General features: G+C 73.5%; 45 protein-coding genes and 1 tRNA gene (2 of these 46 only partly in view). 28 read left to right on the top strand and 18 right to left on the bottom strand.

Going from position 1 to position 57,671, the window contains the following annotated elements; translation table 11 throughout:
- A protein-coding gene (locus C229_RS32575; protein ID WP_018653800.1) for a cyclic nucleotide-binding domain-containing protein crosses the window boundary here: on the bottom strand, nucleotides 1–915 show its 5' portion. It extends 336 nt beyond the left edge of the window; only the first 915 of its 1,251 coding nucleotides appear in the window; it begins with the start codon at nucleotides 913–915; the stop codon falls past the left edge of the window.
- Between the two features lie 840 nt (nucleotides 916–1,755).
- On the opposite strand from C229_RS32575, the gene C229_RS0104050 reads away from it, so the two are divergent.
- Nucleotides 1,756–2,628 (top strand): helix-turn-helix domain-containing protein, encoded by an 873-nt coding sequence (locus C229_RS0104050; RefSeq protein ID WP_018653798.1) that lies wholly within the window; start codon nucleotides 1,756–1,758, stop codon nucleotides 2,626–2,628.
- Between the two features lie 248 nt (nucleotides 2,629–2,876).
- The gene (locus tag C229_RS33370; protein WP_081639713.1) at nucleotides 2,877–3,074 is read left to right on the top strand and encodes a DUF397 domain-containing protein; all 198 of its coding nucleotides are present in this window, start codon (nucleotides 2,877–2,879) and stop codon (nucleotides 3,072–3,074) included.
- 113 nt (nucleotides 3,075–3,187) lie between these two features.
- Here the strand turns inward: C229_RS33370 and C229_RS0104045 are convergent, their stop codons facing one another.
- Nucleotides 3,188–4,018, bottom strand: a complete 831-nt coding sequence (locus C229_RS0104045) for an arylamine N-acetyltransferase family protein (RefSeq protein WP_018653797.1) — start codon at nucleotides 4,016–4,018, stop codon at nucleotides 3,188–3,190.
- A gap of 305 nt (nucleotides 4,019–4,323) precedes the next feature.
- The gene (locus C229_RS0104040) at nucleotides 4,324–4,947 is read right to left on the bottom strand and encodes an alpha-ketoglutarate-dependent dioxygenase AlkB (RefSeq protein WP_018653796.1); all 624 of its coding nucleotides are present in this window, start codon (nucleotides 4,945–4,947) and stop codon (nucleotides 4,324–4,326) included.
- A gap of 110 nt (nucleotides 4,948–5,057) precedes the next feature.
- On the opposite strand from C229_RS0104040, the gene C229_RS0104035 reads away from it, so the two are divergent.
- Nucleotides 5,058–6,032 carry a hypothetical protein gene (locus C229_RS0104035; protein WP_155884583.1) on the top strand — a complete coding sequence of 325 codons (975 nt, stop codon included), beginning with the start codon at nucleotides 5,058–5,060 and terminating at the stop codon, nucleotides 6,030–6,032.
- On the opposite strand, the gene C229_RS0104030 is transcribed toward C229_RS0104035, so the two are convergent.
- Nucleotides 5,966–6,394 (bottom strand): cupin domain-containing protein, encoded by a 429-nt coding sequence (locus C229_RS0104030; protein WP_018653794.1) that lies wholly within the window; start codon nucleotides 6,392–6,394, stop codon nucleotides 5,966–5,968. The genes C229_RS0104035 and C229_RS0104030 overlap by 67 nt on opposite strands.
- Nucleotides 6,395–6,583: 189 nt before the next feature.
- A complete protein-coding gene (locus tag C229_RS0104025) occupies nucleotides 6,584–7,825 on the bottom strand; it encodes an L-tyrosine/L-tryptophan isonitrile synthase family protein (RefSeq protein ID WP_018653793.1) in 1,242 nt (413 codons plus the stop codon).
- Between the two features lie 360 nt (nucleotides 7,826–8,185).
- On the opposite strand from C229_RS0104025, the gene C229_RS0104020 reads away from it, so the two are divergent.
- Nucleotides 8,186–9,016: a poly(ethylene terephthalate) hydrolase family protein gene (locus C229_RS0104020; RefSeq protein WP_018653792.1), complete on the top strand. Its 831-nt coding sequence runs from the start codon at nucleotides 8,186–8,188 to the stop codon at nucleotides 9,014–9,016.
- Nucleotides 9,017–9,073: 57 nt separating this feature from the next.
- Here C229_RS0104020 and C229_RS0104015 read toward each other — a convergent pair whose 3' ends face one another.
- The 6 genes from C229_RS0104015 to C229_RS0103990 all read right to left on the bottom strand — a co-directional run bounded on the left by C229_RS0104015 (nucleotide 9,074) and on the right by C229_RS0103990 (nucleotide 15,049).
- Nucleotides 9,074–10,330, bottom strand: a complete 1,257-nt coding sequence (locus C229_RS0104015; RefSeq protein ID WP_018653791.1) for a M14 family metallopeptidase — start codon at nucleotides 10,328–10,330, stop codon at nucleotides 9,074–9,076.
- Nucleotides 10,331–10,538: 208 nt separating this feature from the next.
- Nucleotides 10,539–11,246 carry an ABC transporter ATP-binding protein gene (locus C229_RS0104010; protein ID WP_018653790.1) on the bottom strand — a complete coding sequence of 236 codons (708 nt, stop codon included), beginning with the start codon at nucleotides 11,244–11,246 and terminating at the stop codon, nucleotides 10,539–10,541.
- Between the two features lie 2 nt (nucleotides 11,247–11,248).
- A complete protein-coding gene (locus C229_RS0104005; RefSeq protein ID WP_018653789.1) occupies nucleotides 11,249–11,962 on the bottom strand; it encodes an ABC transporter ATP-binding protein in 714 nt (237 codons plus the stop codon).
- Nucleotides 11,959–12,948, bottom strand: a complete 990-nt coding sequence (locus C229_RS0104000; RefSeq protein ID WP_018653788.1) for a branched-chain amino acid ABC transporter permease — start codon at nucleotides 12,946–12,948, stop codon at nucleotides 11,959–11,961. The genes C229_RS0104005 and C229_RS0104000 overlap by 4 nt, the downstream gene beginning before the upstream one ends.
- A 2-nt stretch (nucleotides 12,949–12,950) precedes the next feature.
- Nucleotides 12,951–13,811: a branched-chain amino acid ABC transporter permease gene (locus tag C229_RS0103995; RefSeq protein WP_018653787.1), complete on the bottom strand. Its 861-nt coding sequence runs from the start codon at nucleotides 13,809–13,811 to the stop codon at nucleotides 12,951–12,953.
- The gene (locus tag C229_RS0103990; RefSeq protein WP_155884582.1) at nucleotides 13,808–15,049 is read right to left on the bottom strand and encodes an ABC transporter substrate-binding protein; all 1,242 of its coding nucleotides are present in this window, start codon (nucleotides 15,047–15,049) and stop codon (nucleotides 13,808–13,810) included. The genes C229_RS0103995 and C229_RS0103990 overlap by 4 nt, the downstream gene beginning before the upstream one ends.
- 112 nt (nucleotides 15,050–15,161) lie before the next feature.
- Here C229_RS0103990 and C229_RS0103985 point away from each other — a divergent pair, with 112 nt between their 5' ends.
- The 4 genes from C229_RS0103985 to C229_RS0103970 all read left to right on the top strand — a co-directional run bounded on the left by C229_RS0103985 (nucleotide 15,162) and on the right by C229_RS0103970 (nucleotide 19,865).
- Nucleotides 15,162–15,923 carry an IclR family transcriptional regulator gene (locus C229_RS0103985; protein ID WP_018653785.1) on the top strand — a complete coding sequence of 254 codons (762 nt, stop codon included), beginning with the start codon at nucleotides 15,162–15,164 and terminating at the stop codon, nucleotides 15,921–15,923.
- A 72-nt stretch (nucleotides 15,924–15,995) separates the two neighbouring features.
- A complete protein-coding gene (gene glpK, locus C229_RS0103980; RefSeq protein ID WP_018653784.1) occupies nucleotides 15,996–17,516 on the top strand; it encodes a glycerol kinase GlpK in 1,521 nt (506 codons plus the stop codon).
- Nucleotides 17,513–19,042: a glycerol-3-phosphate dehydrogenase/oxidase gene (locus C229_RS0103975; RefSeq protein ID WP_018653783.1), complete on the top strand. Its 1,530-nt coding sequence runs from the start codon at nucleotides 17,513–17,515 to the stop codon at nucleotides 19,040–19,042. Before glpK ends, C229_RS0103975 begins: the two co-directional genes overlap by 4 nt.
- Nucleotides 19,026–19,865 carry an alpha/beta fold hydrolase gene (locus C229_RS0103970; protein ID WP_018653782.1) on the top strand — a complete coding sequence of 280 codons (840 nt, stop codon included), beginning with the start codon at nucleotides 19,026–19,028 and terminating at the stop codon, nucleotides 19,863–19,865. Before C229_RS0103975 ends, C229_RS0103970 begins: the two co-directional genes overlap by 17 nt.
- A gap of 325 nt (nucleotides 19,866–20,190) precedes the next feature.
- Here the strand turns inward: C229_RS0103970 and C229_RS0103965 are convergent, their stop codons facing one another.
- Entirely contained in the window at nucleotides 20,191–21,123 is a 933-nt protein-coding gene (locus C229_RS0103965; protein WP_018653781.1) for an inositol monophosphatase family protein, read from the bottom strand.
- Between the two features lie 157 nt (nucleotides 21,124–21,280).
- A complete protein-coding gene (locus C229_RS0103955; protein ID WP_018653779.1) occupies nucleotides 21,281–22,291 on the bottom strand; it encodes a hypothetical protein in 1,011 nt (336 codons plus the stop codon).
- 243 nt (nucleotides 22,292–22,534) lie between these two features.
- Here C229_RS0103955 and C229_RS0103950 point away from each other — a divergent pair, with 243 nt between their 5' ends.
- The 5 genes from C229_RS0103950 (at nucleotide 22,535) to C229_RS0103920 (ending at nucleotide 25,039) form a co-directional block, all read left to right on the top strand.
- Nucleotides 22,535–22,933, top strand: coding sequence for a hypothetical protein (locus C229_RS0103950; protein ID WP_018653778.1), 399 nt, complete (start codon nucleotides 22,535–22,537; stop codon nucleotides 22,931–22,933).
- Nucleotides 22,921–23,082, top strand: a complete 162-nt coding sequence (locus C229_RS0103945) for a hypothetical protein (RefSeq protein WP_155884581.1) — start codon at nucleotides 22,921–22,923, stop codon at nucleotides 23,080–23,082. The genes C229_RS0103950 and C229_RS0103945 overlap by 13 nt, the downstream gene beginning before the upstream one ends.
- A 293-nt stretch (nucleotides 23,083–23,375) precedes the next feature.
- Nucleotides 23,376–23,690 (top strand): hypothetical protein, encoded by a 315-nt coding sequence (locus tag C229_RS0103930; protein ID WP_018653774.1) that lies wholly within the window; start codon nucleotides 23,376–23,378, stop codon nucleotides 23,688–23,690.
- Nucleotides 23,691–23,706: 16 nt separating this feature from the next.
- Nucleotides 23,707–23,871: a helix-turn-helix domain-containing protein gene (locus tag C229_RS33365; RefSeq protein WP_155884580.1), complete on the top strand. Its 165-nt coding sequence runs from the start codon at nucleotides 23,707–23,709 to the stop codon at nucleotides 23,869–23,871.
- A 211-nt stretch (nucleotides 23,872–24,082) separates the two neighbouring features.
- Nucleotides 24,083–25,039, top strand: a complete 957-nt coding sequence (locus tag C229_RS0103920; protein WP_018653772.1) for a hypothetical protein — start codon at nucleotides 24,083–24,085, stop codon at nucleotides 25,037–25,039.
- A gap of 400 nt (nucleotides 25,040–25,439) precedes the next feature.
- Here the strand turns inward: C229_RS0103920 and C229_RS0103915 are convergent.
- Both C229_RS0103915 and C229_RS0103910 read right to left on the bottom strand, forming a co-directional pair.
- Nucleotides 25,440–25,512 (bottom strand) — tRNA-Glu (locus tag C229_RS0103915).
- A gap of 68 nt (nucleotides 25,513–25,580) precedes the next feature.
- Complete coding sequence (locus C229_RS0103910; protein WP_018653771.1) at nucleotides 25,581–27,080, bottom strand: metallophosphoesterase family protein; 1,500 nt, start codon at nucleotides 27,078–27,080, stop codon at nucleotides 25,581–25,583.
- Nucleotides 27,081–27,104: 24 nt separating this feature from the next.
- On the opposite strand from C229_RS0103910, the gene C229_RS0103905 reads away from it, so the two are divergent.
- A complete protein-coding gene (locus C229_RS0103905; RefSeq protein ID WP_420804631.1) occupies nucleotides 27,105–27,455 on the top strand; it encodes a metallopeptidase family protein in 351 nt (116 codons plus the stop codon).
- Between the two features lie 128 nt (nucleotides 27,456–27,583).
- Nucleotides 27,584–28,975, top strand: coding sequence for an MFS transporter (locus tag C229_RS0103900; RefSeq protein WP_018653769.1), 1,392 nt, complete (start codon nucleotides 27,584–27,586; stop codon nucleotides 28,973–28,975).
- A gap of 165 nt (nucleotides 28,976–29,140) precedes the next feature.
- Here C229_RS0103900 and C229_RS29315 read toward each other — a convergent pair whose 3' ends face one another.
- Complete coding sequence (locus tag C229_RS29315; protein ID WP_018653768.1) at nucleotides 29,141–29,473, bottom strand: PspC domain-containing protein; 333 nt, start codon at nucleotides 29,471–29,473, stop codon at nucleotides 29,141–29,143.
- A gap of 132 nt (nucleotides 29,474–29,605) precedes the next feature.
- On the opposite strand from C229_RS29315, the gene C229_RS0103890 reads away from it, so the two are divergent.
- From C229_RS0103890 to C229_RS0103880, 3 genes are all read left to right on the top strand, one after another.
- Entirely contained in the window at nucleotides 29,606–30,757 is a 1,152-nt protein-coding gene (locus tag C229_RS0103890) for an acyl-CoA dehydrogenase family protein (protein ID WP_018653767.1), read from the top strand.
- 103 nt (nucleotides 30,758–30,860) lie between these two features.
- On the top strand, nucleotides 30,861–31,877 hold the full coding sequence (locus C229_RS0103885) for an aspartate-semialdehyde dehydrogenase (protein ID WP_018653766.1): 1,017 nt from the start codon (nucleotides 30,861–30,863) through the stop codon (nucleotides 31,875–31,877).
- A 139-nt stretch (nucleotides 31,878–32,016) separates the two neighbouring features.
- Nucleotides 32,017–32,718 (top strand): hypothetical protein, encoded by a 702-nt coding sequence (locus tag C229_RS0103880; protein WP_018653765.1) that lies wholly within the window; start codon nucleotides 32,017–32,019, stop codon nucleotides 32,716–32,718.
- 6 nt (nucleotides 32,719–32,724) lie between these two features.
- On the opposite strand, the gene C229_RS0103875 is transcribed toward C229_RS0103880, so the two are convergent.
- Complete coding sequence (locus tag C229_RS0103875) at nucleotides 32,725–32,940, bottom strand: DUF2277 domain-containing protein (protein WP_018653764.1); 216 nt, start codon at nucleotides 32,938–32,940, stop codon at nucleotides 32,725–32,727.
- A gap of 186 nt (nucleotides 32,941–33,126) precedes the next feature.
- Entirely contained in the window at nucleotides 33,127–34,152 is a 1,026-nt protein-coding gene (locus tag C229_RS0103870) for an alpha/beta hydrolase (RefSeq protein WP_018653763.1), read from the bottom strand.
- Between the two features lie 79 nt (nucleotides 34,153–34,231).
- Between C229_RS0103870 and C229_RS0103865 the strand changes: the two genes are divergently transcribed.
- The 10 genes from C229_RS0103865 to C229_RS29295 form a co-directional block, all read left to right on the top strand.
- Nucleotides 34,232–34,933, top strand: a complete 702-nt coding sequence (locus tag C229_RS0103865; protein ID WP_018653762.1) for an isocitrate lyase/PEP mutase family protein — start codon at nucleotides 34,232–34,234, stop codon at nucleotides 34,931–34,933.
- Between the two features lie 176 nt (nucleotides 34,934–35,109).
- Nucleotides 35,110–36,435: a crotonyl-CoA carboxylase/reductase gene (gene ccrA, locus C229_RS0103860; RefSeq protein WP_033423913.1), complete on the top strand. Its 1,326-nt coding sequence runs from the start codon at nucleotides 35,110–35,112 to the stop codon at nucleotides 36,433–36,435.
- A 19-nt stretch (nucleotides 36,436–36,454) separates the two neighbouring features.
- Nucleotides 36,455–37,489 (top strand): 3-oxoacyl-ACP synthase III family protein, encoded by a 1,035-nt coding sequence (locus tag C229_RS0103855; protein ID WP_051108856.1) that lies wholly within the window; start codon nucleotides 36,455–36,457, stop codon nucleotides 37,487–37,489.
- Between the two features lie 17 nt (nucleotides 37,490–37,506).
- A complete protein-coding gene (gene ccrA / locus C229_RS0103850) occupies nucleotides 37,507–38,841 on the top strand; it encodes a crotonyl-CoA carboxylase/reductase (protein ID WP_018653759.1) in 1,335 nt (444 codons plus the stop codon).
- Nucleotides 38,838–39,827 carry a 3-oxoacyl-ACP synthase III family protein gene (locus C229_RS34840; protein WP_018653758.1) on the top strand — a complete coding sequence of 330 codons (990 nt, stop codon included), beginning with the start codon at nucleotides 38,838–38,840 and terminating at the stop codon, nucleotides 39,825–39,827. The genes ccrA (C229_RS0103850) and C229_RS34840 overlap by 4 nt, the downstream gene beginning before the upstream one ends.
- Nucleotides 39,824–40,696, top strand: a complete 873-nt coding sequence (locus tag C229_RS34835) for a 3-hydroxybutyryl-CoA dehydrogenase (protein ID WP_018653757.1) — start codon at nucleotides 39,824–39,826, stop codon at nucleotides 40,694–40,696. Before C229_RS34840 ends, C229_RS34835 begins: the two co-directional genes overlap by 4 nt.
- A gap of 24 nt (nucleotides 40,697–40,720) precedes the next feature.
- A complete protein-coding gene (locus tag C229_RS29310) occupies nucleotides 40,721–48,844 on the top strand; it encodes a type I polyketide synthase (RefSeq protein ID WP_018653756.1) in 8,124 nt (2,707 codons plus the stop codon).
- Nucleotides 48,845–48,870: 26 nt separating this feature from the next.
- Nucleotides 48,871–52,143, top strand: coding sequence for a type I polyketide synthase (locus C229_RS29305; RefSeq protein ID WP_018653755.1), 3,273 nt, complete (start codon nucleotides 48,871–48,873; stop codon nucleotides 52,141–52,143).
- 20 nt (nucleotides 52,144–52,163) lie between these two features.
- Nucleotides 52,164–57,329 (top strand): type I polyketide synthase, encoded by a 5,166-nt coding sequence (locus tag C229_RS29300; RefSeq protein ID WP_018653754.1) that lies wholly within the window; start codon nucleotides 52,164–52,166, stop codon nucleotides 57,327–57,329.
- Nucleotides 57,326–57,671: the beginning of an FAD-dependent oxidoreductase gene (locus C229_RS29295; protein ID WP_018653753.1), read on the top strand. Its footprint extends 1,109 nt past the window's final position; only the first 346 of its 1,455 coding nucleotides appear in the window; its start codon is at nucleotides 57,326–57,328; its stop codon lies off the right edge, out of view. Before C229_RS29300 ends, C229_RS29295 begins: the two co-directional genes overlap by 4 nt.

Here is a 57,671-nt window from a genome sequence, read left to right as displayed (position 1 = left end):
CAGCGGGTCGAGCAGCGAGCGCGGCGGGATCTCCGGCGGGACGACGATCAGCGCGCCGTCGCCCCGGTCCTCCCGGTGGCAGGCCGCCCACGGGACGTCCGACGCGTCGAACACCCGGCGCAGGATCGTGTACATGATCGCGCGGACGCGGAGCCGGTCGTCGTCGCTGCGGTGCCCGCCGCCGAACCCGGCGACGTCGGTGTAGACGACCGAGCACATGCGGTCCGCCCAGCCGGTGGGCGCGAGCGGCTGGACCGCCGGTGCCTCCGGGTGGCGGAACGCGGGGCGAGCCGAGCGGCGGCCCGCCGGTTCGGCGCGGTCGGCCCCGGCCGGGCGGGGCGGAGGATACGGACGGGTCGGCAGGTCGTGCTCGTCGTCCAGGACGGCGACCGGCTCGGGCCGTGCCGGGGCCTCCACCAGGCGCTCGTAGACCTGCGTCTCCAGGACGTCGAGCAGGCGCGGATGGGCGGCCAGGAACGCCTGGAAGTCCTCGCTGGAGATCCGGTAGAACTTCGTCGGGCGCGCGGCGACGACCGTCGCCGACCGGCGCCGGTACGTCAGCGCGGCACGCTCTCCGATGAGGCTGCCGTCGCGCCGGTAGGCGACGACGCGCTCGGCGCCGTAGCGGCCGACGCAGACCTCGACCTCGCCGGAGCGGATGAGCAGCGCGTGGTCGGCCGGGGCGCCCTCGCGCCACAGCACCCGTCCGGCGGGCACGGAGTAGCGGTCGGAGACCCGGACGAAGTCGCGGCGCTCGGCGCGGGTGAGCGACGTCCAGAAGGTCGTGTTCTGGGCGGTGCGGGACACCACCGGGCCGCTGAGGGCCGGCAGCGCCGGGACGACCTGCGCGGGCGGTGGGGCGGGTGGCGGCAGCGAGTCCCACGCGTCACGGCGCGGCAGTTCGTGCATCACCATGCCGGCCTCCCGGATGCGGGGTGGGGAGGCCGGACGGAGGGCTGGTGGGCGGTCGGGGACGTGAGCTTCGTGTGCATGTCGAGATCCCGTGTCTCGAAGTGGGCCTCCGACTCGATCGCCTGGTTCCGCTGGGCGGCCCGGGCGAGGAGGGTGGGAATCGGCGGCACATCACCTATGGCCTGTCCCGCGCGTGCGCGGTTAGACTTGGTGAGTCCGCTCGAAGGTTTCGCCTGGTCAGCGCGGGTCGGCGGCGACGGCCATCGCCGGTCGTCCCGCAGGCCGGGCGAGCGTCCAGCGGTCTCGTGTGGTCGCGCCCTCCGCTCCGTTCCCGATCGTCTCGCCGGTGAGCCGATGATCGGGTGGTGCCGGAGGGCGGATCTTTTCCGTGGGCGGCTCGGTGCGTGTCGTCGCGATCGTTCCAACCTCCTCGTCGTCCCGCCGGAGCGGGGACCGGGTAGAGGCTCCGGAAGCCGCAGTGCCGGCCGCCCGAAACTTTCACCGTCCGTCAAGTTGCAACCAACATAGCATGGCCTTCTGCCGGGAGGCAGTACGATTGATGGTAATCTGCCATGTGGCATCTGGGTAGTTGGCCGAACGACACGTACCGTCATGCTAGGTTCGTCGTATGGCCGTATGCGCGGGGGACGCCGTTGCGGGCTTGTTCAGCGCCCGCCCGTACCTCCGCACGCGGCGGACTGCCTCGTCTCAGGCGGCCAACCGGCGGGATGACACCTGTCACTTCAAGAGGTCGCACCGGTGCACGTGGCACCGCAGCAGGTGGCGTCCGGGCAGGTGGCGCCCCGCAGCGGCCGACCCTTCCATCGACCCAAGCGAGCGAAGATGAGCACTGACCAGGGCCCCGTCGTCCAGAGTGCGCTGCTGCGCACGGAACTCGTCAGCCTCCGCAAGGAGAAGGGCCTGACGCAGGAGCAGGTGGCCAGACGCCTGGAATGGAGTCCGTCCAAGCTCATCCGCGTCGAGGGCGGCAAGAACGCCATCTCCCGCACCGACCTCCAGGCTCTCTTGCAGCAGTACGACGTGACGGCGGAGAGCCGGCAGGAGCGTTTGCAGGCGCTGGCGCGGGGGGCGCGCGAACCGGCCTGGTGGAACCAGTACCGGGGCGAGACCTCGGACGTCTACATCAACTACATCGGCTACGAGGCCGGTGCGTCGTTCATTCGCGACTACCAGCTCACGGTGATTCCGGGGATGCTCCAGACGCGCGAGTACGCCGAGATCATCGCGACCGGCCGGGTCAACGCGCTGCGCGTCGGCCCTGTCGTGAAGCTGCGCATGGAGCGGCAGCGTCGCATGGCCGAGCGGGAGAATCCGCCGCGCCGCTACCACATCATTGACGAGGCGGTGATCCGCCGCCATGTCGGTATCGCCGTCGATCCGGCAATCATGCCCGAACAGCTCCGTCACGTCGCGGATGCGTGCGAGGCGGATGACCTCGTCACTGTCCGCATCATCCCGTTCTCGATCGGTTCGCACGTCGGTCTTCGTGGATCGTTCACTCTGCTGGAGTTCGAGAGCGGCCTCGGCGACGCGCTCTACCAGGAGGGCGGCCGCACCGGTAGTGGCATGAGCTTCGGCGAGGAGTCGGGCGTCATCGACTACCGCGACGCCTTTGAGGACCTGCTGGAGATCTCGCTGTCCGCCGCCGAGTCCATCGAACTTCTGCGCTCCGCCGCCGAAGAACTCATGGACTGACCGGTGGTCGCCGACGAAAGGGGGGCGCGCCGAGGCTGAGACCCTCCCGGCCGTTCGGTCGGCGCTCTGGTCATCTGATCTTGTGGTGCCCGTGTAGGCGGAAGAACATCGACCGTTTACACTCGGGAGCGGAAATCATCCACAAGGTCGTGGTTCGTTGTGCCCTGCTCGGCAACGGGCTCGCTGGATGACCTCAACCGAATCCATCGCATAGCAGGGCCCGCCACCGTCGGATGGAGGGTCGTTGCATGACCGATGAGATGAAAAGTATCGCTGCACTGCCATGGCGTAAGTCTCAGCGAAGCGAAGACAAAGATTGCGTCGAAGTCGCGTTGTACAGCAGCGCGGTCCTGGTCCGTGATTCGCATGACCACGCTGGGGGATTCCTCCGGTTCTCCGTTCTCGGCTGGCGGGCGCTGCTCGAACACATCGACGAACGGAACTGACCGAACGCCCAAGCTGCTCTTTCTCCGCTCCCCGCCGCTGCGCTCCCCGGCCATGACCGCCTCACCGGCTTGCCGCCGCCGGGCCGGTGCCGCAAGGTCCCGGACCGGCGCGGCTATCCCGCCAGCCGCTTCGCGTCCTCTGCGTCCAGGACGATTCCGAACTGCTCCGCCAGTACCTCCGGACGCTCGGCCGTGGTCAGCTCCCGTCGTTGTGCCGAGCCGTCCGGGTGCGTGATCGTCAGTGTCGTGCCGCTCAGTCTCCGGTCCTCGTCGGTCAGGCGCCGGTGTGCGATCGGGCGCGCGGTGAACGGGGAGTGGGGGCTGGTCGAGACGTAGTGGTTGCCGACCGTCCAGTCCACCCGGTACTGCGGGTTCGGGGTGAACGTGTAGTTGTCGACCCAGCCGTCCCGGTTCTGCTCGTGCATCGTCCAGAGCGGCGCGCCCGCCGGGTCCTCGCCCCGGGCGAGCCGGAGGCGGCGGCCGTCCCGGGCGGCCTCCGCGCCGTCGCGCAGTTCGACCGGGGTGAGCGGCGACGTGCCGAAGCCGACGTCGCAGATCCAGACGCGCTCGTCCTCGTCGGTCGTCACGCGCAGGAGTGCGTGCGTGGCCGGACGCAGGCCCGGCGCGCCCATGCTCACCCGGCCGCTGATGCCGGAGACGCCGTAGCCCAGCCGCTCCAGCGCCGCCGCGAACAGTGAGGCGTGCTCGTAGCAGTATCCGCCGCGTCGTCGGCGCACCATCTTGTCCTGGAGCGCCTCGACGTCCAGCACGATCGGCCGCCCGAGGACGATCTCCAGGTTCTCGAACGGGATGTTCAGGACGTGGGCGCGGTGCAGGGCGTGCAGGGCGGCGACGTCCGGCCGCGCGGGCGCGTCCGCGCCGGTCCGGGACAGATAGGCGCGCAGGTCGAGGGCTTCGCCGCGCCAGCGATGGTCGTCGTTCATGGTCGGTACGCTACGAACTCAAGCGCGGTCGAGGTCAACTTCCCGCATGAAAGTTGCATAACGCCAGATCACACGGGTGGAATTCTTCCAAGCGCCGGTTAACGATCTTTTCCCCAGGCAAGGATGGGGGTGCGGCAAGTCGCAGCGGCCCGCCGCGCCCGGCGCTCGTCGCCGGAGCCCCTCACCGACCCCCGGGGACTCCGGCCCGCGCCGGGCGCGGTGGACCGATCCACCGCACCGGCACGCTGACCACCGTCGACGTCGAACGCGCGTACGTGCGGATGGCGCAGCACCCTCGCGCCGTCTCAGCGCACGTCGTGCGGACGGAACTGCACGCTGATGCGCGGCCCGCACGGCCGCGTGCTCTTCGGGATCGCGTGCTCCCAGGTGCGCTGGCAGCTCCCGCCCATCACCAGCAGGTCGCCGTGCCCCACGTCGAACCGCAGCGCCGGGCCACCCGAGTGCGGACGCAGCAGCAGCGGACGCGGCGTGCCCAGCGACACGATCGCGACCATCGTGTCCTCGGTGGCGCCCCGGCCGTAGCGGTCGCCGTGCCAGGCGACGCTGTCGCGGTGGTCGCGGTACAGGCAGAGGCCCGCCGTGGTGAACGGCTCACCGAGTTCGGCGGCGTAGTGCGCGTCCAGCCGCGCCTTCGCCTCGGTCAGCGCCGGGTCGGGCAGGGTCTCGCCCCGGCGGTAGAACGCCAGGCGGCGCGGCACCGCGACGACGCGGTCGTACATGCGGCGCCGCTCGTCGTGCCACGGCACGTCGTCCAGCAGCCGCTCGAACAGCGCGTCCGCGCCCCGCATCCACCCGGGGCACCGGTCGACCCAGGCCCCGTCGCCGAGCACCGTCCTGCGGACGGCCAGCGGACCGGGACCGCTCGCACCGTCGTCATCGAGCAACGACGCCTGGAAACCGACGCTCATGCCGTCCAACCTACCCGCGTGGTCAAACGTATGTTCGATCCCCCATGCGGGGGATCGGGCCGGGACGAAAGGGGGAGGGATGGCCCGGGGTTTCCGGCGAGATTCCTCGTATGGCTACTTCTCTGCGGTCCCCGGCGTCGCGGACGCGCTTCGTGCCGCTCGCCCTCGCCTGGATCGCCGCGTACGCGGTGGTGCGCCTGGTGTGGCAGGTCTCCGGGGCGCCGTCGGACATGTCGGCGACCGGCGGGGATCTCGTCGTGTTCTCCGGGTGGTGGGGGTGCGGGCTGTGCGCGGCGGCGTTCGGCGTGGTGGTGGCGCTCGCGCGGCTGCGGGGACGCGTCGTCGTGGCGGCGGGGTGGGCGGTGGCGGCGGCGCTGCTGGCGGCGTCCGCGCTGCTCCTGCTCGACGTCGTCGCGGCGATCCTGCCGGGACTCGGGATCGAGTTCCGTCCGGTGGGCGCGTTGAGCCGTGCCGTCTGCGCCGGGGCCGGGCTGCTCGTCGGGCGGGTGACGCTGGAACGCGCGCGCCGGCGGCCGGCGGGCGCCCTCGCGCGCACCCCGGGCCGGGCCTACGCGGCGGCGTACCTCGCGGTGGCGGGCTGCCTGACGCGGATCGGCGCGCAGGCGTGGGTCGGTCTCGACGCGACGCCGCTCCCGTCGAACACCTCGGTGATCGTGTTCGAGGCCGGGTTCCTGCTCGGCGGCCTGCTGCTGCCGCTGTCCCTGGTGCACCGGTGGGGGCGGGTGTGGCCGCGCTGGGTGCCGTTCGCGGCGGGACGTCCGGTTCCGCGCCGGTTGCCGCTGTGGCCCGCGACGGCGGTGTCCGCCGGACTCGTCGTCTACTTCGGGCTCATGACGCTGCTGATGATCTGGGAGCGCCTCAACGGCCGCGACCCGTTCCCGCCCGAGGGCGGCCTCGACCTTCCCGAGGCGTTCTTCTGGATCTCCGTCCCCGCCTACCTCGTGTGGGGCCTCGGCCTGGCCGTGGCCGCCCGCGCCTACGCTCGCCGCACCCGTGTTCAGGTTTCGGCGCAGGAGGGGGCGGGTGCTTCGCGGGCCAAGGGGAGGCCGCGGGGAACGGTGTAGAGGGCGTGCAGGACGACGGGGCGCGGGCCGAGGTTGCGGCCTTCGTGCGGGTGGGCGGCGCCGCTCGGCTCCTCGACGACGGTGCCGCGCGGGTGGGTCAGCGTGGTGCAGTCGGCGAGGGTGCGGGTGAGGGTGCCCTCCTTCACGAGGGCCGTCAGCGTTCCGTCGTGGTAGTGCCAGCCGGTGCTGCCGCCGGGCTCGATGACGATCTCGCGCAGGACGAGGTCGCGGCTCCCGATCGTCGTCCGCGCGAGGGTCCGCGCGGTGACACCGGTCGAACCGGCGTACGCGCCGGTGGGACCGGCGGTCAACGTCACCCCGAAGGCCGTGGCGAAGACGGCCCAGCTCAGCAGCCGCAGCATGGATGCCTCCTCCCGTCACGCCCTCCCTACCCATCCTCTTGATCAAGCCCGGCCACGTGACCGCACCTGGCCGCATTCGACCGGCGGAGGCACCGCGAGAACGTGACGCCCGGGGCGAAGGTCTTCGGCGTGGCCCGGTCCCGGCGGGGCCGCCCTGGACCGTCGTATGAACGGCCCCGCCGGGTTCCGTCAGGCTTCTTCGGTGGTTTCGTAGTAGAAGGGGCAGGGGTCGTCTCGGAGGTGGACGGGACGGTGGCCGCGCTGTTGGGCGTCGAATTCGTAGCGGGTTCGCCAGCCCTTCTCGCCCTCGTCGACGGCGATGCCCTGCCACGGGAAGACCTTGCTCGCGCGATTGACGAGATGCGGGGACCACTGGCCCGGCTTGGGGTGCACGGTGGCGCGGATCGCGCGCGGGAAGGCGTCGTTCAGGACATTGGCCTCGCGCATCGTGTAAAGCAGCAGGACGAACTGGTACGCCGCCTCTTCGGTGCGGCCCAGAATGCTGGAGCGCACCCGGCGCAGATTGTCCAGGGCCTTGTCGTCCTCGGGGCCGATGAGAATGTCGTCCAGCGCGATGCGCAGCAGATCGTGGGTGATTCCCTGGGAGAGGTTGATGTTCGCGGCGGCGCTGCTCAGAATGCTGGCGCGCCGCAGGTCGTCGGTGTTGTCCTTCCACCAGCGCCGCAGCGCCGGGTCGAGTGAGGTGCGGACGGTCTCGAACTCGGGCATGCGCGCGTCGATGAGGTCCTGGAGGTCGGTGATGGCGAGCGCGTCACCGTACCCCATCGCGTCGATCATCTCGCGGCAGCGGTCGCGGTACAGCCGGGCCTCGGCCTGGGTGACGCCGAACAGGGGCCCGTAGGCGACGCCGTCGGAGACGAGGTGGAACCGGGCGCCGGGCGGGTGGACCGACGCGATGACCTGCGCGATCTCGTACATGCGCGACAGGCAGAGAATCTCGGCCATGTCGGGTTCGCGGCGCGCGACCTTGAACGGGTTCGCGAGCTTGAACGGGAACGCCGGAAGGACGAACTCCAGCGGCGTTCCGGCGTCGATGTGCGGCTGCATGACGGCCGCGAACGCCTCGCGGCTGTCGTCGACGCGGGACTGCTTGCGCGTTCCGGCCCGGTAGTGATTGGCGTGCATCATCAGGAACACCTTCTCGAAGGTGCCCTCGGCGCGGTCCACCTTGGTGCGCATCCGCTCGACGAAGTCGTCCGCCGCCGCGAGCGCGGCGGCGCGGTATCCGGCGTAGTCGGGCTTTTCGATGATGCGCGGTTCCATCGGGTCTTCGTAGTCGTCGCTCGCCACGAAGTCCGACCGTTCCAGGACGGTCGGGCTCATATAGATGAAGTCCGGATTCACCCGCTCCGGTGCCCGGTAGGAAGTGTCCTCGGTCGCGGTGAGAGGATCGATGAAGGTTTCGGCCACGGCCGGATTCTCCTTTACGCGCGAACCCCAAGTCGTGGCCGCCGTCCGCCGCCACAACACCTGACATCGGTCACGACCGGTACCCCATGCCAACCGATTAAGCCTCTATTGCGAAAAATGCTCGCAGACCTGCGCGGTCGCGGAGATCGCCGCCCATCGCCTGCGGCCGGTATCAAACCAGTAACACGAGTCAAAACTCTTGGCAAAATCTGCGACGACGGTCGGGGGTAACGACATTGGACGGTTCCACAACCGAATCGGAGGAACCTCAGTGGACCTCACCATGACTTCGGAGGGCGCCCGTTCAATAATCGGCGATGCCTGCGTGGAACCGTCGCGCAGCTACCCGGAGGAGCTCCCATGTCCCGACGCCTTCGCCGCACCGCACTCGTCCTCGCTCCGCTCGCCGTCGCGGGCGCCGTCGCCACCGCCCCGGCCGCCGGCGCCGCCCCCGTGCCGTGGGCGCAGGCCGGCCCGCACAAGGTCAAGGTGGACGACGCCCCGAACCACCGCCTCTACCGCCCGGCCGACCTGGGCAACGGCCGCACGAAGTTCCCCGTGGTGATCTGGGGGAACGGGACGGGGGCGCGGCCGGCCGCCTACGACGGGCTGCTGCGGCACTGGGCCGGACACGGGTTCATCGTCGCCGCCGCCAAGACCACGGCGGCCAACGACGGCGCCGAGATGCGCGAGGGCCTGGACGTGCTCGCCACCCGCAACTCCACGGCGTCCAGCCCGTACCACCAGAAGGTGGACCTCGGACGCGTCGTCTCGGCCGGACACTCGCAGGGCGGCGCGGGCTCGCTCAACGCCGCGTCCGACGCGCGGGTCGACGCCGTCCTGCCCATCCAGCCGGGCCCGCTCGCCAACCCGGGGGCGGTCACCAAGCCGACCCTCTACCTGGCCGGTCAGAACGACAAGGTCGTCCAGCCGGGCTGGGTGCGCGGTGACTACAACGCCTCGTCCAACCGGCCCGCCGCCTACGGCGAGCTGCGGGGCGCCGACCACCTCGCGCCCACCGGCAACGGCGGCCCGTTCCGGGGTATCTCCACCGCTTGGCTGTACTTCGTCCTCCGCGGCGACGCGGGCGCCCGCGCCATGTTCGGCGGGCCGTCGTGCGGCTACTGCACCGACACCGCGCTGCTGTCGGCATGGCAGCGCAACGCGAAGTTCGTGACGTTCGCGGGGTAGCACTCCGCAGCGAAAGGGGCGTTCTCTCCTTCCGGGAGAACGCCCCTTTCCGGCCGGTCAGGCCGAGCAGTACTGGGCCTGCTTGCCGATGGCCCGGTAGGGGCAGTCGGCGTACTCGGTCATCCTGAGCAGGGAGTCGCGGACACCCGCGACCAGGGCGTCGATGCGGGACGGCGCCGGATAGAAGCCGCCGCCGCCGAGCTCGAACGTGAACGAGAAGATGCGCTGGTCACCCCACGTCCAGTCGTCGGTCGTGCCGTCGGTGATGTACAGGTCGCTGGCCTGCTGGGGCGTGAACCCGTTGCTCGCCGCGAGCTGCCGCCCGATGGTCCGGTGCGTGGCCTCCTCGTCGGCCGACAGCGCGCCCGGGACGGTGTCGCTGTAGGTGTAGCCGAACGGCCACAGCACCAGGTTCCCGTAGGAGTGGATGTCCAGGAACACCTTGATCTGCTGGCGTCCGCCGACGACGCGGCTCCGCACGAAGTTCGTCAGCACCCTGGTCTCGGGCGCGGACTCGGCGCTGGGGCCGCGGTAGGTCTCGCTGCCGCTGTTGCCGGACGAGCCGCCGCAGCAGCCCCACCGGTAGGGGAAGTTGCGGTTCAGGTCGACGGCGGCGGGCTGCCGGTTCTTGCGCCACATCCGGCCCGGCTGGGTGTCGGACGTCATGTCGTACACCTGGCCGTCGGGGTTGACCATCGGGAAGATCCAGATCTCCCGCGTGTTGACCAGGTCCCTGATCCGGGTGTTCCCGGCGTAGCCCTGCGTCAGGGTGGCGATGAGGTCGAGCGCCGTCTCGGCGGTGAGGCGTTCGCGGGCGTGGATGTTGGCGATGTAGAGCGCCTCGGGCTCGTTCTCGTCGGTCGCCACGTTGTCGCTGATCTTCACGCCGACGATGTCGCGGCCCTGGTACGACTGGCCGATGACGACCTTCCGCGCGATCTGCGGATAGGCCGCGACGGTGGCGTTCAGCGACGCCTGCATCTCGGCGAACGTGTGGTACGACGTCGCCGCCGCCGTCGCGGACGGCTTCGGCGCCGCCAGCACCGTGACGGTGTGGCCGAGCTTCCTGATCGCCGCGATCTCGGACGGGATGGCGCTGACCTCCAGCGTCCCGTCCGGGCGCACGGCGTCGATCGCCGCGCCGGTGCGGGCGACGGCGGTGCGCTGCCCCGCCGTCGCGGGGCCGCTGACCAGGTACTGCTTCGCGGCGGTGCCCGGCGCGGCGGCCCGCGCCGGAGCCGTGACCGTGAGGGCGAGCAGGACGGGGAGGAGTAGCGCCAGAACGACGCCGAGCGGTCTTGAGGGCTTCACCATGGGCGGGGTCACCTACCGTTCGCGAGGTGTGCGAGCTGCCGCAACCATGACGCCTCCGGAGAAACCCGGCAATAACCGTCAAAATGGCCTTCAAGCCGCTATTCGAACACCCCGCCCGCAGGTGGACGGCCCTTTCCCCGCCGCGCCGTCCATCGCGGCCCGCCCCGCCACTGAAATTTCACCGGCCGGAGAACGATGACGGACCCCGTCAGGTGAGCGTGCCGAGATAGGCGTCGGAGACGGTGTCGTCGGTGAGCAGCTCGGAGACGGGGCCCGCGCCGGTGACGCGGCCGTGGGCGAGGATGTGGGCCGTCGAGCACAGCCGCCGGACGAGGCCCACGTTCTGCTCGACGAGGAGCAGCGCGGTGCCGTCGGCGGTGATCTCGGCGAGCAGGCCGGCGATCTCCTGGACGGCGACGGGGGACAGGCCGCTGGACGGTTCGTCGAGCAGCAGCAGCCGAGGTTCGGACATCAGCGCGCGGGCGATCGCGACGGCCTGCTGCTGGCCGCCGCTGAGCCGCCCGGCCGGTTCGTCCGCGCGCTCGCGCATCCACCCGAACCGCTCGTAGGTGCGCGCCAGCCGCTCCCGGCGGACGGCGCGGCCGTGCCCGTACGCGCCGAGCAGCAGGTTGTCCGCGATCGACATGTTCGGGAACAGCCGCCGGTTCTGCGGGCACAGCGCGATGCCCGCCCGCACGAGGGCCCCGGTGTCGTGGCCGGTGACGTCGCGGCCGTCCAGGACGACCGTGCCGGTCCGGCGCGGGACGCGGTGCAGGATGCCGAGCAGGGTCGTCGTCTTGCCCGCGCCGTTGGCGCCGAGGATGCCGGTGACGGTACCGGGCGCGGCGGTCAGCGCGACGTCGCGGACGGCGACGGTCGCGCCGAACGCGATGGTGAGGCCGGAGACGGTGAGCATGGTCAGGTCTCTCCCAGGTAGGAGGCGATGACCGCCTCGTCGGCGCGGATCTGCGCCGGGGTGCCGGTCGCCAGGACGGTCCCGGACGCCATGACGAGCACGCTGTCGGCCAGCGGCATGAGGAAGTGCATGTTGTGGTCCACGACGACGACGGCGACGCCGAGGTCGTCGGCGACGTCCCGCACCGCCCGCGCCAGCGCGGCGGACTCGGCGGTGTCCATGCCGACGGCGGGTTCGTCCAGCAGCAGCACGCGCGGTCCGGTCGCGAGCGCCAGCGCGATCATCGCGAGCCGCTGCGCCGCGCTGGTCAGCGACGTGCACGGCCGGTCGAGCAGCCCGTCCAGCGCCAGCAGCGCGGCGATCCGCTCGTCGGAGGCGACGTCCGCCGGACGGCGGTTCTCCCGGCGGGCCAGCCGCAGCGCCTCGCGCAGCGTCCAGCCGCCGAACAGCCGGGTCGTCTGGAAGGTGCGGGCGATCCCGGCGTGGACGGCGCGGTGCGCGCCGCGCCCCGAGCAGACCCGTCCGTCGAGCGTGACGGTGCCCGACGTGGGGTCGTGGGTTCCGGCGAGGATGCCGAGCAGGGTCGTCTTGCCCGAGCCGTTGGGGCCGATGAGGCCGAGGACGTCGCCGGCGCCGAGGGTGAACGACACCCCGTCCACGGCGGCGAGCCCGCCGTAGCGCTTGACGACGCGGTCGACGGTCAGCAGAGCCGTCACGAGGCGGCCTCCTTCACACGGACGGGGGTGGAACGTTCCGTCTCGGCCGCCGGGGGAGTGCGGCGCAGCCGCCGCGCGAGCTGCGCCAGACCGCCCAGGACGCCGCCGGGGACCAGCAGCGTGACCAGGATGAACAGCACGCCGAGCACGATCTGGCTGACGCCGGGCCCGAGCTTGATGAGCTGGGTGAACCCGATGACGATCGCGCTCCCGACGAGCGGCGCGAGCAGCCGTCCCGCGCCGCCGAGCCCGATCGCGACGAGCATGAGGAAGCTCTGCACGAACGTGAACTGCGACGGCGCGATCACGCCGTTGTACTGCGCGAACAGCACTCCGGCCCAGGCGCCGAACCCCGACGAGAGCACCATCGCGACGAGCTTCACGCGCGCGGTGGGCACGCCGACGTGCCGCGCCAGGTCCTCGTCCTCGCGGATCGCCCGCAGCCGGTCCCCGAAACGGGTCCGGGCGAGGACGTAGAACGCGCCGAGGCCGAGCCCGACGGACGCGGCGAGCAGCACGAGCGTCGCCGTCATCGAGAACCCGAGGTCGACGGGCTTGCCGTTGGGGCCGCCGGTGAAGCCGGTGGCGTTGGTGAGCACGAGGTACACGACCGCCGTGCAGAACATCGTGCCGATGGCGAAGTACTGGCCGCGCGTCCGGCTGAACACCAGCGCGACGACGAGCCCGCCGAGCATCGTCAGCCCGACGGCGAGCGCGGCGCCGAGCGCCATCGGCCAGCCGCGCTCCAGGAAGTACGCCGACAGGTAGGCGCCTCCGGCGAAGAACGCCACGTGGGCGAGGCTGGGGTAGCCGCCCAACCCCATGATCAGGTTGAGGCCGGTGAGCGCGATCGTCCACACGACGACGAGCAGGACGACCTGCCCCCGGTCCCCCTGGACCCCGGCCAGCAGCAGGTAGGCGACGACGCTGAGCGCGACGAGTCCCGCCGCGACCGCGCCGTGCCGCACGAGCGGAGAGGCGCGCATGATCAGGCCACCCTTCGGGCGTTGGTGCTGCGCAGGCCGTCGGGGCGCAGCACGAGGATGAGGACGAGCACCAGGAGCCCGAAGGCGCTCTGGTAGGCGGAGCTGACGTAGGCGGCGCCGAACCCCTGGACGATCCCGAGCAGCAGCCCGCCCGTGACCGCGCCCCACACGCTGCCGAGCCCGCCGAGGACCACGACGACGAAGGCGCTGAGCAGGACCTCGTCGGCCATGTAGGGCGAGATCTGGAAGGTGGGCGCGTAGGCGATCGCGGCGACGCCGCCGAGCAGCCCGGCGATGAGGAACGCGAGCATGTACTGCCGCCGCATCGGGATGCCGAGCATCCCGGCCGCCTCCCGGTCCTGGGCGACGGCCCGCATCGCGCGGCCGAGCGACGTGCGCGTCAGCAGCAGGTGCAGCGCGCCGAGCGACGCGACGGCGAGCACGATGAGCGCCGCCTTGACGCCCGGCAGCGTGACGCCGCCGAACCGCAGCAGCACGGTGTCGTAGGGGGTGTCGAGCGAGCGGCCCGCGCCGCCGTACAGCCGCAGCGCGACGTTCTGCAGGATGAGCAGCAGCCCGAGCGCGACGGCGGGCGCGGCGGCGGGCCGCTCGATGATCCACCGGTAGGCGAGCACCTCGGTGAGCACCGAGACGGCGCCGCCGCAGGCGATGCCCGCGAGCGCGGCGAGGACGAACGGCGCCCCGGCCTGGCTGACCGACCACGTCGTGTAGGCGGCGAGCACGATGATGCCCGCGTGGGCGAAGTTGGGGACCTCCATCACCCCGTAGACCAGGGTGAGGCCGACCGCGACGACCGCGAACAGGCAGCCGAGGAAGATCCCGTCGACGAGGACCTGGGTCACGAGCAGGGGTCCTTCTTGATCTTCGGGTCGACGACGGCGCCGTCGCGGACGTCGAACGTCATCGCGCTGGCGAGCGTCTGCCGGGCGTCGCACCAGGTGGTGACCTCCGAGGCGGTGCGCGCCATCCGCTCGGTGAACAGCGCGTCGCCGGGGCCGGGAATCCAGCCGCTCACGGTGCCCTGCGGCACGGTGATCTCGCCGAGCGCCTTCTGGATCTTCGCCGGGTCGTCGACGGTGCCCGCCTTGGTCATCGCGGCGGCCACGATGAACGGGAAGTCGTGCGCCCACATCGTCAGGTCCTGCGGGTACTCGTTGTAGCGGGCCTGGTAGGCGTCGGCGAACGCCTTGGCGGCCGGGTTCTCCGAGGTGGTGGGCAGCGTGCCCGCGCAGTCGTGGTTGTCCTTCATGATCGAGTTGAACTGGCCGCCGAGGATGTCCTTGGCCTGGTTGGGGTTGATGCCCGCACTGTGGATGACCGGCCCGGTGTAGCCCGACTGGCGGAGCTGCTTGAGGACGGGCAGGATCACTGCGGTCACGCTGGAGAGGTAGACGGCGTCGGGCTCGGCCGCGACGGCGCCCCGGATGGCGTTGCTGTAGTCGGTCGCGCCGACGGGGAACTGGGTGCTGGCGGCGACGTCGATGCCCTCGGCCCGCGCCGACTGCGTGACGAGCTGGGTGAGGCCCTCGCCGTACGCCTCGCCCTTGGCGGTGATGATCGAGATGCTCTTGGTACCGAGTTCCCGCTTGGCGTAGTGGAGACAGCCCGGAACATAGGTGGGGGAGTCGCCGCGGACGCGCCAGAACTGCGGGCTGAGCCGGAGGATGCTGGGGTGCACCGAGTCGATCAGGTTCAGCATCGGCACGGGGTTGCGCTTGAGCTGGGGGACGTAGGTGTCCGAGCCGAGGCCGTAGGCGACCACCGGGAGCTTCTTGGCCTGGGTGAGTTCGCGGAGCTGCGTCACGCCGGTCGTGGCGGCGTCGGACTTGTCGTCGGCGTACTCGATCTCCAGCGTGCGCTTGCGCCCGTCCACGACGAAGCCCTGCTTGTTGAGGTTCTCGACGCCCATCCGCAGGGCCTTCTGCTGCGGGGCGCCGAGCGTGGAGTAGATGCCCGACATGGACAGGATCGCGCCGACCGTGACGGTTCCGTCGTCGGCGGCGCCGGAGCCGCCGCCGCAGCCGGCGACGGGGAGGAGGAGGACCGTGCCGGCGAGCATCGCCGCTGTTCTGGACCGCATGGGGTGGGTTCCTCTGCTCTGGGGGTGAGGTGGCGCACACTCTAAGCCGACGAAGCCCTTACTTACAAGAAAAACGTTCGATAATGTCGAACGACATCACTGAGGAGGTGGGATGGCGGGTTCAATCCAGTCCCTGGAGCGGGCGGCGGCGATACTGCGCCTGCTCGCGGGCGGTGAACGGACGCTGGCCCTGTCGGACGTGGCCCTCACGCTCGGCCTGGCCAAGGGCACCGCGCACGGCATCCTGCGCACGCTCCAGCAGGAGGGATTCGTCGAGCAGGACCCCGTCACCGGCCGCTACCGGCTCGGCGCCGAACTGCTCCGGCTGGGCAACGGCTACCTGGACGTCAACGAGCTGCGCGCCCGCTCGCTGATGTGGGCCGACGACCTGGCGCGCGTCACCGGCGAGAGCGTCCGCATCGGCGTCCTCCACCAGGGCGGCGTGCTGGTCATCCACCACGTGTTCCGCCCGGACGAGAGCCGGCAGGTGCTGGAGGTCGGCTCGATGCTGCCGCTGCACGCGACCGCGTGGGGCAAGGTGCTGCTGGCCTTCGACCCGGTCGCGCCCGGTGAGCTGGACGACGGGCTGAAGCCCTGCACCCCCGCGACGCTGACCGCCCGCGCCGACCTGGACGCCGAGTGCGCGCGCATCCGCGCGGCGGGCTGGGCGGGCGAGCGCGAGGAGGCCGTGGAAGGGGTCGCGGCGCTGGCCGCCCCGATCCGCGGCCATCGCGGCGCCCCGCTGGGCGCGGTCGGGATCGGCGGCGCGATCGAGCGCCTGACCTCGGACGGAGCGTTCCCCGGCACGCTGGTCGCGGCGGTGCGCGACACCGCGCGGGCGATCAGCCGGGATCTCGGTGCCGGAATCTACTGATGACCGTTGTTCGACATTGTCGAATGAGCTACTGTGCTCCACACCACCCCGTCTCTGAACCGGAGGGGCCGTATGGCGGACCGCTTCGTCGCCGCGATCGACCAGGGCACGACGTCGAGCCGGTGCATCGTCTTCGACGGCGCCAGCCACGTGCTCGCCGTCGACCAGCGCGAACACCGGCAGATCTTCCCCCGCCCCGGCTGGGTCGAGCATGACGCCACCGAGATCTGGGCCCGCGTCCAGGAGGTGACGGCGGGCGCGCTGCGCAAGGCCGGGCTCGCCCCCTCCGATCTGGCCGCCGTCGGCATTACCAACCAGCGCGAGACGACCGTGCTGTGGGACCGCGCGACCGGACGTCCCGTCCACCACGCCCTCGTGTGGCAGGACACCCGGACCGAGGCGCTGTGCGCGGAACTGGCGGGCGGCCACGGCCGCGACCGGTTCGCCGCGACCACCGGCCTGCCGCTGGCGTCGTACTTCTCCGGACCCAAGATCCGCTGGCTGCTCGACCACGTCCCCGGCGCCCGCGAGCGCGCCGAGCGCGGCGAGCTGCTGTTCGGCACGATGGACACCTGGGTCATCTGGAACCTGACGGGCGGCGCGGTCCACGTCACCGACGTCACCAACGCCGGCCGAACGATGCTGATGGACCTGCGCACGCTCGACTGGGACGACGGCATCCTCGCGGCGTTCGGCATCCCGCGCTCGCTGCTGCCCGAGATCCGCTCGTCGGCGGAGGTGTACGGGCACGCGCGCGGCGTGCTGGAGGGCGTCCCGATCGCGGCGGCGCTCGGTGACCAGCAGGCGGCGCTGTTCGGGCAGACGTGCTTCTCGGTCGGCGACGCCAAGTCCACCTACGGCACCGGCAGCTTCCTGCTGCTCAACACCGGGGAGGAACCCGTCCGTTCCCGGCACGGGCTCCTCACCACCGTCGGCTACCGGCTCGGGTCGGACGCACCCGTCTACGCGCTGGAGGGCTCGATCGCCAACACCGGGTCGCTGACGCAGTGGCTCCGCGACAAGATCGGGCTGATCTCCACGGCCGCCGAGATCGAGACGCTGGCGCTGAGCGTCCGCGACAACGGCGGCCTCTACCTCGTCCCCGCGTTCTCCGGCCTGTTCGCACCGCACTGGCGGCCGGACGCGCGCGGCGTCATCGTCGGGCTCACGGGCTTCGCCGGAAAGGGGCATCTGGCGCGCTGCGTCCTGGAGGCGACGGCGTTCCAGACCCGCGACGTGGTGGACGCCATGGTGCTCGACTCGGGAGTCGAGCTGAAGGCGCTGCGGGTGGACGGCGGTATGACCGCCAACCACCTGCTCATGCAGACCATCGCCGACATGCTCGACGTCCCGGTGATGCGGCCGTTCGTCTCGGAGACGACGTGCCTGGGCGCCGCGCACGCGGCCGGGCTGGTCGCGGGGGTCTGGCCCGACCTCGACGCGCTGCGCGCCGAGTGGCGGCGCGCGGCCGAGTGGACGCCCCGCATCGAGGACGGCACCCGCGACCGGATGCTCCGCAAGTACCGCAAGGCGGTCGAACTGGCCAAGGGCTGGATCGACGAGGACGACGAGATCGAGGTCGAACCCGCGTGAACACACTCCTGCACAGCCCCGGCCGCGCCGAGGTCCGCGACGAACTCGGCCGCGGCACGTTCGACCTGCTGGTCATCGGCGGCGGCATCGTCGGCATCGCGGCGGCGTGGACGGCGGCGCAGGCCGGGCTGCGGGTCGCCCTCGTCGACGCGGGCGACTTCGCCGGGGCGACGTCGAGCGCGTCCACCAAGCTCGTGCACGGCGGCCTGCGCTACCTCCAGACCGGCAACGTCCGGCTCGTCGCGGAGAACCACCGCGAACGCCGCAGCCTGGCCGCGCAGGTCGCCCCGCACCTGGTCAGCCCCCGCCGGTTCCTGGTGCCGATCTACGCCGACGGCCCGCACGGCGCCGCCAAGCTCGGCGCCGGGGTCTTCCTGTACTCGGCGCTGTCGGCGTTCGGCGACGGCCTCGGCCGCGTCGTGTCCCGCGCGAACGCGCTCGACCAGGTCCCGGCGCTGCGCGCCGAGGGGCTGCGGGCGGCGGCCGTCTACACCGACCACCAGATGAACGACAGCCGCGTCGCGATCATGACGGTCCGCGCCGCCGTCGCCGCCGGCGCCACCGTCCTCAACCACGCCGCCGTCCGGGGGCTGCGCCGCTCCGGCGGCCGGATCGTCGGCGCGGACCTGCGGGACGCGCTGGACGGCACCGAGTTCGGCGTCACCGCGCGGCTCGTCCTCAACGCGACCGGGCCGTGGCTGGACCGGCTGCGCACGATGGAGGACCCGTCGTCCGGCCCCAGCATCCGGCTGTCCAAGGGCGCGCACCTGGTGGTGCGGCAGCAGGAGCCGTGGCGGGCCGCCGTCACCGTGCCCGTCGACCGGTACCGGGTCTCGTTCGCGATCCCGTGGGAGGACCATCTCCTGCTCGGCACCACCGACGAGCCCTACGACGGCGACCCCGCCGACGTCCGCGCCACCGACGCCGACGTCGCCCAGATCCTCGCCGAGGCCGGGCACGCCCTCGACGGCCTGCGCCGCGAGGACGTCGCCTACGCCTTCGCCGGGCTGCGCGTCCTGCCGGGCGGCCCCGGCGACGTCGCCACCGCCAAGCGCGAGACCGTCATCACCGAGGGGCGGGGCGGGATGCTGTCCATCGCGGGCGGCAAGTGGACCACCTACCGGCACATCGGCCGGATCGTCCTGGAACGTCTCGGCGTCGGCGCCGACGTCCTCAAGACCGTCCCGCTGCCCGGCCTGGCGACCCCCGCGGCGGTCGCGCACCGGCTCGTCGCGGCGCCGATGGAACCGTCCGTCGCCGCGCACCTGGCGACCCACTACGGCACCCTCGCCTTCGACCTGGCCGACCTGGTGCGGCGCGACCCGGCGCTCGGCGCCCCCGTGCACCCCGACGGACCCGACATCTGGGCCCAGGTCGTCTACGCCCGCGACCGCGAGTGGGCCGCCACCCCCGACGACATCCTGCGCCGCCGCACCACCCTGACCCTGCGCGGCCTCGACACCCCCGAGATCCGCGCGCGGGTCGCCGACCTGCTGGAGGAGCCCCCGCATGTTCACCTTCCCTAGTACCGACGGGCTCGACGTCCACGTGCACAGTTGGGAGCCGGTCGCGCCGCCGCGGGGGATCGTCCAGCTCGCCCACGGCATGGGCGAGCACGCCGCCCGGTACGCCCGGTTCGCCGAGCGTCTCGTCTCGCTCGGCTACGCCGTCCACGCCGCTGACCATCGCGGGCACGGGCTGACGATGAAGGGTGAGCCGGGGCGTCTCGGCGACGACGGGTGGAACCTTCTCGTCGACGACATGGTGCGTCTCACGGGGCTCGCGCGGGAGCGGCATCCCGGCGTCCCGCTCGTCCTGTTCGGGCACAGCATGGGCTCGTTCGCCGCGCAGCAGTACGTCCTGTCGCACGGCGACCTGATCGACGGACTCGTCCTGTCGGGCACGACGGCCCTGGACGGCCTGGTGGACGCCATTCGCGCCGCAGGCGGCCGGCTGACCTCGTACAACGCCCCGTTCGAGCCGGCCCGCACCGACTTCGACTGGCTCAGCCGCGACGAGTCCGAGGTGGACGCCTACCTCGCCGACCCGCTCTGCGGCTTCTCCCTGGACGAGCCCGGCATGGAGGCGATGTACGCCGCGGCGGCGGCCATGACGGACCCCGCGACGGTCCCCCCGGCCCTCCCCGTCTACGTCATGGTCGGAGACCGCGACCCCCTGAACGCCGACCTGGCCCTCTCGGACCTCCTGGTCCGCCGCTACCGCACCGCGGGCCTGACCGACCTCACCTACCGCGTCTACCCGAACGCCCGCCACGAACTCCTCAACGAAACCAACCGCGAAGAGGTCCAAAACGACCTCATAGCCTGGATAACCCGAGTCCTAGGCTGACCCACCCTCACAACGACCTCGATCCCGAAAACCCACCCCGAAGAACCAGCAAAAAAAAGAAGACCGGCGCACAGCGCCGGTCTTTCTGGTACCCCCTACCGGGTACACAACAGATCCGCGCACGCCCCGGTGCCGTGCTCACGGTCGCGTCGCGGTTCGCCATCGGCTGATGCGGGGGTGCGGCGGTGGGCAACCTACCGCCCTGTTCGCAGGCGGTGAACGGCCCGGGTACGCCTCGTTCATCCCGAGGCGGTCCCGGGCCTCGGCCTGCGCGCTAGGGATTCCGTTTTGCGGCGTGCGAACCGACGTGTCCGTAGCGAGGTCCTTATTTCTCCTCTACGACCTTGAGGAGTTGCGCGGCGAGATGGGCGTTGCCGGCCGCGATGAAGGTCTGGCGGCGGTCCATGGCCTCGGTGATGTCGGTGAGGGTGTGGAGGCCGTGATCGAGTGGCAGTGCGTGACCGGTTAGGTCGATTACGGTGCCGCCTGCGGCGTGGAGGATGTAGTGGCCGGGGGCAAGGTCCCAGATGGCGAAGCCCTTGGCGAACTCGATGGTGCTCTCGGTGAAGCGGGCGGCGACGTGGCAGAGGCAGACGGAGCCGAAGTCGACGCCGATGCGGCCCCGGCTGGCGCCGTCGGGGGAGTGGGCGGCGAGGGCGTCGAGGAGCTGGTGCTGGTCGGCCAGTTCGCGGAAGCGCGGGGGCTTCATGAGGAAGTTGGTGACCAGCGCCTCGGGCAGGGCGGCCGTCGGTGAGGCGGTCAGGGGATGGATCGTTCCGTCTGCGGTGATGAGGTGGGCGTGGTCCTCGCCGTCGTCGTTGCGGGCGGCGACGTAGAGCTGGACGTGGTGGAAGATGTCGCCGACCACGGCCGCGATGGGGCGGCGCAGCGAACGGGAGTAGACCATGACGTGCGTATAGCCGTGCAGGGCGCGGACGGCGAGCTCGCTGGTGTCGAGGGGATCGACGAGCACGCACAGGTCGGGGTCGGGGTGGTCTCCGATGATCTGCGGGTCGGCTTCTTCGGAGGCGTAGACGTAGGAAGGGATGATCTCGGTGAGGAGTTCGCGGTAGCGGTCGTGCATCCACAGGTCATGCTTTGAAAGAAAGTTGTCCGTGTGGCGGTCGTTGCGGCTCTCGGCGTGCTGCCCGGCGAGGGCTCCCTCAACGAGACGGGGGCGGATCTCGCTCATGACGGTCCTCACCAGTTCGGTGAGCTGGTTCGCCAGGGTGGGAAGCGGTTCCTGCGCAGATGCCATCGGGTGCTCCTCCTTGCTCAGCGAAGTTCGAGTGGTGGCTCGATGCCGGGTGGGCCCATCGTCGCCGCGACGAAGACGGCCGCCAGGTCGGCAGCCCGCATGATTTCTGCCCCGGTGAGGTCGTCGAAACTCGCTACCTCTAGGTCTCGGCCCTTGGTCATCGCGCCGAAGACGGCGAAGTAAATTCCGCGCCAGGGTAGCGGCTGCGGATTTCCCGCGTGATGAATCCGATGACGTCGGCCCGCTTCACCTCGAAGTCGCAGAGGACGATCGAAGGTGCGTCCGGGAGGTCAGGATAGGCGGACGCAAGATCAAGGCTGATCTTGTCGCGTGCCTTGTTGCACTTCAGGTAACCAATCGGACATCGGCCGAACTGTGCGGAGGCTAGGAAGGTAGCCATGACGAGGCCAGCCTCATTGATGCCGAAGCAGGCATCAACGTCCAGTCGTCGGCCGATGTTCTTGATCTGGTGAATGAGGCGTTCGAGCCCAGACCCGAAGGATGTCCAATTCAGATGTAGCAGTTGGCCGGGCTGCGCGTTCGGCAGCGTAGAAACCTTGATCACGGGATTGCCGTACTCGACCATGGGGACCGCCAGGTCGAACTCTTGTCCTGTGGCGGTAAGCGCGCTGCGCTGCGTTCGTGGCAGAGGAACACCGTTGATGGGGCTAGGGGCGCCATCGTCCGGCTTCGCGGCGAGGGCCGTTCTGATGTCCAGCGGGGCGCCATGGTGTTTCAGCGAGATCTGATCTTCGACCGCGAGGCGTTCATAGCCTTCGGCGACGAGGTCGCCAGGGGAGACCTGCTCATCAGCGACGCCCAAAGGGCCTTTCCCGTACGCGGCCGAGAGCACGAGCAGGCTAGGGAAGTTGGGCGGTGAACCAGCCCGGCCACGTCCGCGTGCCCACGTCTCCCACGAGTTGATCGTGGTCCCGCCGAGACTGGTCTGATGGTCGGTTGCCTCGTTGTAGCGCTGTGCCGCCTGGTCCTGGGAGAGACCGCACGCGTACCGGTGCGCTTGGAGGCTGGGGATGTCGGGATGCCGGTTCATCAGCTCGGCGGCTGCCTCCTTGACCGATCCCAACTCCTGCCATAGCTGCCGACCGGCCCGGGCCAGCTCCCGGCCTCGGGCTTGCGGGCTGGTGCTCGTCGGCTTCTGCGTGGTCATCCCGTCACCTCCGGTGTACGGGACATTACCCATTCGGATGGGTAGCGGGCGGGGCAATCGCAATAATCGCTGGTCACAGCCGCCCAGAAACCCGATCGTGCACACGCGTCCTAGCGGGTGTGGACGCTTCCCACTCCTGCGATCGTTGCTCACTCCTAGTAACAGCGTCGCCCAGCTAGCGGCGGCGTTGGCAGGGCACGCACATCGGGTTCGGCAGGAAGTGGAGGCGATGAGGTGAGAGGCGTGAGGCTGAGCATTCGGCGATCGGTGGAATGCGCGCAGCAAGATCTCCAAGACGAGCTGGAGTGGGCTGAGCTGGCGAGCGAGACCAGCCCTGGCCGTGCACGCTCCGCCCTCGAAAATCGGCTCGGCCTCCTGGGCCTGCTGGAGCAGGCCCGGCTCCACCCCTTCGCCGCTGTGGACGGCGGGATGATCAGCCTCTTCGAGGCCGCGGTACTGGTCACCTCCGAACTCATGACGAACGCGGTGCGCGCGACGCCGGGACAGCTCATCTACTACCGAGCGGTCACGCGCCGGTCCCGGACCGGGCATGGGCACCTGTGGTCGGCGTTCAGGACTCCAGCCCGGAGCGGCCTCGTCCTCGCAGGCCCGTGCGCGACCTCACCGACGTGGACGCTCTGAGCCTGGACGACGAAGACGGGCTGGCCGACGTCGGCGGATGGGGACTGCCGCTGGTCATGTCCCTCGTTCCGGCGGGCGACCGTGACGTGACCGCCTCCTCGCCGCCGTACCCGCCCGGCAAGTGGGTCTGGGCCAGGTTCCGGTTCTGAGGCCGGAGAACACCATGCTTCTGCTTCCCGCTGATCTCATCGTCGCCCTGGTGGGCGCCACGGTCGCCGCCGCCTGGCCGCACGCCGCACGCCTCCGCAGACTGCGGCAGTGGCTCCACGGAGCCGGCCGTGGCTGACTCCGCCGCCGTACTCGAACGCGTGGCCGCGCATCTTCGGCGCCTCGGATCCGTCGAGCGCCATATGCACGACCCCATGATCCTCTGACCGTACAAATGCCGGATTCGCCTGGTGTTAAGGAGTGAAATGTGAAAAGGAGACCGAACAGAACGAAAGTGGCGATTGGAGTTCTGTGGCGGCTGCTCGCCGACCGGCGTAAGTCGCGGGCGCTGCACGCGCTGCTGATCCTCGGTTGGGAACTGGACCGGCGAGGGTGGGTGACTTCCCTCGCCGCGCAGCCGAGCGCGCTGCTGTGGGTCAGCCACACCAAGGACCGCTCGGTCGGCGTTCCCATCACCGCCCACGAGACCGACACCGGCGAGTGGATCTTCGCCATTACCGACAACGAACTCTGCCGTGTCCACGATCCCCGCACCGCCGCGATCCCCGTCGCGGCCGACCTCACCCCCGGCTTCGGAACAGGAGCATGACCCCATGATGAACACGATGAAGACCTCCGAAGTGGCCCGTCTCTTCGGCGTCACCCCCTACACCGTCATTCGCTGGACCCACAAGGGCTTCCTGCGCAACGGCTACACCCCGTCCGGCCGCTTCATCTTCAACCGCGCCGAGGTCATGAAGGTGTGGAAGTCGGCGCAGGGGGACTGCTGACCCCGCCCCGATGACCGAACCCCGGTGCTCTGGAGGGGGGAGCACCGGGGTTCACCCCTCGGGACTTATCCAAGGTTGGGGGGTGCCTCTGTAGGTTGCCAACGGCCGTGGCGGATAGGCGAGGCGGCGGTGACGTCGATGTTGATCAGGGTCGCATGCGCTTTGGGAGAAGGGTCCTCGAGCGGATCGGATGAGCCGAAAAGGAGCTGATATGTCGGATGAGCAGGACGGTAGGGGGTGCGGTGGCGAGGCCGTGGACGCGGCTGTCGATGAGTCGGAGGCGTGGACTCGGGCGTTCAGCACGCAGGAGATCTGCGCCCGCGTGCAGCGGGCGGTCCAGGATGCCTGGCGCGAGGCGATGCAGGCCGAGGGCTTGACCGGGGAGCTTCTGGAACGGGTGCTCACGCGAGTCCGGGCCTCCCTGCACGAGACCGGCGATGCGGAGTTGTGGGCGGCGCAGCTCCCGCATTCACTCGGCCTTGAGAAGGCCGGCGACGTCGTCTCCGCTGACGCCGGGGTGGTTCTGGACGCGTTCTCCTTGATGCAGTTCCGGCTGGTCGTGCCGTCCTGGCGGTCGGGGGACCAGCTCGCGCAGGCAGCGGCCCAGGCGATCACCCACGTTCACACGGCGCTCATGAAGCAGTCGGGCCATTGTGCTCGCTCCCAAGTGGAGGCACAGCAGGCCGGGGACAATGCGACGGCGGCGGCGATGCGGCGGCGTGCCGAAGAGCTCCGGCACGCCGCGGCACTCTTTCAGGAAGATCTGTGGGCCGAATCGGAACTGGACCTGTTCGAGCAGGTCCAGTTCGCCGACCGGGGCGCCTCGGAGCTTCCTTTCGACTACGACCTCACCGAGGCCGAGCGGGACCGCTGGACGCAGGTCCCCGCTTTTCCCCTGCCCGATCTACCGGACGAGTCCGCCTTCCCCCGCCACGTACTGATCTCGATGATCGAACAGGTCCGCACCGTGCGCGAGCACCTCACCGGTATGGCCGTCCGCTACGGCAGCTCGGCCGCACCCCAAGAAGCCGAACGCCATGCGCTGGCTCGCGCTACGGCGATGACCGCCGACCTCATCGACGCAGCGCTCGCCGCCGGAGCGAGACGCAGCGACGAACTGAGCCGCCACATCGCCGCCCACGGCCGCCAGCTCGACCGCGTCATCTAGCCCACACGCGGAACCGCTCTCAGGCTAGCGCTCGGCCTAGCCTGGATGACTTAACGATGAGGCAGCGTTGGTCCAGCGCATCAACCAGCGGGCGGCCGAAATCGCGGCCGATCTGAAGGACGCGCAGGACAAGCGTCGCGAGCTGCGCGACACCGCACCCGTACGCCGGAGTCCTGAACTCCTGGACCTGATGCCCACGGGAACGATCGACCTGGAGGCGCTGCCCGCCCCGCTGCTACGCCGCCTGCTGGACGTCTTCCGGCTCCGGATGCGCGTCCATAAGGCCGCCGGGTACGTCGAGTGCGAAGTCACCATCGCCGGAGAGCCCGTGGGCGTCCAAAGCGCCGCCGCACGGGCCGCGCTGGGTGATCCGCGCGACGACACGCGCGGATCTGTTGTGTACCCCCTACCGGATTCGAACCGGCGCTACCGCCTTGAAAGGGCGGCGTCCTAGGCCGCTAGACGAAGGGGGCCCGCGGCGAGGTGGTGGCCTCGGCCGTGGGTCCAGCATAGGGGACAACGGTTGCGGACGCATAAGCGGTTAGTCGGCGGCGGGGCGGGTGGTCGTGGGGGACGGGGGCGTGGGCGCCGGGGACGGGGTGGGTGGGGTGACGGGGCGGCCGGGGGTCGGTTCGAGGTGGCGTTCGATCTGGGCCGACGTGAGGCCGAGGCCGCCCAGGGTGATGTCGTCCCAGCCCTGGAGGCGGTGGTCGGAGCGGCTGAAGTAGAGGACGGAGAGGCTGATCGGGGTCGGCTTCTCCTGTTCGAGGCCGCGGAGGCCGGCGCCGCCCGTCGAGCCCTGGGTGGACAGGCGGCTGCCGGACGGGAGCAGCTCGGTCTTGCGGCTGTGGGTGTGGCCCGCCAGCAGCAGCGGGCTCAGGCCGGAGAACGCCAGCGCCTGCGCCGGGTCGTGCGTGACGATGATGTCCGGCTTGGTCCCGGCGGCGCGGAGCTTGTCCGCGATGGGGACGGTGCCCGCGCGGAGTTCCTCGCCGCGCAGGTTGTCGTCGCGGGTGGACTTGTCGGGCGTGTAGCGGGGGTCACCGAGGCCGTAGATCGTCAGGCCCTCGACGTCGCGGGTGGCGTCGTCCAGGACGATCGCGTTCTTCTGCCGGGCGACGGCGCGCTCGCTGCCGCGCGAGTCGTGGTTGCCGCGCACGTACACGTACGGGATCTTCAGCGTCTTGATGTCGTCGACGAACCGGTCCTCGGGCTTGCTGCCGTGGTCCATGATGTCGCCGCTGTCGATGATCAGGTCGGCCTGGAACTGCGTGCTCACCGACCGGACGACGTTCCACGCCGCCGGGTTCAGGTGGATGTCCGACACGTGCAGGACGCGGATCGTGGACGGGTCCGGCTCGTACGTCGGCAGCGACGACGTCGCCGCGTACAGCCGGGACACGTTCCCGACGAGCTTGGCGAGCTGCGCCCGGTACTCGGTGAAACGCGACACGATGTCGCGGGTGTCGCCCACGACCTGCGGGGCGTTGGCGAGCAGCCCCGTGTAGCGGGGCTCGGCGACGGCGCCGGGGTTGAACGTCGCCCAGCCCAGCACGGCGACGCCGGTCAGCGCCGCGACGGGCGCGGCCGTCCCGAACAGGGCGCGCCGCCAGGAGCGGAAGACGACGAGCCCGGCGGCGAACCCGAACAGCACCGTGAGCGTCAGCGCCCGGACGAGCATGACGACGAGCCCGTCCCGCAGCTCGTCCACGATCTGGTCGGTGAGGCCGTTCAGGTCGCCGGTGTTCTCGACGAGGTCCTTGGCGGCCTCGGGACGCAGGTTCGTGATCTGCGCCCGCAACTGGAACGGTCCCTCATGGGTGTCCAGGTGCAGGGCGCCCAGCGGCGGGATCTCCACCGTGGTGCCGCCCTCGAACGTCGGGCGCAGGTTGAGCGACACGTCCGTGGGACCGACGGGGGTCTCGGCGCGGGCGCCGAGCAGCAGGCCGACGAGCCCGCCGAGCAGCGCGATGGACGTGACGGCGAGGACTCGGCCGACGCGGCGGGCGCCGGGGCCGGTGAGCCTGGCCGGGATGTGCACGGATTCCTCCTGGCGTCGAGCAGAATGGGGGCTGTGATCGACATCTCCCGGGAAGCCTTCGAGGACCTTGTCGGCGAGGCCCTCGACAGCATCCCGCCCGAACTGACCGAGCACATGCGCAACGTCGTCATCGTCGTCGAGGACGAGGCGCCCGAACCCGGCCTCCTCGGGCTGTACCAAGGCGTACCACTCACCGAGCGCGGCGACTGGTACGCCGGGGTACTTCCCGATCACATCTCGATCTATCGTCGCGAGATCGCCCGGATCTGCGAGACGCCGGAGGACGTCGTGGAGGAGGTGCGGATCACGGTCGTGCACGAGATCGCGCACCACTTCGGCATCGACGACGCCCGGTTGCACGAGCTGGGCTACTGACGTTACCCGCCCATCACCGCAGGTCGGCGGCCCCTTTCAGAAAATGGGCACGGTAGGTCACATAACTGCCACACAGCGTGAGTTAATAGAGGGGTCGGCCCAGGCGGCGAGACCCAACTGGAGCGTGCGTGGCGAAGCGGATCGGGCGGCACCGGCGTCCGCCCGAAGCACAGGCCACCTACCGCGAGGTGTTCGCGGTGGGGGAGTTCCGCGCGCTCTGGCTCGCTCAGGCGCTGTCGTTCGTCGGTGACCAGCTCGCCCAGGTGGCGCTGGCGGTGCTGGTCTTCCAGCGGACGAACTCGCCGCTGCTGACGGCGCTCACCTACGCGCTGACGTATCTGCCGCCGATCCTCGGCGGGCCGGTGCTGTCGGGGCTGGCCGACATGTTCCCGCGCCGCACGGTGATGATCGTGTGCGACGTGCTGCGGGCCGGGCTGGTGGCGCTGATGGCGCTGTCCGGGCTGCCGTTCTGGGTGCTGTGCCTGCTGGTGTTCGTCACGGTGCTGCTCGGTGCGCCGTTCGGGGCGGCGCGCGCCGCCGTCCTGCCCGACATCCTGGACGGTGACCGGTATGTCGCCGGGTCTGCGATCAACAACATCACGCACCAGGTCAGCCAGATGCTCGGCTTCGTCGTCGGCGGCGCCGTGGTCGCGGTCGTGGGCGCGCACCAGGCGCTCGCGCTGAACTCGCTGACGTTCGCGCTGTCGGGCGTGATCCTCGTCGTGGGGCTGCGGTCGCGGCCCGCGTCGCGGCTGAGCGAGCGGCACGCGCTCGGCCTGCTGCGCGGCACCCGGGACGGCGCCCGGCTCGTCTTCGGTGACCGGACGCTCCGCTCGCTGCTGCTGTTCGCCTGGCTGTGCGCGTTCTACGTCATCCCCGAGGGGCTGGCCGCGCCGTACGCGGCCACGTTCGGCGGGCGCGGCGCCGACAGTCCCGTGGTCGTCGGGCTGCTGATGTCGTCGATGCCGACGGGCATGGTGCTGGGGGCGTTCGTGTTCAGCCGGTGCGTCCGGCCGTCCGACCGCATCCGGTTCATGGGCTGGATGGCGATGCTGGCGTGCGCGCCGCTCATCCTGACGGCGGCGCGGCCGCCGCTGTGGGCGACGGTGGCGCTGTTCGCGCTCGCGGGGGTCGGCAGCGCCTACCAGCTCGCGGCGAACGCGGCGTTCGTCGCGGAGGTGCCCGCGTCCGGGCGCGCGCAGGCGTTCGGGCTGGCCCAGTCGGGGATCATGGCCGGACAGGGCCTCGGCATCCTCGTGGCGGGCGCGGCGGCGCAGGTGCTCGGGCCGGAGACGGTGGTCGCGCTCGCGGGCGCGATCGGCCTCGGCGCGGCGGCGATCCTGTCGCTGGGGTGGAACCACGTCCGCGAGTCGGTGATCAGGTCGATGCGGGAGGAGACGGTCGTCCCGCCCGAGCCCGTCCCGGTGGAAACGCGGGTGACGGAACCCCTCCTCGCGGCGCCGGTCCCACCGGAGCCGGATCTGGACGAGGAGGAGCGAAGGTCGGCCACGGCATCGTAGACGCGCAACGTCGACGGTGACCTCACACCGCGCGCGGACGCGTTACCTGCCGGGTGGAGCAATGCCGGAGGCAAGCTCCACCCGGCAGATCGCGAAGCGATGCCGCGTCCGCAAAGTCCCGGTTAGGACGCGAGCCGCCAAGGCGAGCGGCCGTAGGCCGGGGCTTCACGACACAGCTTCCTTGGCCTTCTGGACGGCGTCCTGCACCTTCGGGTCCGCCTTAGCGCGCGCGATGAGGTCCTCGGCGATCGACGTCTGCGCGCCCTGGAGCGGGATGAGGAGCCAGGCGGCGCCGTAGGCGAGGAAGCCGAAGCCGGTGAAGAGCGCCAGGACGACGATGCCGAGCCGGACGAGGTTGACGTCCACGTTGAACTGGTCGGCGACGGCGCGGCCGACACCGGCGAGCAGGCGGCCGTCCTTCGCGCGGCGGAACGTGTACTGCGGCGTCTCGGCGGGCGTGAGGTCCGGGGCGGCGGTGTCGTTCTTGTCGAAGTTCATGCCCTCATCATGTGCGGCGGGACCGGTCCGCCACATCGGGGATTCACCCCGAAACGCCCCTGAACCGACCCCCGGGAACGCGCGCGGCTACCCTGACGGCGAACCCCGTCCGCCGCCCGAGAGGAACCGCCCATGGACGTGCTGCGCGTCGACGACCGCCTCACCGACGAGGAGCGGATGATCCGCGACACCGTGCGGGCGTTCACGGCCGACGCCGTGCTGCCCCACGTCGCGGAGTGGTTCGAGGACGGCACGTTCCCGGCGCGGGAACTGGGCCCGGAGCTGGGGAAGCTCGGCCTGCTCGGGATGCACCTGGACGGCTACGGCTGCGCGGGGATGAGCGCCGTCGCCTACGGGGTGGCGTGCCGCGAGCTGGAGGCGGCCGACTCGGGGCTGCGCAGCTTCGTGTCGGTGCAGGGGTCGCTGGCGATGTCCGCGATCCACAAGTGGGGTTCGGAGGAGCAGAAGACGGCGTGGCTGCCGCGCATGGCGGCGGGCGAGGCGCTGGGCTGCTTCGGCCTCACCGAGCCCGACCGCGGCTCGGACCCCGGCGACATGCGCACCCGCGCCCGCCGCGACGGCACCGACTGGGTGCTGGACGGCGCCAAGATGTGGATCACGAACGGGTCGATCGCGGACGTCGCCGTCGTGTGGGCGCAGACGGACGAGGGCATCCGCGGCTTCCTCGTCCCGGCGGGCACCCCGGGGTTCACGACGAGCGACATTCACCGCAAGCTGTCGCTGCGCGCGTCGGTGACGTCGGAGCTGGTGCTGAGCGGCGTCCGGCTGCCCGCCGACGCCGTCCTGCCGGGCGTGACGGGGCTCAAGGGCCCGCTGAGCTGCCTGTCGGAGGCGCGCTACGGCATCCTGTGGGGCGCGGTCGGGGCGGGCCGCGCCTGCTATGAGGCGGCCGTCGAGTACGCGACGACGCGCGAGCAGTTCGGCCGTCCGATCGGCGGGTTCCAGCTCACCCAGGAGAAGCTGGCGCTGATGGAGGTCGCGCTGGGCCAGGCCGGGTTGACGGCCCTGCACATCGGCTGGCTCAAGGACGAGGGCGCGGTCACGCCGCAGCAGGTCTCGTTCGGCAAGCTCGCCAACGTCCGCGCGGCGCTGGACGTGGCGCGGCAGGCGCGGACGGTGCTCGGCGCGAACGGGATCACCCTGGAGTATCCGGTCATCCGGCACATGAACAACCTGGAGAGCGTCGCCACCTACGAGGGCACGGCGGAGATCCACGTGCTGACGCTCGGCAAGGCGATCACGGGCCTGGACGCCTTCCGCTGATTTCTCCGCTTAAGGTCGAGGTCGAACGGTACTGACTGGACGTCCGGCCGCGCGCTGGGCAGACTCGTCGGCGCAGGTCACGTCACCGAAGTGAGGGAGCGGCATGAGAATCGGGATCGTCGGGGCCACCGGGCAGGTCGGGGGCGTCATGCTGCGGATGCTCGCCGAGCGCGGGTTCCCGGTGGACGAGCTGCGGCTGTTCGCGTCCGCGCGGTCGGCCGGGCGGACGCTGCCGTGGAACGGGTCGCAGGTGACGATCGAGGACGCCGCCACCGCCGACTACGCCGGTCTCGACATCGTGCTGTTCTCCGCCGGGAAGACCACGTCGAAGGAGCTGGCGCCGAAGGTCGCGGCGGCGGGCGCCGTCGTGATCGACAACTCGTCCGGCTGGCGGCTCGACCCGGATGTGCCGCTCGTCGTCGCCGAGGTGAACCCGCAGGACGCCGCGAACCGCCCGAAGGGCATCATCGCGAACCCGAACTGCACCACGATGGCCGCGATGCCGGTGCTGCGCCCGCTGCACGACGAGGCGGGGCTGGAGGCGCTCGTCGTCGCGACGTACCAGGCGGTGTCGGGCAGCGGCCTGGCGGGCGTCGCCGAACTGCACGGCCAGGCGGTGAAGGTGGCGGAGTCGGCCGACCGGCTCACCCACGACGGCGCCGCCGTCGCGTTCCCCGAGCCGGACGTGTACGTGCGTCCGATCGCGTTCAACGTGCTGCCGATGGCGGGTTCGATCGTCGACGACGGCCTGAACGAGACCGACGAGGAGCAGAAGCTCCGCAACGAGAGCCGCAAGATCCTCGGCATCCCCGACCTCAAGGTGTCCGGAACCTGCGTGCGCGTCCCGGTCTTCACCGGCCACTCGCTCCAGATCAACGCGCGTTTCGCCCGCCCGATCAGCCCCGAGCGCGCCGCCGAACTCCTCGCGGACGCCCCGGGCGTCGAACTCTCCGACGTCCCGACCCCCCTCCAGGCCGCCGGAACCGACCCCACCTACGTCGGCCGCATCCGCCGCGACGAGACCGTCCCCAACGGCCTGGCCCTCTTCGCCGCCGGCGACAACCTCCGCAAGGGCGCCGCCCTCAACGCGGTCCAAATAGCCGAACTCTTCACCAGCTAGCCCGACTTCTCCACCGACGCCCCGGCCGCCCGCAGCGACCGGGGTGTCGCCTTTATGCGCTGTTTCCCGGCGGCAGCGTCCGACCGGCTGGTCGAATGGGGAACTCGGCCGGGATGTGACGACGCTAGGAGCCCAACGCATGGAGACAGGCGCCCTCGATGGATCGGCCCCGGAGACGTCCGGACGCGGGCAGCGCGTGCTCGACCTCCTGGACAAGGCGATCAGCGTCCAGAGCCCCCTGGTGCAGGCGAACGTCACCCGCGCGCGGCAGCGGAACCCGGAGGCCACACCGGCGCAGGTCGTCCGGAACCTGGAGCGGATGTACGTCAGCGCCCTGACCGGAACGGGCGCCGCGGTCGGGGGGACCGCCGCCGCGCCCGGTGTCGGGACGGGAGTCGCGCTCGCGCTGTCGGCGGGCGAGGCGTTCTCCTCGCTCGAACTGAGCGTTCTATTCGCGCTCTCGGTCGCGGAGGTGCACGGGATTCCGCTGGGCGAGATCGAGCGGCGCCGCACCATCGTGATGGGCATCATGCTGGGCGGCTCGGGCTCCGGCACCATCTCCAAGATCGCCGAGCGCACGGGTCAGCACTGGGGACGCCAGATCGTCGCCAAGGTGCCCGTCGAGACGCTGCGTCAGATCAACAAGGTCCTCGGAAGGAACTTCGTGGTGAAGTACGGGACCAAGCAGGGGATCGTCGTGCTCGGTCGTGTGGCGCCGTTCGGGATCGGTGCCGTGATCGGGGGCGGAGCCAACGCGGCGCTCGCCGCGCTGACCGTGCGGGCCGGGCGGCGGGCGTTCGGACCGGCGCCGGAGGCGTGGCCCCACGCGCTGGACGGCTGACGTCGGTCAGGACGGGCGGCCTCGGACCTGGAGGGTGGCCAGGAGGTCTGCGGTGGCGTGGGCGATCTGGTCCACGGCCTGGTTGAAGGCTTCGGTGTTGTGGGCCGCCGGGGCGCGGAAGCCGGAGATCTTGCGGACGTACTGGAGGGCGGCGGCGTGGACGTCGTCCTCGGTGACGTCGTCGGTGTACGGCGGGCGCAGGGTCTTGATGCTTCGGCACATGCTTCCATTGTGCGCGGTGGGGCCGACGTTTCGCCGGGCGGTGCGGGTGCGGCCGAGCGGGGGAGGCCGCACCCGCGGAACCCGGGACCAGTTCACGCGGTGCGGACGGCCCGTGTCAACGCGTGCGCGCAGAGTGGAATTTCACCGCCCGCGCCGCGCGTGTCGAACGAAACCGAACGCCGCCGGTCAGGGGCTGATCCGCGCGGCCAGCCACGCCACCGCGAGCGGGTAGCGGTAGTCGATGCCGCCGTGGGCGGCGTCGAACAGCTCGAAGTGGATCGCCGCGTCGGGGACGCCCGCGTCGCGCAGGGCCGCGTGGAACGCCTGGGCGCCGACGTCCAGCGACCACTCGTCGCGGGTGCCGGCGTCGATCCAGATCGCCGTCATGCCGCGCAGCGCGTCGGCGTACCGGGGCACCATGCGGACGGGGTCGACGTCGAGCCAGCGCTGCCACACGTCCGGGCGGACGACGCCGGTGACCGGGTCGAACGGCAGCACGGGGGTGCCGTCGTCGGCGGCCGAGTAGCAGGCGGTGTAGCCGAGCATCTCCAGGATCTTGCCGTCGTCGGGGTGGGTGAACGACGGGCGGGAGCGGAAGTCGGCCCACCAGCGCATGATGTCGCCGTCGTAGCCGCGCAGGGCCCGGACGACCTGCGGGAAGTCGGCCAGGTAGGCGTACTCGAACAGCGCGTCGCCCGCGTGGGTGGCGAGCGCGCCGAACAGGTCCGGCCGCAGCATCGGGGTGATCATCGCGCCGTAGCCGCCGGACGACTTGCCGGTGATGGCCCGGTGCGCGGGGGCGTCGAGCGTGCGGTAGCGGGCGTCGACCCACGGGACGATCTCGTCGCACAGGTACGTGTGGTAGTTCCCGGTGCCGGGCGAGTCGAGGTACTGGCTGCCGCCGTACGTCGTCCACGCGTCGACGAAGACGAGGATGGCGGGCGGGACGTCGCCCGCCGCGAAGACGGCGTCGGCGGTCTCGGGGAACGGCTGCCGGTACGGCATCCGGTTGCGCCACATCCCGACGTGCCCGGTGAAACCCTGGATGACGTAGATCGTCGGATACCGGCGGTCGGAGTCGTCGTAGCCGGGCGGGGTGTAGACGAGCAGCGGGCGTTCGGCGGGGTCGCCGAGGGGGTTGCCTCGCAGCGCGTCGCCGGTGACGACGTGCTCGTCGAGGCGGCCTGCGAGGTCGGTGGACCAGGGCAGCATGCGGACTCCTTCGTCAGCGAACGCCTCCGACGCTAACCGACGCGAGATCATCGACGCCCGCCCGGCTCCGAGGAGGACCATGTACGCCACGCTGCGCGCCCTGCACCGCCCCGGCGACCCGCTCGTCCTGCCGAACGTGTGGGACGCGGGCAGCGCCCGCGCCGTCGCGGACGCCGGGTTCCCGGCGCTCGCCACGGCCAGCGCCGCCGTCGCCGACTCCCTCGGGTACGCCGACGAGGAGGGCGCGCCCGCCGCCGAGATGTTCGCCGCGGCGCGCCGGGTGATCCGCGCGGTGGACGTCCCGGTGACGGTCGACGCCGAGGGCGGCTACGGCCTGCCGCCGGACGAGCTGGCCGCGCGGCTGCGCGAGATCGGCGCGGCGGGCTGCAACCTGGAGGACACCCGCGACGGGACGTACCAGGACATCGACGCCCAGGCCGCCTATCTCGCGACGCTGCGCGAGGCCGCCCCCGACCTGGTGATCAACGCGCGGACGGACGCGTTCGTGCACGGCGTCCCCGACGCGCTCGACCAGGCGCGCGCCCGCGCCGTCCGCTACCGGGAGGCCGGGGCGGACTGCTTCTACCCGATCGCGCTCGACGACCCGGCCGCGATCACCGACCTCGTCCGCCTGGCGCCGGTGAACGTGTACGCGGCGCCCGGCGCCGACGTGGGACGGCTCGCGGCCCTGGGCGTCGCCCGCGTCTCGTTCGGGCCCGGCGTGTACCGGCACGCGCTCGCGTCCGTCCGCGCGTTCGTCCGGGACCTGCCCGGCCACTGACCTGGCCGATGACCGGCCGACGACCACTGTGGTGCGCCTCACGAAAAGGGGGTCCACTGATCACCGACCCTTAGTCGGGAGCGGCCCCTAGGGGTGCCGCGGGATCGATGTTAAGGGTTGGCCGCCCTCCTTCCGGTGCTTATCTTCAGAATTGTTTCCACGCACTGGGAGAGCACATGGATTCGTTGGCCGAAGCCGTGGTGGACGGGGCGTCCGCCGAGGAATTGGAACGCCGGGATATTCCCCGTGAGTTCACGGCGGCGCATCTGCGGGTGGAGGACGTGGACATGTTCGCCGGGGTGGCGGACAAGGACGTGCGCAAGTCGCTGCGGGTGGGCGCGGTGCCGATGCCGGAGCTGGCTCCGGACGAGGTGTTGGTGGCGGTGATGGCGAGTTCGATCAACTACAACACGGTGTGGTCGGCCATCTTCGAGCCGCTGCCGACGTTCGACTTCCTGCGACGCTTCGCGAGCACCGGCGGCTACGCGGCGCGGCACGACCAGCCGTACCACGTGCTCGGCTCGGACGCCGCCGGGGTGATCGTCCGGGTCGGGGCGGGCGTCCGGGGCTGGCGGATCGGCGACCACGTCGTCGCCAGCGCCGTCGCGGTCGAGGAGCAGGAGCCCGCCACGCACGCCGACGCGATGCGCGGCGCGCGGCAGCGGGCCTGGGGCTACGAGACGAATTTCGGCGGTCTCGCCCACTACACGGTGCTGCGGGCGAGCCAGCTCCTGCCCAAGGCGCCCCACCTGACCTGGGAGGAGGCCGCGACCTCCACGCAGTGCGCGGGCACGTCCTACCGGATGCTGGTCAGCGACCGCGGCGCCCGGATGAAGGCCGGCGACGTGGTGCTGATCTGGGGCGCGTCCGGCGGGCTCGGCGTGTTCGCCGCGCAGCTCGTGCGCAACGGCGGCGGCGTCCCGGTCGGGGTCGTCGGGTCGCCGGAGAAGGCGGAGGTCGCGCGGCGGGTCGGCTGCGAGGTGGTCGTCGACCGCAGCCAGGTGGACCTGTCGGGGCCGCCGATCGACGCGGGCAAGCGGCTCGGCCGGATCATCCGCCGCGAGGTCGGTGAGGACCCGCACATCGCCTTCGACTACACGGGCAAGGCGACGTTCGGCATCTCGGTGTTCGTGGTGCGGCGCGGCGGCGCCGTCGTGACGTGCGGGTCCAGCACCGGCTACGAGCACAGCTTCGACAACCGCTACCTGTGGATGAACGTCAAGCGCGTCATCGGCAGCCACGGCGCGAATCTCGCGGAACTCGACGAGAGCAACCGGCTGTTCCGCCTCGGCCATCTCGCGCCGGTCGTCTCGGCGCTGTACCCGCTGGCCGAGATCGGTGCGGCGACCCGTCTCGTCCAGCGCAACGGGCACGTCGGAAAGGTGGGCGTGCTGTGCCTGGCGCCCGCGCCGGGACTCGGTGTCACCGACCCGGAGAAAAGGGCGAGGATCGGCGCCGGAAAACTCGATCCACTGGCCGGTGTCTGGACTCGGAACTACTGACCGAAAGGGGCGCCGACGGATGCCCGTGGGAATTCTTTCGACCGGTTCCTATGTACCCAAGAAGGAAGTGTCGAACGCCGAGGTGGCGGCGCGCGTCGGCGTCACACCGGAATGGATCGAACGCAAGACGCAGATCCGCACCCGGCGGTACGCGGCGCCGTCGCAGGCGGCCTCGGACCTGGCGGTGAAGGCCGCCCACCGGGCCCTGCTCGGCGCGGACCTGGACGCCGCCGACCTCGACTACGTCATCGTCTCGACCTCGACGGGCGACGCGCCGAGCCCGCCCACCGCCAACCTCGTCCAGGACGCGCTGGGCGCCGACCACGCCGCCTGCTTCGACCTGAACGTGGTGTGCAGCGGCTTCGTGTACGGGCTGGCGCTGGCCCGGTCGCTGCTGCGGCTGCACCCGGGCCGCCGCGCCCTCGTCATCGCCGCCGACGTGTACTCGCGCATCCTCGACTTCACCGACCACCGCACGGCGGTGCTGTTCGCGGACGGCGCGGGCGCCGCGATCCTCGGCGAGGTGCCCGACGGGTACGGCGTGCTGGACGTGGACCTGCGCAGCCGCGGCGACGCGCACCATCTGATCGGCGTCCCGGCGGGCGGGTCGCGGCTGCCCGCGTCACACGCGACGGTCGCCGCCGGGCGGCACTACTTCCGGATGGACGGGCGCTCGGTCAGCGACTTCGTGCTCGCCCACGTCCCGGCGGCCGTCGAGGCGTTCGTGCGGCGGACCGGGCTGGAGCTGGACGAGATCGACCACTTCATCCCGCACCAGGGCAACGGCAACCTGATGACGCGGCTGGTCGAGGCGGCCGGGCTCGGCAAGGCGCGGACGCACCGCACCATCGACCGCTTCGCGAACATGGGCAGCGCCTCGGTCGCCGTGACGCTCGACCACGCCGTCCACGACCTGAACGACGGCGACACGGTGCTGCTCGTCGGGTTCGGCGGCGGCATCTCCGTCGGCGCCTGCCTGCTGCGCTGGGCCGACCCCTGGACGTTGCGCCGCCGGGACGCCTTGGCCCGGTCCGGCGCGCAGGACCCGACATGAGGAGCACGGCGATGACTGTGAGCGACCTGGCCGGGGCCGTGCTGGACGGCGCGCCCGCCGACGAGCTGGCCCGGTACGACGTCCCCCGTGATTTCACGGCGGCGCATCTGCGGGTGGAGGACGTGGACATGTTCGCCGGGATGGCGGACAAGGACGTGCGCAAGTCGCTGCGGGTCGGCGCCGTGCCGATGCCGGAGCTGGCGCCCGACGAGGTGCTCGTCGCGGTGATGGCGAGTTCGATCAACTACAACACGGTGTGGTCGGCCATCTTCGAGCCGCTGCCGACGTTCGACTTCCTGCGGCGTTTCGCCCGTACGGGGGGCTATGCGGCGCAGCACGACCAGCCGTACCACGTGCTCGGCTCGGACGCCGCCGGAGTGGTCGTCCGCGTCGGCGCGGGCGTGCGGCACTGGAACGTCGGCGACCACGTCTCCGTGGCCTGCACCTACGCCGACGACCAGGAGCCCGACACCCACGGCGACGGGATGCTCGGCGCCGAGCAACGCATCTGGGGCTTCGAGACGAACTTCGGCGGCCTCGCCCACTTCACGGTGGCGCGGGCGAGCCAGCTCATGCCCAAGGCGCCGCACCTGACCTGGGAGGAGGCCGCCGCCAACCCGCTGTGCGCCGCGACGTCCTACCGGATGCTCATCAGCCCGCGCGGCGCGCACATCAAGCAGGGCGACATCGTCCTGGTGTGGGGCGCGGCGGGCGGGCTCGGCGGCTACGCGGTGCAGCTCGTGCGCGCGGCGGGCGGCGTCCCGGTCGCGGTGGTCGGGTCGCCGGAGAAGGAGGAGATCGTCCGGCGGCTCGGCGCGGAGGTCGTCGTCAACCGCGCCGACCTCGGCATGGCGGGACCGGACGGCGGCCACGCGGCGGCGATCGACGCGGGCAAGCGGCTCGGCCGGATCATCCGCCGGGAGCTGGGCGAGGACCCGCACGTCGCGTTCGACTACATCGGCCGCGCCACGTTCGGGACGTCGGTGTTCGTGGTGCGGCGCGGCGGCACCGTCGTGACGTGCGGGTCCAGCACCGGCTACGAGCACCTGTACGACAACCGCTACCTGTGGATGAACGTCAAGCGCATCATCGGCAGCCACTCCGCCAACCACCAGGAGTCGGCCGAGTGCAACCGGCTCTTCCGGATGGGGAGGATCGCGCCGGTGCTCTCGAAGGTCTACCCGCTCGCGGAGGTCGGTGAGGCGGCGCGCCTCGTCCAGGAGAACGGGCACGTCGGCAAGGTCGGGGTGCTGTGCCTGGCGCCGCGCGAGGGCCTCGGCGTCACCGACCCGGAGCTGCGCGCGCGCATCGGGGCGCGGCGGCTCAACCCGATGCGCGAGGTGACGGCATGACGGGCACCACCGGGATCATCGCGACCGGCTCGTACGTGCCCGAACAGGAGGTCGGCAACGACGAGATCGCCGCGCGGGTCGGCGTCGATCCCGGATGGATCGAGGAGCGGACGCAGATCACCGGACGACGGTGGGCCGCGCCCGAGGAGGCCGCGTCGGACCTGGCCGTCCAGGCCGGGCTGCGCGCGCTGGAGGCGGCCGGGCTGGCCGCCTCGGCGGTGGACTACCTCATCGTGTCCACCGGGACCGGCGACTCGCCGCAGCCGCCGACGTCCTACCTCGTCCAGGACGGCATCGGCGCCCGCAACGCCGCGTGCTTCGACATCAGCGTCGCGTGCAGCGGCTTCGTGTACGGGATCGAGCTGGCCCGCGGCCTGCTGCTGGACCGGCCGGACGGCGTCGCCCTCGTCATCGCGACCGAGGTGTACTCGCGGTTCGCGGACTTCTCCGACCGGCGCACCTCGGTGCTGCTCGGCGACGGCGCCGGAGCGGCCGTGATCGGGCCGGTGACGCCGCCGCACGGCGTGCTCGCGGTGGACCTGGTGAGCCGCGGCGACGCGCACGCGCTGATCCGCGTGGAGGGCGGCGGCAGCCGCCGTCCCGCCTCGCACGAGACGGTGGAGGCCCGCGCGCACACGGTCACGATGCACGGGCGCGGGGTCAGCGAGTTCGTGCTCGACGCGGTGCCGCCGGTGCTGGAACGCGTCGTGCACAGCGCCGGAGCGGAACTGCGCGAGATCGACCATTTCGTTCCGCACCAGCCGAACGGGGTGCTGCTCGGGCGCCTCACCGAGGCCGCCGGGCTGGGCCACGCGCGCACGCACCGCACGGTGGAGCGCTACGCGAACATGGGCAGCGCGTCGGTCGCGGTGACGCTCGCCGAGGCGGCGCCGGAGCTGGCGCCGGGCGAGCTGGTGCTCATCGCCGGTTTCGGCGGCGGCATGGCCGTCGGCGCGACCGTCGTCCGCTGGGGGGTGGGCGCGTGACCGCCCCGGAGACGACGGTGGAGCGCGTCGGCATCGTCGGCTGCGGGCTCATAGGCTCGGGCATCGCGGAGGTCGCCGCGGCGGCGGGACTGGACGTGCGCGTCGCGGTGTCGCGGCCCGCGTCCCGCGACCGGGGGCTCGCGCTGCTGCGCCGCTCCCTCGCCCGGTCCGTGGCCAAGGGCCGCCGCACCGAGGCGGAGAGCGCGGCGCTGCTGGCGAACGTCGCGTTCACCACCGACCTCGACGACCTCGCGGACCGGTCCCTGGTGATCGAGGCCGTGTCCGAGGACGAGCGGACCAAGCAGGACGTCTTCGGCCGCCTCGACAAGATCGTCGAAGCGGACGACGCGATCCTGGCGTCCACCACGTCCTCCATCCCGATCATGCGGCTCGGCCGGGCGACGAGCCGTCCGGACCGCGTCGTCGGGATGCACTTCTTCAACCCGGTGCCCGCGATGCGGCTCGTCGAGCTGATCCCGTCGCTGGCGACCGACGAGGCGGTGACGCGGCGCGCCACCGCGTTCGTCGCCGGGACGCTCGGCAAGGAGCCGATCCGCTGCGCCGACCGCACCGGGTTCGTCGTCAACACGCTGCTCATCCCGTATCTGCTGGCCGCCGTGCGGATGGTGGAGTCGGGAACGGCGACGGCCGCCGTCGTCGACCAGGCGATGGTGCTCGGCTGCGCCCATCCGCAGGGCCCCCTCGCGCTCGCCGACCTCATCGGGCTCGACAGCGTCGCCGCCATCGCCGAGGCGCTGTACGCCGAGTTCCGCGAGCCGCTGTACTCGCCGCCGCCGCTGCTGAGCCGGATGGTCGAGTGCGGCCTGCTCGGGCGCAAGTCCGGGCGCGGCTTCTACGCCTACCCCTGACCGGCCCGTTCGGAGAGGACGACCATGACCGCCGCCCTGCCCATCGCCGTCGTCGGTGTCGCCTGCCGGTTCCCCGGCGCCGCCGGACCGGACGCCTTCTGGGAGCTGCTCCGCGACGGCGTCGACGCCGTCGGGGACGCCCCGGCGGACCGGCCCGAGCCGCTGGACGGGGAGCGCGGCGGCTTCCTGCCCGCCGTGGACGCCTTCGACCCCGGCCTCTTCGGCATCTCCCCGCGCGAGGCCGCCGCGATGGACCCCCGGCAGCGGCTGCTGCTGGAACTCGGCTGGGAGGCGCTGGAGGACGCCGGGATCGTCCCGGGTTCGCCCGGCGCGCAGGTCGCCGTGCACATCGGCGCGATGTCCGACGACTACGCCGTGCTGGCCCGCCGGTACGGCGCCGCCGTCACGCCGCACACGCTCACCGGGCAGAGCCGGGGCGTGCTGGCCGGGCGGCTGTCGTACGCGCTCGGGCTGCGCGGCCCGAGCATGGTGATCGACGCGGGGCAGGCGTCGTCGCTGGTGGCGGTGCACGCGGCGTGCCGGGCGCTGCGCGGCGGGGAGGCGGAGGTCGCCCTGGCGGGCGGCGCCGAACTCCTCCTCGCCCCGGAGGGCTTCGCCGCCGCGCGCGGCTTCGGGGCGCTGTCGCCCGGCGGACGCGCGTACACCTTCGACGCCCGCGCCGACGGGTACGTGCGCGGCGAGGGCGGCGGGCTGGTGGTGCTCAAGCCGCTCGACTGCGCGGTGCGCGACGGCGACCGCGTCCACGCGGTCATCGCGGGCGGCGCCGTGGGCAACGACGGGGGCGGCGCGACGCTCACCACCCCGGACGGCGACGCGCAGGCGCGGGTCCTGCGCGCGGCGTGCGCCGACGCGGGAGCCGACCCGGCCGCCGTCTCGTTCGTGGAACTGCACGGCACCGGCACGCCGGTCGGTGACCCGGTGGAGGCGGCGGCGCTCGGCGCGGTGTTCGGGCCGGGCCGGGCCGAGCCGCTGCGCGTCGGGTCCGTCAAGACCAACATCGGGCACCTGGAGGGCGCCGCCGGGATCGCGGGGCTGATCAAGGCGGTGCTGTGCGTGCGCGAACGGGTGCTCGCGCCGAGCCTGAACTTCGCCGCGCCGAACCCGGCGATCGACCTGGACGGGCTGCGGCTGCGCGTGCAGACCGAGCCGCTGCCGCTCGGCGGCGGCCCGGTGCTCGCCGGGGTCAGCTCGTTCGGGATGAGCGGCACCAACTGCCACCTCGTGCTGGCCTCGGCCCCCGACGCCCCGGCCCCCTCCGCCGGGGAGCGCGTCCGCCGTCCCGTCCCGGTGCCCGTCGCGGTGTCGGGACGAGACGGGGACGCGCTGGCCGCGCAGGCGGCCCGGCTGCGCGACCACCTGGAGCGGCACCCGGACCTCGACCCCCTCGACGTCGCGTACGCCCTCGCCACGACCCGCGCCCGGCTGGACGACCGCGCCGTCGTGCTCGCCGACGACCGGGCGGCGCTGCTGGACGACCTGGCGACCCTGGCCGAGGGCGGGCGGGGCCGGGCGGTCCGGGGAAGGCCGGACGACGGCCGCACCGCGTTCCTGTTCACCGGGCAGGGCGCGCAGCGGCCCGGCATGGGCCGGGGCCTGGCCGCCGCCCACCCCGTCTTCGCCGCCGCGCTCGACGAGGTCGCCGCGCCACTGGAGGACGCGCTGGGGCTGCCGCTGCGGGAGCTGATGGCGGGCGGCGACGCGGCGGCGCTGGCGCGGACCGTCGTCACCCAGCCCGCGCTGTTCGCCTACGAGGTCGCGACCGTGCGGCTGCTGGAGCACTTCGGCGTCCGCCCGGACCTGCTGCTCGGGCACTCGGTCGGGGAGCTGGCGGCGGCGCACGTCGCGGGCGTCTTCGGACTGGCCGACGCGTGCGCCCTCGTCGCGGCGCGGGGCCGCCTCATGCAGGCGCTGCCGGACGGCGGCGCGATGGCGGCGATCCAGGCCGCCGAGGACGAGGTGGCGGACGAGATCGCCGCCGCGCGCGGCGCGGTGGAACTGGCGGCCGTGAACGGGCCGGACTCCGTCGTGGTGTCCGGGGACGCCGAGGCCGTGCGGGCGCTGGCCGCGCGGTGGTCGGAACGGGGGCGCAGGACGCGGCGGCTCGCGGTCAGCCACGCGTTCCACTCGGCGCGCATGGACCCGATGCTCGACGCGTTCCGCCGCGCCGCCGAGGGCGTCGCCTACGCGGCGCCGCGCCTGCCCGTCGTGTCGAACGTGACCGGCGGCGTCGTGGACGCGGCGGAGATCGCCACGCCGGAGTACTGGGTACGGCACGTGCGGGCGACCGTCCGTTTCCGGGACGGCGCCCGCACGCTGGCCGAGCGGGGCGCCACGCGGTTCGTCGAGGTCGGCCCGGACACGGCGCTGCTGTCGATGGTCCGCGACTGCCTTCCGCCGGGCGGCGGGGTGTTCGTCCCGGCGGCGCGGGCGGACCGCGCGGAGGAGCGCACGCTGACGGCGGCGCTGGCGGAACTGGACGTGCGGGGCGTGCCCGTCGCCTGGGACCGCCTGCTCACGGGCGGACGCCGCGTCCCGCTGCCCGGCCACGCGTTCCGCCGCGCCCGCTACTGGCTGCCCCGTCCGGGCGAGGCCGCCGACGCGCCCGTTCCCGAGCCGGACGCCGGGGCTGTCCCGGCCGTTCCCGACGCCGAAGGCGTGCTGGCCGAGCAGATCGCGGCGGTGCTCGGGCTCGCGTCGCCCCGGGAGGTCGACCTGCGGGCGCGGTTCAAGGACCTCGGCTTCAGCTCGTTCATGGGCGTCGAACTGGCCGGGCGGCTGGGGGACGCGCTCGGGGTGCGGCTGCCCGGGACGCTCATCTTCGACCGGCCGACGGGCACGGCCGTGCTCGACCTGCTGCGGGAGGAGCCCGGCGACGACGCGCCCGCCCCGGCGGCACCGGCCGCCGCCGACGAGCCGATCGCGGTCGTGGCGATGGGCTGCCGCTTCCCCGGCGGCGTCGCCTCGCCCGAGGACCTGTGGGACGTCCTGGCGCACGGCCGCGACGTCATCGGCCCCTTCCCGCAGGACCGGGGCTGGGACCTGGAGGGCATCTACGACCCGGACGGCGTGCGGCCCGGCCGGCACTACGTCCGGGCGGGCGGGTTCCTGCGCGACGTCGCGGACTTCGACGCGGAGTTCTTCGGCGTCTCGCCGCGCGAGGCCGCCGCGATGGACCCGCAGCAGCGGCTGCTGCTGGAGGTCGCGTGGGAGACGCTGGAGCGGGCGGGCGTCGCGCCGGACGCGCTGGCGGGGGAACCGGCGGGCGTGTTCGTCGGCGCGACCTACCAGGAGTACGGCCCCCGCATGTACGAGGGCAGGCCGAGCACCGAGGGCTACGTGATGACGGGCACGACGCCGAGCGTGGCGTCCGGCCGCATCGCCTACACGCTCGGGCTGGAGGGCCCGGCGCTGACGGTGGACACGGCGTGCTCGGCGTCGCTGGTGGCGATCCACCTGGCCTGCCGGGCGCTGCGCGCGGGGGAGACCTCGCTGGCGCTGGCGGGCGGCGCGACCGTGATGTCCACGCCCGGGATCTTCATCGAGTTGACGCGGCAGCGGGCGCTGTCCACCGACGGCCGCTGCAAGGCGTTCGGTGAGGGCGCCGACGGGACCGGCTGGGCCGAGGGCGTCGGGCTGGTGCTGCTGGAGCGGTTGTCGGACGCGGTCGCCCACGGCCGGGAGATCCTCGGGGTGATCCGGGGTTCGGCGGTCAACCAGGACGGGGCGAGCAACGGGCTGACGGCGCCGAGCGGCGCCGCGCAGCGCCGGGTGATCCGGGCGGCGCTGGCCGCCGCCGGGGTCGCGCCGGACGAGGTGGACGCCGTCGAGGCGCACGGCACCGGGACGCGCCTCGGTGACCCGATCGAGGCTTCCGCGCTGCTGGACGCCTACGGCCGGGACCGTCCGGCGGACCGGCCGCTGCGCCTGGGGTCGGTGAAGTCGAACCTGGGCCACACGCAGGCGGCGGCGGGCGTCGCCGGGCTCATCAAGATGCTGCTGGCTCTGCGGCACGGCGTCCTGCCGCGCACGCTGCACGCGGACACGCCGACGACGCGCGTGGACTGGTCGGCGGGCGGGGTGGAGTTGCTCACCGAGCAGGCGGCCTGGCCGCGCGGCACGCGCCCGCGCCGCGCGGGGATCTCGTCGTTCGGCATCAGCGGAACGAACGCCCACCTGATCGTGGAGGAACCCCCACCGGCGGAAACCGGGAACGGACCGGCCGCGCCCGCTGCGCGCGCGGATGTCGTCGCCGCGCCCGAGGCTGCGGAGGGGCCGGTCGCGTTGGTGCTCGGGGCGCGGGGGGAGGGGGCGTTGCGGGCGCTGGCGGGGAACGTCGCGGTGGTGCTGGCGGGCGGTGCCGCGCCCGGCGCGGTGGCCCGCGCGCTCGCGACGGGGCGGGCGGGGCTGGCGGACCGCGCGGTCGTCGTCGGCTCCGGCGCGGCGGAACTGCGCGCCGGGCTGGACGCCCTCGACGTGCGCGGGACCGCCGCGCATGTCGGGAAGGTTGCGTTCGTCTTTCCCGGCCAGGGGTCGCAGTGGGTGGGTCTGGGGCGCGAGTTGCTGGCGGAGTCGGAGGTGTTCCGGGGCCGGTTCCGTGAGGTCGCGGCGGCCGTGGAGGAGCGCGTCGAGTGGCCGGTGGAGGCCGTGCTGGGCGACGCGGAGAGGCTGGCGCGGATCGAGGTCGTGCAGCCGGTGCTGTTCGTCGTCCAGGTGGCGCTGGCGGCGGTGTGGAAGGCGTGGGGGGTGCGGCCGGACGCGGTCGTCGGGCATTCGCAGGGGGAGATCGCCGCCGCCGTGGTGGCGGGGGCGTTGTCCGTCGAGGACGGGGCGCGGCTGGTGGTGGAGCGTTCGGCGCTGTTCGCGCGGGAGCTGACCGGCCGGGGCGTCGTCGCGTCCGTCGCCCTGCCGGAGGACGAGGTCGGACGGCGCCTCCCGGCGGAGCTGTCGATCGCCGGGGTGAACGGCCCCGCCGCGACGACGGTCGCCGGGGCTACGGAGCCGGTGGAGGCGTTCGTCGCGGAGCTGGTGGCCGAGGGGGTGCGGGCGCGGGTGGTCCCGGCGTCGGTGGCGTCGCACTCGGCGCAGGTCGAACCGCTGCGGGACGAGATCACCGGCGGGCTCGCGTTCGTCGCGCCCCGCGCGGCGCGCGTGCCGCTGTACTCGACGGTGACCGGCGCGCCGATCGACGGCACGGCCCTGGACGCCGGGTACTGGTACGAGAACTGCCGCCGCCCCGTGCTGTTCGCGCCGGTCGTCGAACGCCTGGTGGACGACGGGTTCGGCGTGTTCGTGGAGCCGTCCGCGCATCCGGTGCTGACGATGAACGTGGAGGAGATCGCGGACCGCGCGGGCGCCGACGTCGTCGCGTCCGGCTCGCTGCGCCGCGACGACGGCGGCCTGGACCGACTCCTGCGCGCGGCCGGAACCCTGTGGACGCGGGGCGTCGCGCTCGACTGGCCCGCCGTCCTCGGCGAAGGCCCGACCGTCGCGCTGCCGACCTACCCGTTCCAGCGGCGACGGCACTGGGCGGCCCCCGCCGCCGCGCCGGACGCCGGGGACGCGCACCCGCTGCTGGACCGCGCCGTCACGCTCGCCGCGTCGGGGGACGTCGTCCTCACCGGCCGCGTCTCCCGCCGCACCCACCCCTGGACCCCCGACCACGCCGCCCTCGGCACCGTCCTGCTGCCCGGCTCCGCGCTGGTGGAGATGGCGGTCCGCGCGGGCGACGAGGCCGGATGCGGCGTGCTCGACGACCTCACGCTGGAGGCGCCGCTGCTCGTCCCCGCCGCCGACGTGGAACTCCAGGCGACCGTCGAGCCGCCCGGACCGGACGGGGAGCGGACCGTCCACCTGCACTCCCGCTCCGGCGGCGACTGGACGCGGCACGCCACCGGCCGCCTCCTGCCCGACGGCGCCGCGCCGCCCGCCGGACCGGCCGCGTGGCCGCCGCCCGGCGCCGAGCCGGTGGACCTCGACGGCCGGTACGACGTCCTCGCCGCGCGCGGCTACGACTACGGCCCCGCCTTCCGGGGCCTGCGGGCCGCCTGGCGCGACGGCGCCGACGTCCTCGCCGAGATCGCGCTGCCCGACGGTGTCGAGCCCGGCGGCTACGGCCTGCACCCCGCGCTGCTGGACGCCGCACTGCACGTCCTGGACCTGGGCGCCCCGGCGGAGCCCGGCGCGACGCTGCTGCCGTTCGCGTGGAGCGGCGTGCGGCTGCACGCCGAGGGTGCGACGGCGGCGCGGGTCCGGGTGCGTCCCGCCGGAACCGGCGGGGCGGTGTCGCTGCTGCTCACCGATCCGGCGGGGGCGCCGGTCCTGTCCGTCGAGCGGCTGACGCGGCGCCCGGTGACCGCCGACCGGCTCGCGGCGGCGGGCGGCGCCGACGACCTGTACGTCCCGGCGTGGACGCCGGTCCCGGCCGGGCCCGTGCCCGCCGGGCCGTGGGCCCTGCTCGGCGCCGACCCGGCCGGGCTCGCCCCCGACGTGCGCAAGGCCGGGGTGACGCTGCACGAGTACGCCGACCTGGCCGCGCTCGCCGCCGCACCCGGCCCGCCCGGCACCGTGCTCTGGCCGGTCCCGGCGCGGCCGGGCGCCGAGCCGGTCGCCGCCGCGCACGCCGCGACCGCCGAGGCGCTGGCGCTGCTGCGCGCCTGGCTGGCCGACGACCGGCTCGCCGCGACGCGGCTCGTCGCGGTGACGCGCGGCGCCGTCACCGTGGACGCCGCCGAACCCGCCGACCCGGCGGGGGCCGCGCTGTGGGGGTTGCTGCGGTCCGCGCAGACCGAGAACCCGGGCCGCGTCGTGCTCGCGGACGTGGACGAGACCGGCGGGCGCGTCCTCGCGGCGGCCGTCGAGGGCGGCGAACCGGAGGTCGCGGTCCGCGCCGGGCGGGTGCTGGCGCCCCGGCTGACGCGGGCCGCGCCCGGCGCCGCCCGGCCCGTCTTGGACCCCGAGGGGACCGTCCTGATCACCGGCGCGACCGGCGCGCTCGGCGCGCTGTTCGCCCGCCACCTCGTCACCGCCCACGGCGCCCGCCGCCTCCTGCTGCTCAGCCGCCGGGGCCCGGACGCGCCCGGCGCCGCCGACCTCGCGGCCGAGCTGACGGGCCTCGGCGCGGACGACGTCACGGTGCGGGCCTGCGACACCGCCGACCGCGCGGCGCTCGCGGCCGTGCTCGCCGACGTCCCCGCCGCGCACCCGCTGACCGCCGTCGTCCACACGGCCGGCGTCCTGGACGACGGCGTCCTGACCGCCCTCACCCCCGAACGCCTCGGCGCGGTGCTGCGCCCCAAGGCCGACGCCGCGTGGAACCTGCACGAGCTGACGGCGGACGCCGACCTGCGCGCGTTCGTGCTGTTCTCGTCCGTCCGGGGCCTCACCGGCGGCGCGGGGCAGGCCAACTACGCGGCGGCGAACCGGTTCCTGGACGCCCTCGCCCGGTACCGCGCCGGACGCGGCCTGCCGGCGACGTCGCTGGCGTGGGGCCTGTGGGCGGGCGGCGGCATGGAGGCCGCGCTGGGCGCGACCGCGCTGCGGCGGCTGGCCCGCGGCTCCGGCCTGGCGATGATCACGCCGGAGCTTGGGCGGGAGCTGTTCGACGCCGCCCTGCGCACCGGCGAGGCCGTCGTGGCGCCGGTGCGGCTGGACCTGGCCGCGCTCGCCGGGGACGACCTGCCGCCGCTGTACCGGGGCCTGGCCGGAGCGCCCGCGCGGCGGGCGTCCGCCGCGCGGGAACGCCCGGCGGACGGCGAGCCGCTCGGCCGGCGGCTCGCGGCGCTGCCCGCCGCGGACCGCCGCGCCGCGCTCCTGGACGTCGTCCGCGCCGAGGCCCGCACGACGCTCGGGCACGACGGGACGGGGTCGCTGGACGCGCGCCGCGCGTTCAAGGACCTCGGCTTCGACTCGCTGACGGCCGTCGAGCTGCGCAACCGGCTCAACCGGGCGTCGGGGCTGCGGCTCCCCGCGACGCTCGTGTTCGACCACCCGTCCCCGGCGGCGCTCGCCGACCACCTGCACGCCGAGCTGTTCCCCGGCGAGGAGCCCGCGCCGGACGCGGAGGCCGGCCCCGACTTCGACGCGATGAGCGTCGAGGAACTGATCCGCCGTGCCGCCGACGGCGCCTGACCCGTTCCGCTCCGAGAGGGCCACCCATGACCGAAGCCACCGAAGCCCCCGTCGTCGCGGCCCTGCGCGCCGCGCTCAAGGAGAACGCCCGGCTCAAGGCGCGCGACGACACGGCCGAGCCCGTCGCCGTCGTCGGGATGGGCTGCCGTTTCCCCGGCGGCGTGGCGTCCCCGGACGACCTGTGGTCGCTGGTCGAGGACGGCCGCGACGTGGTGGGCCCCTTCCCCGACGACCGGGGCTGGGATCTCACCGAGCTGTTCGACGATGATCCGGATCGTCCGGGGACGTCGTACGTCCGTTCGGGCGGGTTCGTGGACGATGTGGCGGGTTTCGACGCGGAGTTCTTCGGGATCTCGCCGCGTGAGGCGCTGGCGATGGACCCGCAGCAGCGGCTGTTGCTGGAGGTGGCCTGGGAGACGATCGAGCGCGCCGGAATCGACCCCGCGTCGCTGCGCGGCCAGGACGCCGGGATCTACGCGGGCTTCATGTACCACGACTACATCAGCCGCCTCCCGGAGATCCCGCACGACCTGTCCGGCTATGTGACGACCGGGACGCACGGCAGCGTCGCGTCCGGCCGCATCGCCTACACGCTCGGCCTCCAGGGCCCGGCGGTGACGGTGGACACGGCGTGCTCGTCGTCGCTGGTCGCGATCCACCTGGCCTGCCAGGCGCTGCGGGCCGGGGACTGCGGCCTCGCGCTCGCGGGCGGGGTGGCGCTGCTGTCCACGCCGTTCGTGTTCGTGGAGCACAGCCGCCAGCGCGCGCTGGCGGCGGACGGCCGGGTGAAGGCGTTCGCGGAGGCGGCGGACGGGACGGGCTGGGGCGAGGGCGTCGGCCTGGTGCTGCTGGAGCGGCTGTCGGACGCCGTCCGCCACGGGCACCGCGTGCACGCGGTGATCCGGGGTTCGGCCATCAACCAGGACGGCGCGAGCAACGGGCTGACGGCGCCGAGCGGCCCGGCGCAGCGCCGGGTGATCCGCGCCGCGCTGGCCGCCGCCGGGGTGCCCGCCGCCGAAGTGGACGCGGTGGAGGCGCACGGCACCGGGACGCCGCTGGGCGACCCGATCGAGGCGTCGGCATTGCTGGCCACCTACGGGCGGGAGCGTCCGCCCGGCGACCCCCTCCGGCTCGGCTCGCTGAAATCGAACCTCGGGCACACGCAGGCGGCGGCGGGCGTCGCCGGGCTGATCAAGATGGCGCTGGCGATGCGGCACGGCGTGCTGCCGCGCACGCTGCACGTGGACGCTCCGACGTCGGCGGTGGACTGGTCGTCGGGCGGCGTGGAGCTGCTGACCGAGGCGGTGAAGTGGCCGCGCGGCGAGCGTCCCCGCCGGGCGGGTGTCTCGGCGTTCGGCGTGAGCGGCACCAACGCCCACCTCATCCTGGAGGAACCCCCGGAAACCCCGCCGGAGCCGGTGGACGCGCCCGCGCCCGGTCCCGTCGCCCTGACCGTGTCGGCCCGGAGCGAGGCGGCGCTGCGGGCCCAGGCCGGGCGGCTGCGCGACCACCTCGCCGCGCACCCCGGCACCCCGCTGCGCGACCTGGCGTACTCGCTGCACACGACCCGCGCCGAGCTGGAGGTCCGCGCCGTCGTCGTCGCGGAGTCCGCCGGCGCGGCGCTCGCCGGGCTCGGCGCCGCCGCCGACGGCACCGCCGACCCCGGCATGGTGCGCGGCACCGCCCGCGAGCGCGGCCGGACCGTGTTCGTCTTCCCGGGCCACGGCTCGCAGTGGGCGGGCATGGCGGCCGGGCTGCTGGAGACGTCCCCGGCGTTCCGCGACCGGTTCGCCGAGTGCACGGCGGCGCTCGACCCGTACGTGGACTGGTCGCCGCGCGCGGCGCTCACCGACGCGGCGATGCTGGAGCGCGTCGAGGTCGTCCACGTCGTGCTGTGGGCGGTGATGGTGTCGCTCGCGGCGGCGTGGCGGGCGCAGGGCGTGGAACCGGACGCCGTCGTCGGCCACTCGCAGGGCGAGATCGCCGCCGCGTGCGTCGCGGGCGCGCTGACCCTGGACGACGGCGCCCGCGCCGTCGCCGCGCGCGGCCTCGCGGTGCGGGAGCTGCCCGAGGGCGCGATGGTGTCGGTGGCGCTGCCCGCCGACGAGGTCGCCCGCAGGCTGGAGCCGTGGGACGGGCGGCTGGGCATCGCGGTCGTGAACGGGCCCTCGTCGGTCGTGGTGTCGGGCGACGTGGCGGCCTGCCGGGAACTCTACGAACGCTGCGTCGCCGACGACGTGCGGGCGCGGCGGCTGCCCGCCGCGCAGGCCGGGCACTCCCGGCACGTCGAGCCCGCGCGGGAGTCGCTGCTGGAGATCTTCGAGCCGGTCGTGCCGCGCGCGGGCGGCGTCGCGTTCTACTCGGCCGTGACCGGCGGCCCGCTGGACACCGTCGAGCTGGACGCCGGGTACTGGTACCGCAACCTGCGTGAACCCGTGCGTTTCGACCGGGCGGCGCGGCGGCTCGTGGACGACGGCTTCGACGTGTTCGTGGAGGTCGGCCCGCACCCGCTCCTCGTCGCGGGCGTTGAGGAGACGGCCGAGCGCGCGGGCCGGGACGTCGTCGTCACCGGGACGCTACGGCGCGGCGAGGGCGGCGCGGCGCGGCTGCTGCGCTCGTTCGCGGAGGCGTGGACGCGGGGCGTCCCGGTGCGCTGGGACGCCGGGTCCGGGACGGTCCTCGACCTGCCCACCTACCCCTTCCAGCACCGCCGCCACTGGGTGGAGGGCGCGTCGAAGGGCTGGAGCGGCGCGCTCGGCGCCGACGCGGCGGAGGCCGTCCCGGCGGCGGACGAGCTGGCCGCACTGCCGCCGCACGAGCTCCGTACCCGGCTGCTCGCGCTGGTGCGCGGCGAGACGGCGGCCGTCCTCGGCCACGGCGACGCCGCCGGGATCGACCCCGAGCGGACGATGCGGCAGCTCGGCTTCGACTCCCTCGCCGCGGTGACGCTCCGCAACCGGCTCAACGCCGCGACCGGGCTGCGGCTGGCCACCACGCTCGTGTTCGACCATCCGACGCCCGCCGCCGTCGCCGAGCACATCGCGGTCCAGGTCGAGGCGCCGCGCGACGGCGGCCCGGCCGCGCCGTCCGCCGCCGACGTCATCGACGAGGTGCAGGCCGTGGTGGAGCGGGCCGCCGCCGACGACGGCGCCCGCGCCCTCGTCGTCGCCCGGCTGGAGGCGCTGCTGGACGGGCTGCGCGGGTCCGGCGGCCCGGACGAGGCGATGGCCGCCGCGCTGTCCGGCGCGGACGACGACGACCTCTTCGCGATCGTCGAGCGCGAGCTCGGCGCCCCCTGACCGAAAGGACCCGAAACGCGATGACCGGCGCACCGACCACCGAACAGCGGCTCCGCGACTACCTGAAGCGCGTCACGGTGGAGCTGGCCGACGCCCGGCGGCGGCTCGCCGCCGAGCGCGACCGCGCCCGCGAGCCGATCGCGGTCGTCGCGCTGGGCTGCCGCCTCCCGGGCGGCGCGGCCACGCCGGACGCGCTGTGGTCGCTGGTCGAGGACGGCCGGGACGTGCTGACCGGCTTCCCGGCCGACCGGGGCTGGGATCTGGCCACGTTGTTCGACGATGATCCGGATCGTCCGGGAACGTCGTACGTCCGTTCGGGCGGGTTCGTGGACGACGTGGCGGGTTTCGACGCGGAGTTCTTCGGGATCTCGCCGCGTGAGGCGCTGGCGATGGACCCGCAGCAGCGGCTGTTGCTGGAGGTGGCCTGGGAGACGATCGAGCGCGCCGGAATCGACCCCGCGTCGCTGCGCGGCACCGCCACCGGCGTCTACGCGGGCGTCGCGGGCGGCGAGTACGCCGCGCTGCTCGACCGCACCGACGACGACGTGGAGGCCCACCGCATGACGGGCGTCGCGGGCAGCGTCCTGTCCGGCCGGGTCGCGTACACGCTGGGGCTGGAGGGCCCGGCGGTGACGGTGGACACGGCCTGCTCGTCGTCGCTGGTCGCGATCCACCTGGCCTGCCAGGCGCTGCGCGCGGGGGAGACCTCGCTGGCGCTGGCGGGCGGCGTGAACGTCCTGTCCACCCCGGCGGCGTTCGTGGACCTCAGCCGTCAGCGCGGCCTGGCGGCCGACGGGCGGGTGAAGGCGTTCGCCGAGGCCGCCGACGGCACCGGGTGGGGCGAGGGCGTCGCGCTCGTCCTGCTGGAGCGGCTGTCGGACGCGGTCGCCCACGGCCGGGAGATTTTCGGAGTGATCCGGGGGTCGGCGGTCAACCAGGACGGCGCGAGCAACGGGCTGACGGCGCCGAGCGGCCCGGCGCAGCGCCGGGTGATCCGCGCGGCGCTGGCTTCGGCCGGGGTGTCCCCGGCCGAGGTGGACGCGGTGGAGGCGCACGGCACCGGGACGCCGCTGGGCGACCCGATCGAGGCGTCCGCTTTGCTGGCCACCTACGGGCGGGAGCGTCCGCCCGGCGACCCCCTCCGGCTCGGGTCGCTCAAGTCCAACCTCGGGCACACCGGTCCCGCCGCCGGTGCCGCCGGGCTGATCAAGATGCTGCTGGCGATGCGGCACGGGGTGTTGCCGCGCACGCTGCACGTGGACGCGCCGACGTCGGCGGTGGACTGGTCGTCGGGCGGGGTGGAGCTGCTGACCGAGCCGGTGAAGTGGCCGCGCGGCGACCGCCCCCGCCGGGCCGGGATCTCGGCGTTCGGCGTGAGCGGCACCAACGCCCACCTCATCCTGGAGGAACCGCCCGAGACCGCGCCCGAGCCGGGCGACGAGCCCGCCGCCGGGCCGGTCGTCCTGCCGCTGTCCGCGCGGGGCGGCGCCGCGCTGCGCGTCCGCGCCGCCGACCTGGCCGCGCTGGTGACCGACCACCCGGAACGTCCGCTGGCCACGGTCGCGCGGACCCTCGCCGCGCACCGCGCGGTGCTGGACGACCGCGCCGCCTTCGTCGCCACCGACCATGCCGGGGCGGCCGCCGCGCTGCGCGCCGTCGCGGCGGGCGAGACGCCCGTCCGCACGCTGCGCGCGCCGGGACGGGTCGCGTTCGTCTTCCCCGGCCAGGGGTCGCAGTGGGTCGGTCTGGGGCGCGAGTTGCTGGCGGAGTCGGACGTGTTCCGGGACCGGTTCCGCGAGATCGCGGCGGCCGTGGAGGAACGCGTCGAATGGCCGGTGGAGGCCGCGCTGGGTGACGCGGAGCGGCTGGCGCGGATCGAGGTCGTCCAGCCGGTGCTGTTCGCGGTGCAGGTCGCGCTGGCCGCCGTCTGGGAGGCGTGGGGCGTCCGGCCGGACGCCGTCGTCGGCCACTCGCAGGGCGAGATCGCCGCCGCCGTCGTCGCCGGGGCGCTGACCGTCGAGGACGGGGCGCGGCTGGTGGTGGAGCGTTCGGCGCTGTTCGCGCGGGAGCTGACCGGGCGCGGCGTCGTCGCCTCCCTCGCGCTGCCCGTCCGGGAGGTGGAACGGCGCCTGCCCGACGGGCTGTCGGTCGCCGGGGTGAACGGCCCCGCCGCGACGACCGTGGCGGGGGAGGCGGCGGCGGTGGAGGCGTTCGTCGCGGAGCTGGTGGCCGAGGGGGTGCGGGCGCGGGTGGTCTCGGCGTCGGTGGCGTCGCACTCGGCGCAGGTCGAACCGCTGCGGGAACGGATCGTCACCGGCCTCGGATTCCTGCGCCCCCGGCCGGGCCGCGTGCCGCTGTACTCCACGGTGACCGGCGAACCGAGCGACGGCGCGGACCTCGGCCCGGACTACTGGTACGAGAACTGCCGCCGCCCGGTGCGGTTCGCTCCCGTCGTCGAACGCCTGCTCCGCGACGGTTTCGGCGTGTTCGTGGAGCCGTCCGCGCATCCGGTGCTGACGATGAACGTGGAGGAGATCGCGGACCGCGCGGGCGCCGACGTCGTCGCGTCCGGCTCGCTGCGCCGCGACGACGGCGGCCTCGACCGGCTCCTGGCCTCCGCCGCCGGGCTCTGGGCGCGCGGCGCGGACGTGGACTGGACCGCGCCGCTCGGCCCCGGACCCCGCACCGACCTGCCCGCCTACCCCTTCCAGCACGAGCGGTACTGGGTCGAGACGCGACGACCCGCCCTCACCCGGCCCGCGTCGTGGCGGTACCGGATCGACTGGCGGCCCGTCCCCGCCCCGCCCGCCCGCCTCACCGGCACCTGGGCGCTCGTCGCGGACGCCGCGCACCCCGGCGACGACGTCGCCGCCGCGCTCACCGCCGCCGGAGCCGACGTCCGCCGCGCCGAGCCCGGCGACGCCGTCCTCACCGGCGGCGGCCTCGCCGGGATCGTGTCCCTGCTGCCGCCCGCCGACCCCGGCCTCGGCGCGACCCTCCGCGTCCTGCGCGCCGTGGCCGAGGCCGGGACCGAGACGCCGGTGTGGTCGGTGACCCGGGGCGCGGTCCGGGCCGAGCCCGGCGACCCCGCGCCCGAGCCCCGGCAAGCCCGGCACTGGGGCCTCGGCCAGGTCGCCGCGCTCGAACACCCCTGGTGGGGCGGGCTCGTCGACCTGCCCGCCGACGCCGCCCCCGCCGCGCTCGCGCTGCTGCCCGGCGTCCTCGCCGGAACCGGCGAGGACCAGCTCGCGCTGCGCCCAGGCGGGCCGCTGGCCCGGCGGCTAGTCCGCGCGCCCCTGCCCGGCCGCGCACCCGCCCGCACCTGGAAGCCCACCGGGACCGTCCTGATCACCGGCGGCCTGCACGGACCCGGCGCCCAGGTCGCCCGCGACCTCGCCGCCCACGGCGCCGACCACCTCCTGCTCCTCACCGACCCGGCGGACGGGCCCGCCGCGCCGCCGCCCGATCTCGCCGCGCACGGCGCCCGCGTGACCGTCGCCGCCTGCGACGCCGCCGACCGCGACGCGCTCGCCGCCGTCCTCGGCGCCATCCCCGCCGACGCGCCGCTCACCGCCGTCGTCCACACCGCCGAACTCCTCGCCGAAGGGCCGCTCACCGCACTGCCGGACGCGACCGTCGCCGCCGTCCTGCGCGCCCGCGCCGACGCCGCCCGCACCCTGGACGAGCTGACCCGCGACGCCGACCTCACCGCGTTCGTGCTGTTCTCCTCGTTCACCGCGACGTTCGGCGGCGGCGTCGGCGTCGGCGCGTACGCCGCCGCCGCGGCCGACCTCGACGCGCTCGCCGCCGCCCGCCGCGCGAACGGCCTGCCCGCCACCTGCCTCGCCTGGGGCGGCTGGGCCGACCCCGAAGCCACCGGCGACGCCGCCGCGACCGAACGCGACCGCGCCCGCCGCCTGGCCGACCGGGGCCTGCCCGGCCTCGACCCCGCCCTCGCCCTCACCGCGCTGCACCAGGCCCTCGACCACGACGAGACGGCGGTGACGCTCGTCGAGGTGGACTGGCCCCGGTTCGCCGCGCGCCTCACCGCCGGACGGCCGAACCCGCTGCTCGGCGAGATCCCCGAAGCACGCCCCGCCGCGTCCGCCTCCCTCGCCGCCGGGCTTCCGGCGCGGCCGGGCCGCGACGAGCTGCGCGGCCTCGTCCGCACGCAGATCGCCGCCGTCCTCGGCCACGCCTCCGGCGAGGCCGTCGATCCGGCGCGCGGGCTGCTGGAGATCGGCATGGACTCGCTGACGATGGTCGAGCTGCGCAACCGGCTCGGCGCCGCGACCGGGCTGCGCGTCCCCGCCGGCCTCGTCGTCTCCGGCGGCACCCCCGACCGCATCGCCGCCGCCCTGCACGCCGCGCTCGGCGGCCCCGCCGACGACGCGCCCGAGACGCTCGCCGCGCTGTTCCGCGACGCCGCGCGGACCGGGCGGCTGCCCGGATTCCTGCGCGTGCTCGCGGACCTGGCCGCCTTCCGCCCCGCGTTCACCGCCGCCGACGTTCCGCCGCCCGCCGTCGAACGGCTGACGGCGGGCGGTACCGGGCCCGCCCTCGTGCTGATCCCGTCCGTCCTCGCGACGTCCGGGCCGCACCAGTTCGCCCGGATCGCCGCCGCGCTGCGCGACGACGACGGCACCGGCCCCGTCAGCGCGATCGCGCTGCCCGGCCACGGCACCGGCGAACCCCTGCCCGCCGACCTCGACGCCCTGCTCACCGCCGTCACCACCGCCGTCCGCGCCGCCGCCGGAACAGGCCCCTACGTCGTCGGCGGCTACTCCTCCGGCGGCCTCGTCGCCCGGCTCGCCGCCGCCCGCCTCGCCGCCGAGGGCGCCGCCCCCGCCGCCGTCGCCACCATCGAGACCGCCCCCTTCGACGACGCCTTCCTCGACACCACCGGCCCCGCCCTGCTCGGCGCCATGGCCGACCGCGCGGACGGCGTCCTGCCCCTCACCGACGACCGCCTCACCGCCATGGCCGCCTACCTGCGGCTGCTCGGCGGCCACCCCGCCGACCCCGGCGGCGTCCCGCTGCTGGAGATCCGCGCCGACGGCGGCCCCGCCCGCGGCGTCACGGTCCCCGGCGACCACTTCGGCGTCATCGACGAGGACGCCGCCACCACCGCGCGGGCGCTCGCCGCGCTGCTGCGCACCGGCACCACCCAAGGAGACCACCGATGACCGAACGCACGCCCGTGGTGATCGTCGGCGCGGGGACCTGCGGCCTGGCCGCCGCCTGCGCGCTGCGCCGCGCCGGGATCGACGTCCGCCTGCTGGAACGCGAGGACGTCCCCGGCACCGGCTCCCGCGCCACCCTGCTGTGGCCGCTCGGCCTGGCCGTGCTGCGCGACCTCGGCGTCCGCGAGGACGCCGAGCGGCGCGGCCTCCCGCTCGACGCCCTGCACTACCACCTGGCCGGGGGACGCACCCTGCGCACCACGGTCGGCGCCGAGAACGAGGCGCTCGTCCTCGCCCAGCACGCCACCGACGCGCTGCTCGAAGAGGCGCTGGAGGCCGCCGGGG

Origin of the sequence: Actinomadura flavalba DSM 45200, from assembly GCF_000374305.1 — a bacterium.
In the GTDB taxonomy this organism is placed as follows: Bacteria; Actinomycetota; Actinomycetes; order Streptosporangiales; family Streptosporangiaceae; genus Spirillospora; species Spirillospora flavalba.
Note: the sequence above shows the minus strand (reverse complement) of the source record. Positions and strands in the feature narration are given on the sequence as shown.

Excerpts from the sequence above, each read along its gene's own strand:
- C229_RS0104050 (WP_018653798.1), top strand. The coding sequence starts at position 1,756 with ATGAGCACTGACCAGGGCCCCGTCGTCCAGAGTGCGCTGCTGCGCACG.
- C229_RS33370 (WP_081639713.1), top strand. The coding sequence starts at position 2,877 with ATGACCGATGAGATGAAAAGTATCGCTGCACTGCCATGGCGTAAGTCT.
- C229_RS0104045 (WP_018653797.1), bottom strand. The coding sequence starts at position 4,018 with ATGAACGACGACCATCGCTGGCGCGGCGAAGCCCTCGACCTGCGCGCC.
- C229_RS0104040 (WP_018653796.1), bottom strand. The coding sequence starts at position 4,947 with ATGAGCGTCGGTTTCCAGGCGTCGTTGCTCGATGACGACGGTGCGAGC.
- C229_RS0104035 (WP_155884583.1), top strand. The coding sequence starts at position 5,058 with ATGGCTACTTCTCTGCGGTCCCCGGCGTCGCGGACGCGCTTCGTGCCG.
- C229_RS0104030 (WP_018653794.1), bottom strand. The coding sequence starts at position 6,394 with ATGCTGCGGCTGCTGAGCTGGGCCGTCTTCGCCACGGCCTTCGGGGTG.
- C229_RS0104020 (WP_018653792.1), top strand. The coding sequence starts at position 8,186 with ATGTCCCGACGCCTTCGCCGCACCGCACTCGTCCTCGCTCCGCTCGCC.
- C229_RS0104015 (WP_018653791.1), bottom strand. The coding sequence starts at position 10,330 with ATGGTGAAGCCCTCAAGACCGCTCGGCGTCGTTCTGGCGCTACTCCTC.
- C229_RS0104010 (WP_018653790.1), bottom strand. The coding sequence starts at position 11,246 with ATGCTCACCGTCTCCGGCCTCACCATCGCGTTCGGCGCGACCGTCGCC.
- C229_RS0104000 (WP_018653788.1), bottom strand. The coding sequence starts at position 12,948 with ATGCGCGCCTCTCCGCTCGTGCGGCACGGCGCGGTCGCGGCGGGACTC.
- C229_RS0103990 (WP_155884582.1), bottom strand. The coding sequence starts at position 15,049 with ATGCGGTCCAGAACAGCGGCGATGCTCGCCGGCACGGTCCTCCTCCTC.
- C229_RS0103985 (WP_018653785.1), top strand. The coding sequence starts at position 15,162 with ATGGCGGGTTCAATCCAGTCCCTGGAGCGGGCGGCGGCGATACTGCGC.
- glpK (WP_018653784.1), top strand. The coding sequence starts at position 15,996 with ATGGCGGACCGCTTCGTCGCCGCGATCGACCAGGGCACGACGTCGAGC.
- C229_RS0103970 (WP_018653782.1), top strand. The coding sequence starts at position 19,026 with ATGTTCACCTTCCCTAGTACCGACGGGCTCGACGTCCACGTGCACAGT.
- C229_RS0103965 (WP_018653781.1), bottom strand. The coding sequence starts at position 21,123 with ATGGCATCTGCGCAGGAACCGCTTCCCACCCTGGCGAACCAGCTCACC.
- C229_RS0103955 (WP_018653779.1), bottom strand. The coding sequence starts at position 22,291 with ATGACCACGCAGAAGCCGACGAGCACCAGCCCGCAAGCCCGAGGCCGG.
- C229_RS33365 (WP_155884580.1), top strand. The coding sequence starts at position 23,707 with ATGAAGACCTCCGAAGTGGCCCGTCTCTTCGGCGTCACCCCCTACACC.
- C229_RS0103920 (WP_018653772.1), top strand. The coding sequence starts at position 24,083 with ATGTCGGATGAGCAGGACGGTAGGGGGTGCGGTGGCGAGGCCGTGGAC.
- C229_RS0103905 (WP_420804631.1), top strand. The coding sequence starts at position 27,105 with ATGGGGGCTGTGATCGACATCTCCCGGGAAGCCTTCGAGGACCTTGTC.
- C229_RS29315 (WP_018653768.1), bottom strand. The coding sequence starts at position 29,473 with ATGAACTTCGACAAGAACGACACCGCCGCCCCGGACCTCACGCCCGCC.
- C229_RS0103890 (WP_018653767.1), top strand. The coding sequence starts at position 29,606 with ATGGACGTGCTGCGCGTCGACGACCGCCTCACCGACGAGGAGCGGATG.
- C229_RS0103885 (WP_018653766.1), top strand. The coding sequence starts at position 30,861 with ATGAGAATCGGGATCGTCGGGGCCACCGGGCAGGTCGGGGGCGTCATG.
- C229_RS0103880 (WP_018653765.1), top strand. The coding sequence starts at position 32,017 with ATGGAGACAGGCGCCCTCGATGGATCGGCCCCGGAGACGTCCGGACGC.
- C229_RS0103875 (WP_018653764.1), bottom strand. The coding sequence starts at position 32,940 with ATGTGCCGAAGCATCAAGACCCTGCGCCCGCCGTACACCGACGACGTC.
- C229_RS0103870 (WP_018653763.1), bottom strand. The coding sequence starts at position 34,152 with ATGCTGCCCTGGTCCACCGACCTCGCAGGCCGCCTCGACGAGCACGTC.
- C229_RS0103865 (WP_018653762.1), top strand. The coding sequence starts at position 34,232 with ATGTACGCCACGCTGCGCGCCCTGCACCGCCCCGGCGACCCGCTCGTC.
- ccrA (WP_033423913.1), top strand. The coding sequence starts at position 35,110 with ATGGATTCGTTGGCCGAAGCCGTGGTGGACGGGGCGTCCGCCGAGGAA.
- C229_RS0103855 (WP_051108856.1), top strand. The coding sequence starts at position 36,455 with ATGCCCGTGGGAATTCTTTCGACCGGTTCCTATGTACCCAAGAAGGAA.
- C229_RS34840 (WP_018653758.1), top strand. The coding sequence starts at position 38,838 with ATGACGGGCACCACCGGGATCATCGCGACCGGCTCGTACGTGCCCGAA.
- C229_RS29310 (WP_018653756.1), top strand. The coding sequence starts at position 40,721 with ATGACCGCCGCCCTGCCCATCGCCGTCGTCGGTGTCGCCTGCCGGTTC.
- C229_RS29305 (WP_018653755.1), top strand. The coding sequence starts at position 48,871 with ATGACCGAAGCCACCGAAGCCCCCGTCGTCGCGGCCCTGCGCGCCGCG.
- C229_RS29300 (WP_018653754.1), top strand. The coding sequence starts at position 52,164 with ATGACCGGCGCACCGACCACCGAACAGCGGCTCCGCGACTACCTGAAG.